The organism is Massilia sp. GCM10023247, assembly GCF_042653325.1.
Lineage (GTDB): Bacteria > Pseudomonadota > Gammaproteobacteria > Burkholderiales > Burkholderiaceae_D > Telluria.
Window position 1 is genome coordinate 224,325 of record NZ_JBHSIB010000024.1, and the last position, 55,729, is coordinate 280,053.

General features: G+C 66.0%; 57 protein-coding genes (2 of these 57 only partly in view). 22 read left to right on the forward strand and 35 right to left on the reverse strand.

What is annotated here, in order from left to right; translation table 11 throughout:
• The 7 genes from ACFPAH_RS20225 to ACFPAH_RS20255 form a co-directional block, all read right to left on the reverse strand.
• A protein-coding gene (locus ACFPAH_RS20225; RefSeq protein ID WP_379748917.1) for a hypothetical protein crosses the window boundary here: on the reverse strand, positions 1-175 show its 5' end (the start). Its footprint begins 236 nt before the window's first position; 175 of the gene's 411 nt are visible here — the first part of the coding sequence; its start codon is at positions 173-175; its stop codon lies beyond the left edge, outside the window.
• Between the two features lie 10 nt (positions 176-185).
• Positions 186-356, reverse strand: coding sequence for a hypothetical protein (locus ACFPAH_RS20230; protein WP_379748919.1), 171 nt, complete (start codon positions 354-356; stop codon positions 186-188).
• A complete protein-coding gene (locus tag ACFPAH_RS20235) occupies positions 353-499 on the reverse strand; it encodes a hypothetical protein (RefSeq protein ID WP_379748921.1) in 147 nt (48 codons plus the stop codon). The genes ACFPAH_RS20230 and ACFPAH_RS20235 overlap by 4 nt, the downstream gene beginning before the upstream one ends.
• Positions 496-2,262 (reverse strand): replication endonuclease, encoded by a 1,767-nt coding sequence (locus ACFPAH_RS20240; RefSeq protein WP_379748923.1) that lies wholly within the window; start codon positions 2,260-2,262, stop codon positions 496-498. Before ACFPAH_RS20240 ends, ACFPAH_RS20235 begins: the two co-directional genes overlap by 4 nt.
• 29 nt (positions 2,263-2,291) lie before the next feature.
• Entirely contained in the window at positions 2,292-2,720 is a 429-nt protein-coding gene (locus tag ACFPAH_RS20245) for a hypothetical protein (RefSeq protein WP_379748925.1), read from the reverse strand.
• A complete protein-coding gene (locus ACFPAH_RS20250) occupies positions 2,717-2,908 on the reverse strand; it encodes a hypothetical protein (protein ID WP_379748927.1) in 192 nt (63 codons plus the stop codon). Before ACFPAH_RS20250 ends, ACFPAH_RS20245 begins: the two co-directional genes overlap by 4 nt.
• Positions 2,909-2,997: 89 nt before the next feature.
• The gene (locus tag ACFPAH_RS20255) at positions 2,998-3,225 is read right to left on the reverse strand and encodes a hypothetical protein (protein ID WP_379748929.1); all 228 of its coding nucleotides are present in this window, start codon (positions 3,223-3,225) and stop codon (positions 2,998-3,000) included.
• A gap of 234 nt (positions 3,226-3,459) precedes the next feature.
• Between ACFPAH_RS20255 and ACFPAH_RS20260 the strand changes: the two genes are divergently transcribed.
• The 3 genes from ACFPAH_RS20260 (at position 3,460) to ACFPAH_RS20270 (ending at position 4,811) form a co-directional block, all read left to right on the forward strand.
• Complete coding sequence (locus ACFPAH_RS20260) at positions 3,460-3,801, forward strand: DUF3693 domain-containing protein (protein ID WP_379748931.1); 342 nt, start codon at positions 3,460-3,462, stop codon at positions 3,799-3,801.
• Positions 3,802-3,895: 94 nt separating this feature from the next.
• On the forward strand, positions 3,896-4,135 hold the full coding sequence (locus ACFPAH_RS20265) for a hypothetical protein (RefSeq protein WP_379748933.1): 240 nt from the start codon (positions 3,896-3,898) through the stop codon (positions 4,133-4,135).
• 232 nt (positions 4,136-4,367) lie between these two features.
• A complete protein-coding gene (locus ACFPAH_RS20270) occupies positions 4,368-4,811 on the forward strand; it encodes a PRC-barrel domain-containing protein (protein ID WP_379748935.1) in 444 nt (147 codons plus the stop codon).
• Positions 4,812-5,168: 357 nt separating this feature from the next.
• On the opposite strand, the gene ACFPAH_RS20275 is transcribed toward ACFPAH_RS20270, so the two are convergent.
• From ACFPAH_RS20275 to ACFPAH_RS20305, 7 genes are all read right to left on the reverse strand, one after another.
• Positions 5,169-5,396: a hypothetical protein gene (locus ACFPAH_RS20275; protein WP_379748937.1), complete on the reverse strand. Its 228-nt coding sequence runs from the start codon at positions 5,394-5,396 to the stop codon at positions 5,169-5,171.
• On the reverse strand, positions 5,393-6,574 hold the full coding sequence (locus ACFPAH_RS20280) for an NADH:flavin oxidoreductase/NADH oxidase (RefSeq protein ID WP_379748939.1): 1,182 nt from the start codon (positions 6,572-6,574) through the stop codon (positions 5,393-5,395). Before ACFPAH_RS20280 ends, ACFPAH_RS20275 begins: the two co-directional genes overlap by 4 nt.
• 61 nt (positions 6,575-6,635) lie before the next feature.
• A complete protein-coding gene (locus ACFPAH_RS20285; RefSeq protein WP_379748941.1) occupies positions 6,636-7,223 on the reverse strand; it encodes a hypothetical protein in 588 nt (195 codons plus the stop codon).
• 10 nt (positions 7,224-7,233) lie between these two features.
• Positions 7,234-8,418 (reverse strand): zinc-dependent alcohol dehydrogenase, encoded by a 1,185-nt coding sequence (locus ACFPAH_RS20290; protein ID WP_379748943.1) that lies wholly within the window; start codon positions 8,416-8,418, stop codon positions 7,234-7,236.
• 130 nt (positions 8,419-8,548) lie between these two features.
• Positions 8,549-9,697: a glutathione-independent formaldehyde dehydrogenase gene (locus tag ACFPAH_RS20295; protein WP_379748945.1), complete on the reverse strand. Its 1,149-nt coding sequence runs from the start codon at positions 9,695-9,697 to the stop codon at positions 8,549-8,551.
• A 292-nt stretch (positions 9,698-9,989) separates the two neighbouring features.
• Positions 9,990-10,100 carry a hypothetical protein gene (locus tag ACFPAH_RS20300; protein WP_379748947.1) on the reverse strand — a complete coding sequence of 37 codons (111 nt, stop codon included), beginning with the start codon at positions 10,098-10,100 and terminating at the stop codon, positions 9,990-9,992.
• Between the two features lie 1,284 nt (positions 10,101-11,384).
• Positions 11,385-12,374, reverse strand: a complete 990-nt coding sequence (locus tag ACFPAH_RS20305; RefSeq protein ID WP_379748949.1) for an MDR family oxidoreductase — start codon at positions 12,372-12,374, stop codon at positions 11,385-11,387.
• Between the two features lie 133 nt (positions 12,375-12,507).
• Here ACFPAH_RS20305 and ACFPAH_RS20310 point away from each other — a divergent pair, with 133 nt between their 5' ends.
• The 4 genes from ACFPAH_RS20310 to ACFPAH_RS20325 all read left to right on the forward strand — a co-directional run bounded on the left by ACFPAH_RS20310 (position 12,508) and on the right by ACFPAH_RS20325 (position 18,668).
• Positions 12,508-13,494: an LLM class oxidoreductase gene (locus ACFPAH_RS20310; RefSeq protein ID WP_379748951.1), complete on the forward strand. Its 987-nt coding sequence runs from the start codon at positions 12,508-12,510 to the stop codon at positions 13,492-13,494.
• A 200-nt stretch (positions 13,495-13,694) separates the two neighbouring features.
• The gene (locus ACFPAH_RS20315) at positions 13,695-14,042 is read left to right on the forward strand and encodes a DUF5335 domain-containing protein (protein WP_379748954.1); all 348 of its coding nucleotides are present in this window, start codon (positions 13,695-13,697) and stop codon (positions 14,040-14,042) included.
• Positions 14,043-14,511: 469 nt separating this feature from the next.
• Positions 14,512-15,672, forward strand: a complete 1,161-nt coding sequence (locus ACFPAH_RS20320; RefSeq protein ID WP_379748956.1) for a low temperature requirement protein A — start codon at positions 14,512-14,514, stop codon at positions 15,670-15,672.
• Between the two features lie 269 nt (positions 15,673-15,941).
• Entirely contained in the window at positions 15,942-18,668 is a 2,727-nt protein-coding gene (locus tag ACFPAH_RS20325) for an EAL domain-containing protein (protein ID WP_379748958.1), read from the forward strand.
• A gap of 28 nt (positions 18,669-18,696) precedes the next feature.
• Here the strand turns inward: ACFPAH_RS20325 and ACFPAH_RS20330 are convergent, their stop codons facing one another.
• The 8 genes from ACFPAH_RS20330 to uraH form a co-directional block, all read right to left on the reverse strand.
• Positions 18,697-20,493, reverse strand: a complete 1,797-nt coding sequence (locus ACFPAH_RS20330) for a 2Fe-2S iron-sulfur cluster-binding protein (protein ID WP_379748960.1) — start codon at positions 20,491-20,493, stop codon at positions 18,697-18,699.
• Positions 20,490-21,182: a PepSY domain-containing protein gene (locus ACFPAH_RS20335; protein ID WP_379748962.1), complete on the reverse strand. Its 693-nt coding sequence runs from the start codon at positions 21,180-21,182 to the stop codon at positions 20,490-20,492. Before ACFPAH_RS20335 ends, ACFPAH_RS20330 begins: the two co-directional genes overlap by 4 nt.
• A 75-nt stretch (positions 21,183-21,257) precedes the next feature.
• Positions 21,258-23,969, reverse strand: a complete 2,712-nt coding sequence (locus ACFPAH_RS20340) for a TonB-dependent receptor (RefSeq protein WP_379748964.1) — start codon at positions 23,967-23,969, stop codon at positions 21,258-21,260.
• A 227-nt stretch (positions 23,970-24,196) separates the two neighbouring features.
• Positions 24,197-24,634 (reverse strand): hypothetical protein, encoded by a 438-nt coding sequence (locus ACFPAH_RS20345; protein ID WP_379748966.1) that lies wholly within the window; start codon positions 24,632-24,634, stop codon positions 24,197-24,199.
• A 141-nt stretch (positions 24,635-24,775) separates the two neighbouring features.
• A complete protein-coding gene (locus ACFPAH_RS20350) occupies positions 24,776-25,615 on the reverse strand; it encodes an outer envelope protein (protein WP_379748968.1) in 840 nt (279 codons plus the stop codon).
• Positions 25,612-27,135: a nucleobase:cation symporter-2 family protein gene (locus ACFPAH_RS20355; protein WP_379748970.1), complete on the reverse strand. Its 1,524-nt coding sequence runs from the start codon at positions 27,133-27,135 to the stop codon at positions 25,612-25,614. Before ACFPAH_RS20355 ends, ACFPAH_RS20350 begins: the two co-directional genes overlap by 4 nt.
• Positions 27,136-27,214: 79 nt before the next feature.
• Complete coding sequence (locus ACFPAH_RS20360) at positions 27,215-28,474, reverse strand: urate hydroxylase PuuD (RefSeq protein WP_379748973.1); 1,260 nt, start codon at positions 28,472-28,474, stop codon at positions 27,215-27,217.
• 209 nt (positions 28,475-28,683) lie between these two features.
• Entirely contained in the window at positions 28,684-29,040 is a 357-nt protein-coding gene (gene uraH, locus ACFPAH_RS20365; protein ID WP_379748975.1) for a hydroxyisourate hydrolase, read from the reverse strand.
• Positions 29,041-29,147: 107 nt separating this feature from the next.
• On the opposite strand from uraH, the gene ACFPAH_RS20370 reads away from it, so the two are divergent.
• Genes ACFPAH_RS20370 through ACFPAH_RS20385 form a run of 4 tightly spaced genes read left to right on the forward strand, consistent with a single transcriptional unit; the run spans position 29,148 to position 33,924 of the window.
• The gene (locus ACFPAH_RS20370) at positions 29,148-29,927 is read left to right on the forward strand and encodes a GntR family transcriptional regulator (protein ID WP_379748977.1); all 780 of its coding nucleotides are present in this window, start codon (positions 29,148-29,150) and stop codon (positions 29,925-29,927) included.
• Between the two features lie 39 nt (positions 29,928-29,966).
• On the forward strand, positions 29,967-30,911 hold the full coding sequence (gene puuE, locus ACFPAH_RS20375; protein ID WP_379748979.1) for an allantoinase PuuE: 945 nt from the start codon (positions 29,967-29,969) through the stop codon (positions 30,909-30,911).
• A 2-nt stretch (positions 30,912-30,913) separates the two neighbouring features.
• Positions 30,914-32,689 carry a 2-oxo-4-hydroxy-4-carboxy-5-ureidoimidazoline decarboxylase gene (gene uraD, locus ACFPAH_RS20380; protein ID WP_379748981.1) on the forward strand — a complete coding sequence of 592 codons (1,776 nt, stop codon included), beginning with the start codon at positions 30,914-30,916 and terminating at the stop codon, positions 32,687-32,689.
• A complete protein-coding gene (locus ACFPAH_RS20385; protein WP_379748983.1) occupies positions 32,686-33,924 on the forward strand; it encodes a M20/M25/M40 family metallo-hydrolase in 1,239 nt (412 codons plus the stop codon). Before uraD ends, ACFPAH_RS20385 begins: the two co-directional genes overlap by 4 nt.
• 69 nt (positions 33,925-33,993) lie before the next feature.
• Here the strand turns inward: ACFPAH_RS20385 and pyk are convergent, their stop codons facing one another.
• The 5 genes from pyk to gcl all read right to left on the reverse strand — a co-directional run bounded on the left by pyk (position 33,994) and on the right by gcl (position 40,291).
• Positions 33,994-35,433: a pyruvate kinase gene (gene pyk / locus ACFPAH_RS20390; protein ID WP_379748985.1), complete on the reverse strand. Its 1,440-nt coding sequence runs from the start codon at positions 35,431-35,433 to the stop codon at positions 33,994-33,996.
• Positions 35,434-35,523: 90 nt separating this feature from the next.
• The gene (locus ACFPAH_RS20395; protein WP_379748987.1) at positions 35,524-36,786 is read right to left on the reverse strand and encodes a glycerate kinase type-2 family protein; all 1,263 of its coding nucleotides are present in this window, start codon (positions 36,784-36,786) and stop codon (positions 35,524-35,526) included.
• A complete protein-coding gene (glxR, locus tag ACFPAH_RS20400; protein ID WP_379748989.1) occupies positions 36,786-37,682 on the reverse strand; it encodes a 2-hydroxy-3-oxopropionate reductase in 897 nt (298 codons plus the stop codon). The genes ACFPAH_RS20395 and glxR overlap by 1 nt, the downstream gene beginning before the upstream one ends.
• A 35-nt stretch (positions 37,683-37,717) precedes the next feature.
• Positions 37,718-38,497: a hydroxypyruvate isomerase gene (hyi, locus tag ACFPAH_RS20405; protein WP_379748991.1), complete on the reverse strand. Its 780-nt coding sequence runs from the start codon at positions 38,495-38,497 to the stop codon at positions 37,718-37,720.
• Between the two features lie 12 nt (positions 38,498-38,509).
• On the reverse strand, positions 38,510-40,291 hold the full coding sequence (gene gcl / locus ACFPAH_RS20410; protein ID WP_379748993.1) for a glyoxylate carboligase: 1,782 nt from the start codon (positions 40,289-40,291) through the stop codon (positions 38,510-38,512).
• A gap of 122 nt (positions 40,292-40,413) precedes the next feature.
• Between gcl and ACFPAH_RS20415 the strand changes: the two genes are divergently transcribed.
• On the forward strand, positions 40,414-41,340 hold the full coding sequence (locus ACFPAH_RS20415; protein ID WP_379748995.1) for a LysR family transcriptional regulator: 927 nt from the start codon (positions 40,414-40,416) through the stop codon (positions 41,338-41,340).
• On the opposite strand, the gene ACFPAH_RS20420 is transcribed toward ACFPAH_RS20415, so the two are convergent.
• On the reverse strand, positions 41,320-43,695 hold the full coding sequence (locus ACFPAH_RS20420; RefSeq protein WP_379748997.1) for a heavy metal translocating P-type ATPase: 2,376 nt from the start codon (positions 43,693-43,695) through the stop codon (positions 41,320-41,322). The genes ACFPAH_RS20415 and ACFPAH_RS20420 overlap by 21 nt on opposite strands.
• A gap of 20 nt (positions 43,696-43,715) precedes the next feature.
• Here ACFPAH_RS20420 and ACFPAH_RS20425 point away from each other — a divergent pair, with 20 nt between their 5' ends.
• From ACFPAH_RS20425 to ACFPAH_RS20465, 9 genes are all read left to right on the forward strand, one after another.
• Entirely contained in the window at positions 43,716-44,339 is a 624-nt protein-coding gene (locus ACFPAH_RS20425) for a hypothetical protein (protein WP_379748999.1), read from the forward strand.
• Between the two features lie 97 nt (positions 44,340-44,436).
• Positions 44,437-44,799: a hypothetical protein gene (locus ACFPAH_RS20430; RefSeq protein ID WP_379749001.1), complete on the forward strand. Its 363-nt coding sequence runs from the start codon at positions 44,437-44,439 to the stop codon at positions 44,797-44,799.
• A gap of 13 nt (positions 44,800-44,812) precedes the next feature.
• Positions 44,813-46,243: a TolC family protein gene (locus ACFPAH_RS20435; RefSeq protein ID WP_379749003.1), complete on the forward strand. Its 1,431-nt coding sequence runs from the start codon at positions 44,813-44,815 to the stop codon at positions 46,241-46,243.
• Between the two features lie 14 nt (positions 46,244-46,257).
• A complete protein-coding gene (locus tag ACFPAH_RS20440) occupies positions 46,258-47,658 on the forward strand; it encodes a multicopper oxidase family protein (protein WP_379749005.1) in 1,401 nt (466 codons plus the stop codon).
• A 23-nt stretch (positions 47,659-47,681) separates the two neighbouring features.
• A complete protein-coding gene (locus ACFPAH_RS20445) occupies positions 47,682-48,125 on the forward strand; it encodes a DUF411 domain-containing protein (protein ID WP_379749007.1) in 444 nt (147 codons plus the stop codon).
• A gap of 23 nt (positions 48,126-48,148) precedes the next feature.
• The gene (locus ACFPAH_RS20450; RefSeq protein WP_379749009.1) at positions 48,149-48,508 is read left to right on the forward strand and encodes a copper-binding protein; all 360 of its coding nucleotides are present in this window, start codon (positions 48,149-48,151) and stop codon (positions 48,506-48,508) included.
• A gap of 28 nt (positions 48,509-48,536) precedes the next feature.
• A complete protein-coding gene (gene copC / locus ACFPAH_RS20455; RefSeq protein WP_379749011.1) occupies positions 48,537-48,902 on the forward strand; it encodes a copper homeostasis periplasmic binding protein CopC in 366 nt (121 codons plus the stop codon).
• Positions 48,903-49,856, forward strand: coding sequence for a copper resistance D family protein (locus ACFPAH_RS20460; protein ID WP_379749013.1), 954 nt, complete (start codon positions 48,903-48,905; stop codon positions 49,854-49,856). It begins immediately after the preceding gene.
• A gap of 26 nt (positions 49,857-49,882) precedes the next feature.
• Entirely contained in the window at positions 49,883-50,326 is a 444-nt protein-coding gene (locus ACFPAH_RS20465) for a YybH family protein (RefSeq protein ID WP_379749015.1), read from the forward strand.
• Positions 50,327-50,501: 175 nt separating this feature from the next.
• Here the strand turns inward: ACFPAH_RS20465 and map are convergent, their stop codons facing one another.
• A complete protein-coding gene (map, locus tag ACFPAH_RS20470) occupies positions 50,502-51,317 on the reverse strand; it encodes a type I methionyl aminopeptidase (protein ID WP_379749017.1) in 816 nt (271 codons plus the stop codon).
• On the reverse strand, positions 51,314-51,526 hold the full coding sequence (locus tag ACFPAH_RS20475) for a ParD-like family protein (protein ID WP_379749019.1): 213 nt from the start codon (positions 51,524-51,526) through the stop codon (positions 51,314-51,316). Before ACFPAH_RS20475 ends, map begins: the two co-directional genes overlap by 4 nt.
• Before the next feature lie 160 nt (positions 51,527-51,686).
• On the opposite strand from ACFPAH_RS20475, the gene ACFPAH_RS20480 reads away from it, so the two are divergent.
• Entirely contained in the window at positions 51,687-52,124 is a 438-nt protein-coding gene (locus tag ACFPAH_RS20480) for a universal stress protein (protein WP_379749021.1), read from the forward strand.
• A 37-nt stretch (positions 52,125-52,161) separates the two neighbouring features.
• Here ACFPAH_RS20480 and ACFPAH_RS20485 read toward each other — a convergent pair whose 3' ends face one another.
• The 5 genes from ACFPAH_RS20485 to ACFPAH_RS20505 all read right to left on the reverse strand — a co-directional run.
• On the reverse strand, positions 52,162-53,319 hold the full coding sequence (locus ACFPAH_RS20485) for a hypothetical protein (RefSeq protein ID WP_379749023.1): 1,158 nt from the start codon (positions 53,317-53,319) through the stop codon (positions 52,162-52,164).
• A gap of 213 nt (positions 53,320-53,532) precedes the next feature.
• Positions 53,533-54,432 carry a lipid A hydroxylase LpxO gene (gene lpxO, locus ACFPAH_RS20490; RefSeq protein ID WP_379749025.1) on the reverse strand — a complete coding sequence of 300 codons (900 nt, stop codon included), beginning with the start codon at positions 54,430-54,432 and terminating at the stop codon, positions 53,533-53,535.
• Between the two features lie 151 nt (positions 54,433-54,583).
• Positions 54,584-54,808: a DUF6139 family protein gene (locus ACFPAH_RS20495; protein WP_379749027.1), complete on the reverse strand. Its 225-nt coding sequence runs from the start codon at positions 54,806-54,808 to the stop codon at positions 54,584-54,586.
• A gap of 140 nt (positions 54,809-54,948) precedes the next feature.
• Positions 54,949-55,149 carry a hypothetical protein gene (locus ACFPAH_RS20500; protein WP_379749029.1) on the reverse strand — a complete coding sequence of 67 codons (201 nt, stop codon included), beginning with the start codon at positions 55,147-55,149 and terminating at the stop codon, positions 54,949-54,951.
• A 121-nt stretch (positions 55,150-55,270) separates the two neighbouring features.
• A protein-coding gene (locus tag ACFPAH_RS20505) for a methyltransferase domain-containing protein (RefSeq protein WP_379749031.1) crosses the window boundary here: on the reverse strand, positions 55,271-55,729 show its final stretch. Its footprint extends 471 nt past the window's final position; the window shows 459 of its 930 coding nt (coding positions 472-930); its start codon lies off the right edge, out of view; it ends in the stop codon at positions 55,271-55,273.

Genomic DNA, 55,729 nt, shown 5'->3' on the forward strand with positions numbered 1-55,729 from the left:
TGCGCTGTAACAGGCGCTTCGACTTGAACGGGTTGCGGGTGAACAATTGCTGTGCGCAGTCCTCGCAGAACCCGAAGGCGTGCCCGCCCTTGTCCATCTTCACGGCCATGCCGTCCTTCATCTCGCAAGTCGGGCAGTCGATGTGCCCGAGCGTTACCGGCTTTTCCTTCGCCATGCCTGCCCCCTTATTTCGCCTTGGCGGCCGGCTTCTTGCGAGCTGGCTTCGTGGCGGCCGGCGCGGCCGGCGCCTTCGGTTTTGCCTTGGCCTGGCGCTCGGCGGCGCGTTCCTTCTCGGCCTCGATCAGCAGGTTGGTGACAGGGTGGCCGATACAGCCGTTGTTTTTGATTTCGTTCACAGTGCTTTCTCCAGTTCGTTCCACTTCAAAAGAACCGCCAGACGCCTGAAAAAGACCTTAAGGGCTGGCGGAAAAAACGGGTTTTTCCCGTATTGCTTCATGAGCGCCACGGCCTGGCGCTCCAATTCTTCGCTTTCGTTCATTCTTGGTACTTTCGTTGCAGGTTGTAGAGGTGCCCCCGGTCAAAACGTGGGGAGTGGTCGCGGAACGTCTGGAGGTTTTCGGCGCGGGTTTCCTTCACATGGACGGCCTCACCGTTCCATTGCGGCCCGCCATCGGTGGCGGTCGGCGTACAGTTATTTACACCAGTCCGAGGAGAGTCAAAGGCAACCCCGGACGCGCTATCTTTTGATTCGATCGTCCACCGGTAATGCACGCCCTCGTAAACCTCATTCGGGAAAGCGACGGCGTAAACGCCGACCGGCTTGTCGTCGGTATAGGTGGCGTACCGGCCCTTAATCGTCACTTCGCGCGCCGCGATCTTGATCGCCGCCCTACGGCCCACGGTCGGCCCGCCCTGCGCGAGCATGTACGCGCCGAAGTCGGCTTGCTTGGCGATCGCCGGGTCTTCGGATTCGATCTTCTGGCAGGCCAGATGCGCGGCCTTGACGGCGGCGGGCGCGTTCTGGATCGCCTCGGCCTTCACACGGCGCAGTTCGCGCCACACGCCCACGGGAGCGCCGCCGATCTGCTGAAACTGGCGAATGCCCCACACCTGGCTCCAGTAGGTCACGCGCTGGCTAGGCGTGATGGTTTCATTGCCGAATTCGTCGGTGGTGACGACATAGGTGCGGCCGTCCTCGAAAGACTTGTGATCGCCCACGCCGGTCCCGTCGATGTTCTTCGCCACGTACTTGGCGATATAGCCCGCCGCCGTGCCCTTGCCGGCCTCGATCCGCACCAGCTTGACGCGGTTTTTCGCGGCGCCCTTTTCGTGCGGGTTGTAGTAGCGGGCATACAGCGTGATGACGCGCTTGATGCGGGTCGCGGCCTCTTCCGAGGTGCGCTGAATGAATGGCGTCGCCAATGGCGGGTGCCAGTTGGCCGGCTGCTCGGTCGGAGCGACGAACAGGAGCATGTGCCAGTGGGGGCAGCCGTCCGTGTGCGGTTCGGCGATGCGGAACCCGTACATCTTCAAGCCCTGGCGCGCGAGCGCCGAGCGCATGAGCGCCCAGGTGTGAACGAGGTAGGCTTGCGCGTCGCGCGGCGTGGCGCCGTTGTAGTTCTCGTTCGTGCCGCCGACCGAATGGAATTCGGATGGGCATGTGATCGTCCAGAACATGCCGACATCGCGGCGGGCCTCGGCCACCTCCTCGAAACCCCGGATCCGCGTCATGAGCTCGCCCCGACGCAGGGTCTTGTTTGCCATGCCCTTCTCGGCCAGCTCGGCAACAGTGAATTCCTGGCCGTGCTCATTGGTTGCCGTGCGATTTTTCAGGAGCTCCAGATTGGCGGCGTTCTGCGCGGCCTGCATGAAGGCGGTTTCCCGGCAGACGTACGGGTCGCCTGCGCTTTGATGCGTCAGCCCGAGTTGGATCGACGTATGCTCGAAACGGCGGCGCCATTCGGTGCGCAAGTGGCGGCGCCACCATGCCTTGTCGAGCGCGCGCGTGATCTTTTCCTTGTCGGTGTCGCCCCGCGGTGCGGCGATGCCGCGCCGCGTGCATTCGCCAGCAATCGCCCAGATAATCGCGGGCGCGGTTTTCAACGTGTGACAGAACTGGTGCACGGCGCGCACGGCCATATCGGCGGCGTGCCAGATGGCCGGCTCGCCAGTGATGGCGCCCGTATCGGTTGCGAGCGGGATACGCTCCAAATCCCACATCAGGTCCGCGATTACGTCGAGCTTGCCCGCATGCTTCTTTTCGCCGTCGCGCTTGAACACGGCCTCAACGGCGCGCGCCATGCGCTTTGGGATTCCCCAGGACACAGCCATCAGTGCATGTCCCGATCGGATGGCGACGGCATCGCGCCCCCCTGCATGCACTTCTGTACGATTTGCAGATCGCCGATCAACTTGTTAAGGCACACCCACACGCGGCCACGCTCGAAGGCGTTGAACTTGTTCAAGGTGTCTTCGGCGCGCGCCTTGTGCAGCCCCGCCGACATAATGGCGACGGTACGCACGCCCAGCGGCATGCGCAGCCAGAACGCGGCGCGCACGGCTTCGGCATCAACCGGCCGCACGAGTCCATCCTTTACGGCCTGAACGCGCTCCATGCGCGTCTCGATCGGCGTGGCGTCGATCTCGCGGCAGATAGCCTCGAAGCCGGCCAGGTAGGCGTAGGTTTCGATTTCCTGCGGCGTGGCGCGCGGGCCGGCGACGGCGGCCAGGGCGGCCATTTCGATGCGTTCGGCTTTCATTCTGGCTCCACCAGCTGACCAATGACGACGCGCAGGTGCGCGCACTCCGCGTCCATCTCCGCGCGCACAGCAGGGTTGTTGCACTCTGTGTCGGTCAGGGCGTCAAGGCGGTCCTGAATGACTGTTTGAACAACCGCAGCAGTTGCCGGGCGCAGGATCAGGAACACTTTCGACATGTCGATGGTCATATCAGCCGCCTACGCCCAGGAGCCACAGCGCGAACGGCGCGGCCAGCATCAGAGAGCCGACAACAGCGGCGGCGGCGTTTTGGAGTTGGTCACGCATGGGCGGCTCCTCGCATGCGGACGACCATTTGCGTGAGCATGAGTTGCTCGAAGGCGAGTTGCTCCAGATCGGCGCGGCTAAAGACGCGCTTCGATTGCGGGTCGTTTAAGACTTCGTTGACGGTTTCCAGCCGCTTGACGAACAAGGTCCGGACGATGCCGACGCCCTGCGCGGGAATCGGGAAATCTTGGCCTTTTTTGTAATTTTGTGTTTCAAGCACCACGGCCTCCTCAGGCTGTTTTTCCACTCAGGCGAAAGTGTCGAGGGGGCGGGCAGAGCCGCATGACGCCTGAGGAGGGAGAGATTTCCCCTCGACAATGCGTAATGTACATCAGGATATTTATGTAGGTAAAGGACTATATGCATCAGGGGGTTTATCCTGTTGTGTACAAAAAGCCCTTGAAGTATTCTCCGTCCACCCGCCCCCTATGGCGGGGAGCCCTGAGGAGAGCTAATGAACACCATCGAATTACTTGAGGCCGTCAAGGTCAAACGCGGCATTTCATCCGACTACGCCCTGGCGAAGGCGCTAGGCGTGAGCCAGCCAGCCGTCTCCAGCTATCGCGCGGGCAATAGCAAAATCAGCGATGACGTAGCGTTGACGGTGGCCGAAATTTTGGGCATGCACCCATTGGCCGTGATTGCGGTGGCGAACGCCGAGCGCGCGAGGACGCCCGCCCAAAAGGCGCGCTGGGCCGGCGTGATGGAAAAATTTTCCGGGTCTTTTCGTAACCTCCTATCCAGCTGGGATGGCGTCGATCGCCGGGCTAACGGCCCTCGTTTGGCGCGTGGATAGGTAGTAAATCCCCGTTTTCTTGCATAATTTACACTTTATAGATTATGCGAAGTACCGCTGTAAGCGCTGCATGGCATGACCCGAGACAATCACGATGAGCACGCGCGAGCTGGACCGGTTTAAGACGATCCAGGCATTGGCCGAAGGCCGACTGGCAGCCAGTCTCGCTGCGGCCCGGCTGGAGCCGACGTGGCGCCAGGTGAATCGTCTCTTCCAACGCTTCCTGACTGAAGGCCCACAAGGTCTGGTTTCACGCCAATGTGGCAAACCGGGCAATTATCAGCTCCCAGCGGGCGTCGCGGAATCAGCCGTGGCGATCATCCGCGAACGCTAGCAGGACTTCGGCACTGCCTATTCCTCCCTCGCTCGGTTCCAGCAGTTGCCGCTGGCCATGATCGAGATCGACCGTTCGTCGTTGCTGGACCCCTCGAGCAATCCGAAGCATTGAATTCTGCGTGGCAAGATCCGCGGACTTGAGCTAGATCAAAGTATCATCGACTGTGATCCGTGCGCGATGCCGCCGCTTTTATAGTCAAGGGACATCGTCTGGCCATGCAGGAGGCATAATGAAACGCGTGATCGCAGTCTTGGCAGTGTCAGTAGTCTCCCTCTGGGCTGGCATTGCATCGGCGCAGGCGCCGGCGCAATCGACCGCGCCCGCGACCGCTCCGGTTGCAGGCAGAGCGCCGCTGGGGGTCACCGTGACCCAAATCGAAGAAATCGTCCTTGGGTGGAGCGCCAAGCGCGACCTGTTCGGCAAGGCGGTGGTCAACGACAAAAACGAAAAGATCGGCACCGTGGACGACCTGATCATTTCTCCAGCCAAGGGTGGTCACACGCCCGCAGCTACGTTTGCGATCATCGGCGCGGGTGGTTTCCTCGGCATGGGCAAACATGATGTTGCGATCCCGACCGAACAGCTGAAGCTCCAAAATAAGCAGCTGATCTTGCCTGGGGCGACGAAAGATGCGCTGAAAGCCATGCCGGCGTTCGTGTACCAGCGCAGGTAACTCTGCCCGACGAGTCAGTTGCACGCCATTTTCCATAGCGAGGATGGCGAGCTGAACAGGAGCGGCACTGCACGTGACGCGCCCGTGCCCTCTTGAGGCATTGACGTTCACCACCACGCGGCCACCTACCTTCCCGGCGAACAGCTCTGGCGCATGGACGAGCGCCTGCGCCAGTCCGATTGCCTGCTACCTGCCAACGGGCGGCGAATTTCTTCGCGTTGCGCCCGGAGCCCAGCCTTGGTCGCTGCCACCGAAGCGCACTCTCGCGCGATTGAGCGGCACGCGTCTCTTGGGAATCTGCTCGCGCGTGGCCGAGTACGCGTTCTCTCTTCACGGCCGCCGAGTTTCCAAAGCGCGCTACGCCATGTGTTCCACCGGCCATCGCTCCTTGCCGAACTTGTTGCGCCAGTACTGGCAGGCCAGCCCTGCCCTGAACCGCTTCGGCCTGGCGTCGACCAGCGGCCTGAGATCGGCCATCCACTGCACGTCGATATTCGTGCGAGGCTCCTTTCCGATCCGGACGATGTCGGCTGTTTGCTTCGGTCGCACGCTCGACGCACATGGAAGGCTGGGCAGCACGGTCATTTCGCCCGCCGCTTCACTGCATATCCATATTGCACCGGCCAATCCGGCTCCTCCTCGAACGCATGCTGGGCTTTCAGTGCCCAGTACGGTTCGCGCAGCAGTTCGCGCCCGAGCAGCACCAGGTCGGCATCGCCGCCGGTGATGATTTCGTCGGCCTCCTTCGGATCCGTGATCAGGCCGACCGTGCCGGTCAGGATGCCGGCGTCGTCGCGGATGCGGCGGCTGCATGGCACCTGGTAGCGTTTGGCGACAGGAATCCGCGCGGTCGGCAGATTGCCGCCGGTTGACACGTCGATGAGATCGACGCCCAGGTCCTTGAGGCGCCGCGACAGCTCGACGGACTGCTCGATGTCCCAGCCGCCGGCGACCCAGTCGGTGGCGGAAATGCGCACGAACAGCGGCAGCTCGGCGGGAACCGCGGCGCGCACGCGCTCGGTCACGCGCAGCACGAGGCGCATCCGGTTCTCCAGGCTGCCGCCGTACCGGTCATCGCGCTGGTTACTGTGCGGCGACAGGAACTGGTGCAACAGGTAGCCGTGCGCGGCGTGGATCTCCAGCACCTGGAACCCGGCTGCAAGGGCGCGCCGGGCGGCCGCCTCGAAGGCGTCGACGATTCCGTCGAGGCCGGCTTCGTCGAGCGCGATGGGCGTCGGATCGCCCGGATGAAACGGAATCGGACTGGGCGCGACCACCGGCCAACCGCCCTCCTCGGCCGTTTTCAGCGTCGCGCCCCCCGTCCAGGGGGCAGCGGTGCTTGCCTTGCGCCCCGCATGCGCCAGCTGGATGCCGGCCAACGCACCCTGGCTGTTCACGAAGCGGGCGATGCGCGCCAGGGATTCGACATGATCGTCGCTCCAGATGCCCAAATCGCCCGGGGTGATGCGGCCGTCCCAGGTGACGCCGGTCGCCTCGACGATCACGAGGCCTGTGCCGCCCACGGCGCGGCTGCCCAGGTGCACCAGATGCCAGTCGTTGGCCATCCCTTCGTCGGCCGAATACTGGCACATCGGCGCCATGGCGATGCGGTTGCGTACGGTGAGGCTGCGCAGAGCCAGGGGGCTGAGCAGGTCGACTTCCGGCACTTCCTGGTCGTGGGCGGCGCCGGCCACCGCGCCGTGTGCGCTCGGCTGGGACGCCTGGGCAGCGACGCCGGCGGGTTGGACAGTATTCGCATTCATTGCTTGCCTCCGGGTGAAAACAAGAGCGGCGCGCCCGGCTGGCCCGGGCGTTGCAGGATCACTAAGCCCTACGGTCTTTGCGCAGCATGAGGATTGCGCCCACCACCGCAGTGGCGATGAGCGCCTTGCGCGCCAGGCCGGCCGGGTTGTAGCGCAGCTCGGAGCGGATGCCCATTTCCCCAAGCACATTGGGTACGTGGCCGTGCGCCAGGTCTTCGACGATGCCCTCGACCATGTTGACGCGGTCGGCGGCGATCAGCATCAGCCAGTGGCGCAGGTCATTCTCCGGCAGCTTGTAGGCGAGGCGCCGGATCGAGCCCGACAGCCACTTCGGCGGCTGGGCCGTGCCGAAGATCGGCGTGATGCCCGGCCGCTCCGGCGAGCAGAACACTTCGACGGTTTGCGCCTGCTGTACCGGTTGTCCCTCCGGCACGTGAATGAAGCGTGGCGGCGTGCGCTCCATCGGCACGGCCGGGCGGTTCTTCTTGTCGAGATCGGAGCCCCAGCCGGGGATGCCCTGCAGCTCTTCGGGGGACGGGCTATGCCGGTTCAGGTCGTAGTCGATCTGGCGCTCGTAGTTTACATGACCGTGGTGCAGCGGATGGCGCCGCTGCTCGGCAAGGTCGCGCTGGGCGAGTTGGGTGTCCATGGCTGCTCCTTCAGTGGATGAGACTGGTCGCCGTCGCGCGCGCCGAGCCTGCGCGCGGAGGGATCAGCACGGTTTTGATGCAGTCGTCGTACTTGCTCGAGAAGATGTGGTACGCATCCGAAACCTCCTCCAGCGGCACCCGATGGGTGATGATTTCCTTCGGGTTCAGGTGCCCCTGGCGGATGTGCTCGATGATATGCGGCACGTGGCGCTTGACGGCGGCCTGGTTCATGCGCATCGTGATGCCCTTGTTCAGCGCGTTACCGATCGGGACGGCGTTGAAGGTCGGTCCGTAGACGCCGACGATCGACACGTTGCCGCCCTTGCGCACCGAATTGATGGCCCAGAACAGCGCAGTGGCCGACCCCGCCTGCAGCATGGTCCAGCGCCCGGTGATGGTCTGGGCCAGGCTGCCCGACGCCTCGCAGCCGACGGCATCGATGCACACGTCGGCACCCAGCCAGTCCGTCATCTTCTTGATGTGCAGTGCCATGTCGCCCACTTCGCGGAAATTGATGATCTCGCAGCGGGCATAGCGCCGCACGAAGTCGAGCCGGTACTCGACATGGTCGACGACGATGACGCGGCCCGCGCCGAACAGCCAGGCCGACTTGGCGGCAAAGATGCCGACCGGGCCGGCGCCGAACACCACCACCGTGTCGCCTTGCTTGATGTCGCCCATCTCGGCGGCCTGGTAGCCGGTCGGCAGGGCGTCCGTCAGCAGCACGGCATCGTCGTCGACGATATCGTCCGGTATTTTGTACGGCCCCACGTCGGCCATCGGCACGCGCACGTATTCGGCCTGGCCGCCGTCGTAGCCTCCGGTAGTGTGCGAGTAGCCGTAGATGCCACCGACCGCGGTCGCTTCGGGGTTGGTGTTGTGGCAGTTGCTGTACAGCTCGCGCTGGCAGAAGAAGCACGAGCCGCAGAACAGATTGAACGGCACCAGGACCCGGTCGCCCGGCTTGAGTGTCTCGACCGCCGAGCCGACCTCCTCGACGATACCGACGAATTCATGGCCGAAGGTGTGCCCGATGCGGGTGTCGGGCACCAGGCCGTGGTACAGGTGCAGGTCCGAGCCGCAAATGCAGGCGCGAGTCACGCGGACGATGGCGTCGCCCGGGTGCTCGATCACGGGATCCGGTTTTTGCGAAGCCCGAATCCGGTATGGTCCACGATAGTTTGTCGCTAGCATAAAAACCTCCTCACAAGATTGTCCTCATATACCCGCACCCGCCGTCATCGGACGGAAACAGCCGGGCACCAGCGATGGCGCTACCTGCCATCGAGCGCGGGCCTTATACAACATCGAGCGCCCTGCTCCGCTAGGCCCCCGGATGCAGGACCACCTTGGTCCAGCCGTGGTCGCGATTGTCGAAGTGCTTGTAGGCGTTGGGCGCCTCGGCCAGGCTCAGTTCATGAGAGACGATGAACGAGGGCTTGGCGCGGCCCGCGTGGATCAGGTCGCGCAACTGCCGGTTGTAGGCCTTGACGGGGCACTGGCCGGTCGCAACACGCTGGCCCTTGAACCACAGCATGCCCCAATCGAGCGCGATCTTTCCCTGTTTCTCCAACTCGTCGGATGCGCCCGGGTCCTGCGGAACGAACACCCCGACCACGCCGATCCCGCCGGTGAACTTGACCGAGTTGACCAGGTTGTTCATCGTGAGGTCGGGACGCTCCTGGCGGTGATGGTGATGGTCGTGGCACTGGTAGCCGACGCACTCGCAGCCCACGTCCGCGCCCCGCCCATGGGTCAAGTCCATGACCCGCTGCACCGGGTCCTCTTTCGAATAATCGATCGCGATCGCGCCGATCGACTCGGCCAGCTTGAGCCGGTCGGAATGACAGTCGACCACCATCACGCTGCAGGCCCCCTTGATCATCGCCGAGTGCGCGGCCATCAGGCCCACCGGCCCGGCGCCGTAGATGACCACCGCGTCTCCGGGCTTCATGCCGGCCAGTTCGGTCGCGTGCCAGCCGGTCGGGAAGATGTCGGCGCACATCACGTAGTCGACCTGTTTCTCCGCCGCGTCCGGCGGCAGCTTCAAGGCCATAAAGTCGGCCCACGGCACCCGCAGGTACTCGGCTTGACCGCCCGGGTAGGGACCCATGTCGGCAAAGCCGAAGGCGGCGCCGGCCACACCCGGCTGGTTCGCGTTCAGGCAATAGTTGGTCAGGCCGCGCTCGCAGTTCTTACAGTGGCCGCAGCTGATATTGAAGGGCAGGCACACCCAGTCCCCTGGCTTGAGCCGCTCGACCGCCGGCCCCACTTCCTGGACCACGCCGAGGTTCTCGTGCCCGAAGACACGGCCCTGCTCGAAATCGGTCCGGCCTTCGTACATGTGCAGGTCGGAACCGCAGATATTGGTCGTGGTGATTTTGACGATGGCATCCGTCGGACGTTCGATTTTCGGATCCGGAACATCCTCCACGGCGACCTTGTTGGGGCCGCGATAGACAACAGCTTTCATAATCTTCTCCTCTAACTCGCCAGGCCATGACGCGTCCTTCGCGTGACGAAACGCGGCACGATGTCCTGACTGCGGTTCATTGAAACCTGCGGCAATACCTGCGGGACCGCTGCCAGCGCCGAGCCATCAAGCGACACGGCAGCTGGCCAGATATCGATCAGGAATGCCAGCGCTTGTCATTCCAGTGACTCTGCGCCCCGGCCTTCGCGTGTTGCTCGGACGAGCCACCGCGAGCGCTCCCGCTACCACTGTATTCCGCAGACGCTTTGCTTGTTCGCCTCATTTCTATGGCTCATGAAAACGGCCCGGCGCGCTTGTTCCGAGTCGAACTCATGAGCATTTTCCAAGCACGAGCAGCGCGCCCACGTTCCGATGCAATCCGGCGCTGTTTTTGCGGGTCCATCGATGCAAAACAACGCTTGCCTGCATCTTTGGTCTGATTATTACTTTTATTGCTTTTAGCTATTCGACCCCATCATTATTCTCCTCGAGCTGAGCGCATTTAATCTCGCGTCATCTCTTCATTTACCGTAGATCGTAAGGAGCATTCGATCCTAGCTCAAAAACCAATTGACTAAAACTAGGAATAAGTGGGCAGGTCAGGTAGGATAAATCTGGCCATCAAAACAGGGGGCTTTACATTGCAACATGATGAAATCATTGGAGAAAATCACCATGGGGTCTCGCTATTCCGCGGGAAAATGGCTTGAAAACATTATTCAAAGCGAGAAATGATCGATTCTTGGTGAATTTCATTTGGGTGATGAAATATACTGAAGGCCCGTAGTCAAATCCGTTAAATTGGCCCATCAATTAAATCGACCCATCAATTAAATCGGCCCACCAATTAACACAGTCGTACAATTCGATTATTGAATTCGGCGATAAAAGCTATTCTGGAAGGAATGCTTATATGTTTGTGAACCGCAAACGGAAAAATCTTTTAGGATACCCTTTGTGCTTGCGAACAAGTTGCCATGATTGTTTCGTGCCGGTAGGAAGGGGGCGGCCCTGGCGTTCAAGAACTAACGACATTCCAATTTGCGGCAAGTCCAGCAACCGCGCTTTCGAGGTCTGCGATATGAAGAGCAGGCTCACCAGCCTCGACACTCGAGGTATATCAGGGCCCTGTGTTCTGAACGGTCCTGCGCGTCATTTTCCATAGCTCTTCCAATCTCCTTCCGCACCGGCGCGGACGCATGAAACGCCTCACAGAGGCGCCATATTGGAAACGAACGAATATCGTCGTCGACGACGCCGTGCTGTTGACCGACGTCCTCCCGACGGGATGCCGGGCGGCCGAGATGGGCGGCATCACGGATGGAGACAAGGTCGTGGTGTTCGGGGCGGGTGTCGGCCAGGCCCTTCATGGTGAGCTCGGAACGCTCCTGGCCCCACCACGCCGCCCGCTCCCTCCGTCGTCGAGTGCGCGGCCACCAGGCCCACCGGCCCGGCGGCGCAGATGAGCACCGCGTACCCGGGCTTCATGGCGGCCAGTTCGGTCGGGTGCCAGCCGCACAGCCTGCGCCGCAGGAAGCACATGGCCCCGCGCCCGGCGGTATCTCGGCGACACACCCAGGGGCGACCGCGAGACCATCTCCCCTACGAGACGCGGCGCCCCGGCGGGCAACGGGCGCTTGGGGCTTGTCTCCATGCCCGCCGGGGGCGCATGCCCTTACTCACTTACTCAGGCATTGACGTTAACCACCAGCCGGCCACGCACTTTTCCGGCAAGCAGCTCCGGCGCATGCGCGGGCACCTGCGCCAATCCGATGTCCTGCGTGATCGTCTCGAGCTTGTCGGTGTCCAGTTCGTTTGCCAGCCGCTCCCATGCTGCCACGCGTTTCGGCAGGGGTGCCATCACGCTGTCGATGCCGATCAGCTTGACGCGGCGCAGGATGAATGGCGCAACCGAGGCCGGAAAGTCCATGCCCTGGGCCAGTCCGCATGCGGTAACGGTGCCGCCGTACCGGGTCTGTGCGACCGCATTGGCCAGCGTGTGCGAACCGACGGAATCGACGACTCCCGCCCAGCGCTCCTTCTGCAGGGGCTTGCCGGGCGCGGACAGCGTATCGCGATCGACGACCTCGACCGCGCCGAGGGACTTGAGGTAATCGGCCTCGGCCAGCTTGCCGGTGGAGGCGACCACGCGGTAGCCCCGGCCGGCGAGGATCGCAATCGCAATGCTGCCGACGCCGCCCGATGCGCCGGTCACCAGGATGTCGCCGCTGTTCTTGTCGACACCTTGCTCTTCCAAGGCCATCGCGCACAACATCGCGGTATAGCCCGCCGTCCCGATTGCCATCGCGGTTCTGGCAGACATGCGCGGCGGACGCGGGATCAGCCAATCGCCTTTCAGTTTGGCGCGTTGCGACAGGCAACCCCAGTGCGATTCGCCGACACCCCATCCGTTCAGGATGAATGGGTCGCCCTCCTTCCAGTCCGGATGCGCCGACGCGATGACTTCCCCGGCCCCATCGATGCCGGGCACCATCGGCCAGCTGCGTACGACCGGCGACTTGCCGGTGATGGCCAGGCCGTCCTTGTAGTTCACGGTCGAGTAGTCGACGCGCACGGTCACATCGCCATCAGCCGGCAACTGCGCGTCGTCGAGCTGGGCAAGCTGGGCAGTGGTCGTGCCGTCATCGTTTTTGTTGAGCAGGATTGCTTTGAACATGCGGGATCTCCAAAAATGCACAGAAAAAGATGCGATGGGTTTTTTGTCAAGCGCTCCAGAAGGCGCCGGACAGCGCTTGCACTGGCCGCGCGGAGACGATATCTTAAGTCTGATTCAACGCGCGGAGGAAATCATGGCAGACATGATGACACCGAACGGGACGGCCAAGGCCAGCGATTCCAAAGGCTTCCAGCGAATGTTCGCGCCGGATCGGCTGACACTCGGTGTGTTCTTCCCGATCGAGGCGTTCCCGGGCGACCAACCGACGATGCGCGGCCAGGAAGGTCTGGCTCGCCGTGCCGAAGAGCTTGGGTACGCCGCGCTGTGGTGCCGCGACGTCCCGCTGCGCGACCCCAGCTTCGGTGACGTGGGCCAGGTGTACGATCCGTGGGTCTATCTCGGCTGGATCGCGGCGCAGACCAGCGAGATCGCGCTGGCCACCGGCGCCCTGGTACTCACCCTGCGCCACCCCTTGCATAGCGCCAAGGGCGCGGCATCGGTCGACTGGCTCTCGGGCAATCGCCTGGTGCTCGGCATTGCCTCCGGCGACCGGCCGGTCGAGTTCCCGGCCTTCGGCGTCGACTTCGAACAGCGCTCCGCCCTGTTCCGCGACAACCTGCGCGTCATGCGCGCCGCCCTCGCCGAGCAGTTTCCGCAGTTTGCGTCGTCCTACGGGACGCTGACCGGGGCCGCAGACCTCGTGCCCAAGCCGATCACTCCGGTGCCGATGCTCGTCACCGGGCACAGCGGGCAGCCGCTGGAATGGATCGCGAAACATGCGGACGGCTGGATCACCTACCCGCGCGGACTCCCGCGCCAGGCCGAGGTCGCGGCGCGCTGGCGCGCTGCGGTCGGAACGGCGGATCCCGGCGTCGTCTTCAAGCCCTTCGTACAGTCGTTCTATGTCGACCTGAGCGACGACCCCGACGCGGCGCCAACGCCGATCCACCTGGGCTATCGCGGCGGCAGGCATTTCGTCCTGCGCTTTCTCGAGGCGGTACGCTCGATCGGCGTCAATCACGTCATCCTGAACTTCAAGTACGGCGCGCGCAACGCCGGCGACGTGCTCGAAGAGATCGGCAAGGAAATCCTGCCGCAACTGGCGGCATCCCAGCCATGAGTCGGAGCGAGCAAGACCCTGCGCCGCGGCCGTCGAGCGCGCCCCCTCTTCGGAGCGCGTGCATGCAGATCCCCGGGAATGCGGACCGCGTTGAAGTACCTTGATAGAGCGCCGGCTCACGCATGAGTATCGGACTACGGTGGTAAATTCCCTGTGCCGGCGCAACCGGTGCGGATGAGTGAGAGGCAGAGGCAAATATCATGGCTACGGTAAAACTTGATACAGCAACATGGCAGCAAACCTTTGACCAGCTGTCGAAATCGCTGTTGGTCGGTAAGGAAGTCAAAATCGAGGTGGCAGGGCTGCAAATCGGCGACCAGATCGAGCAGGAGTGGACTCAACTGCTGGGCATCAGCTACGATCCCAAGAACGATCTCATCGAAATTCTCGTCGAGGGCCTCGATCACCTGATCCGCAAGCCGCGCGAAGTCTGGGTCGATCGCGGCCCCATCGGACTGGTTGCGATGGAAGTGATCGACGCCGACGACGTGCGCCAGATCATCCGGCTGCGCGAGCCGCTGATGCTGCCCTCTTCCGGCACGCCGTGAGCGCGCAAGGCAGATGATGGTCCGGCCTGGCGCCGCGCAAGCGGTTCACTAAGCCGGTGAGCCCGATGACCCGCAGTACCTGGCCGACGAAGTCGGGCTGGCGGAACTGGCGCGCCCTCACGTTGACCGCCATCGTCAGGTCCGCCACCAGCTCGCCGCGCATTGATCACCGTCTATATGCGCAGGTCGAAGAGGACCTGCAAGCATATCGGACGACGCGCGCCGCCAGAGGCACACCGGCCGGCGGCCAATCGTGCGCCGCTCGGCCGCCGGCTTTTTGCTAGTATCGACCTACTGCATGCCGTGCGAAGGTGAAAGAACCGATACCCGTATCGGTTCGTTTCGCGGCAGTCACGCTGCTCGCCTTGCTGCGCAACCGAGTACAGCTCACCGGCACCAGGAAGGCCCGCAACCGGCCCCCAAGTCCCGGCTGGCAGCCCGTATGTACCCGGGTCTGCAATGAGGCGATATGCAGAATACAAAATATTTCGATCCGAATCGGCATGCCACCTGGCTCGAGCTGTTCTTCGACCTGATTTTCGTGGTGACGATCGGTGACGTCACGCATATCCTGAGCCACACGCACGAGGGTCATCTTGACCCGCTCCAGTTCTGGAAATTCGTCCTGATTTTCATACCCTTGTGGTGGATCTGGACCAGTCACACGATGTATGCCAACCGGTTCGACGCGGATGACCGGAAGCATCGGCTGGCAACCCTGTTCATCATGTTCCTGCTCATTATCATCTCCGGCTTGATCGGCGAACGATTCCTGGCCAGCTTCGAGCTCATCGTCGTCTCCTACGTCGGGGCGAAATACACCATCGGCATGATGTATTTCGTGTCGAAGCGCCGGCACAGGGAGAGCGTGGAACTCACGACGGCGGTCGGTTGGGCGATCCTCGCCGGCGCGACCGTCAGCCTCGCTTCTATCCTGTTTCCGGCGCCGCAGCGCTATGTTGTGTTTTATCTCGGAATATTGTTCGACCTGGTCGCGTTCATCTTTTTCTTGCAGCGTCGGCTCCAGGTGATCCCGGTACATACCGATCACCTGATCGAGCGTGTCGGCCTGCTCACGATCATCATCCTGGGCGAGTCCATCAGCAGCTTGTCCGCCGGGCTGGCCACCATCGACTGGACTGGGGAGAAGCTGCTGACCGCCGCTACCGGCTTCGTGATGATAGCGAGCATCTGGTGGGTCTACTTCGACAGTTTTCACCTGCTGTCCGAACAGAAGCTCAGGACCGGGCATTCGATCCTGTACTCGCATTTGCTCGTTTTCATCGGCCTGTGCATTCTGGCCAGCCTGATCCGACACGCGATCCTGGGCGATATGGTGCTATCCGATTTCCGGGTACTGTCGGTCATCGGCGCGGTCTGCTTTTTCATCGGCAAGCAGTACGCGTATTTCATGGAGCGTCCCGAGTTGCGGCCCCATCTGGTAGTCAACACCATGATCGTCTTCGTGCTGACCGGATTTTCCCTGCTCTTGCCCAGGACCGATGTCATCCTGCTCGCCCTGACCGCGACGGTGATTTGTTATGCTTTCCTCAGTCTGCGCTACCAGCACGTCGCCCCAGCGCGGCAGGACCATCCGCGTAACGAAGCCGTCACCGACGAGCGGCCATGAGCGGCACGAGATCATGGGCACGTCGCAAAGCGGTGCAATGCGCCTGCATGCCTGCCGATCGATGCAAGCACCAGGGCGATCGCTGGGCGCTCCGCTTTTCTTTGCGCTGACGAGCACTCCCGAGGAACAGACTCGAGGGCTGATGGTCTACACTGTAGCTCACCTGATATTACGCGACCGCCATGCCTCAAGACCAGCGTTCAAATATTCAGCCAAGCATCGGCGGTTCCGCAGGCCAATTCGGTTTCTGGGAAATGGATCTGCGCGACATGACGCTTTCGCTGTCGGACACAAGCTGCGCCATCTACGGCCTGGAGTCGGCCGCCTGTCGCCTCGACGAGTTCCTGCAACGCGTGCACCCGGACGAACGCCGGCACGTGAACGAGTCGGTGCTCGCGGCGCCGCACGCCGGGGCCCGTCTCGATGTCGGCTACCGGATCGTCCATCCCTTGGGCGAGGCGCGGCACCTGCGCATGCGCGCCGAGTTGATGCGGGCAGGCGGCGGCGTGCGCTACACAGGCACGGTCGAGGACGTGACCGAACAGGTTCAGCGCCGGCGCGAAGCCGAGCTCAATGCGCGGCTGCTGCAGATGGCAAGCGGTGTCGCCCACATCGGCGGCTGGGCCTATGACACGGCGCAGGACCGCGTGATCTGGTCGGACGAGGTGTGCCGCATCCACGAGGTGCCGGCCGGAACCGCTCCCACGGTCGAGGAAGCGATCGGTTACTTCACGCCGGAATCGCGCGGCAAACTGCGCCACGTGGTCGAGGCCTGCCTGCGCGAGGGGACGCCCTACGACGAAGAACTGCAGCTCGTCACCGCGCGCGGCCGCAGCGTATGGGTGCGCTCGATCGGCGAGCCGGTGCGCGCCGCGGACGGGGCGATCACCGGACTGCAGGGGGCGTTCCAGGACGTCAGCGACAAGCGCCAGGCCGAACAACGGGTGGCGCGCATGGCCGAGCGGCTGTCGGCCACGCTCGAGTCGATCACCGACGCGTTTTATATCCTGGACCGCGAATGGCGCTTCACCTACCTGAACCGGGAAGCCGAGCGGCTGTTCCAGCGCCCGCGCGCGCAACTGCTCGGCAAGGTACTGTGGGAAGAGTTCAGCGCGCTCAAGGGCCAGATCGGCTACTGCGAGTTTCATCGCGCGGTGCGCGAAAACCGCACCGTCGTGTTCGAGGAATACTATGCGCCCTACCGGGCGCTGTCCGAGGTGCGCGCCTATCCTTCCGACGAGGGTCTCTCCGTCTACTTCCGCGACGTCACCGAGGCGCGCAAGACCGAGGAATCGCTGCGCATCAGCGAAGAACGGTTCCGCACCATCGCCCGCGCCACCACGGACGTGGTCTGGGACTGGAACCTGGAAGACGACACCTTGTGGGCCAGCGACAGCATCGAGTCGGTGTTCGGCTACACGACGGCCGATTTCTCCGGGCCGATCCGCGCATGGTCGGAGCACATCCACCGCGACGAGCGCGAACGGGTCGTCGCCCACATCAGGTCCGCCCTCGATGGTGGCGAGGAGCAGTGGATGGACGAGTATCGCTTCCTGCGCAAGGACGGCTCGGTCGCCCTCGTGCTCGACCGCGGCTACATCATCCGCGATGCCGGCGGGCGCGCCACGCGCATGATCGGCGCCATGGTCGACCTGACCGAGCGCCGCCAGGCCGAACGCCGGATCGAATACCTCGCCTATTACGACGTGCTGACCCAGCTGCCGAACCGCCAGCTGCTGATGGAGCGCCTGCAGCGGGCGCTGGACAACTGCGCCCAGCAGCACTGCGCCAACGCGCTGTTCTTCATTGACCTGGACAACTTCAAGTCGCTCAACGATACCCTTGGGCACGCGGTGGGCGACCAGTTGCTCAAGCAGGTGGCGCAGCGCCTGAGCGGATGCCTCAGCCACCGCGACACCGTCGCGCGCTTCGGCGGCGACGAGTACGTGGTCCTGCTCGAGGGCATGAGCGCAGACATCGAAGAGGCAAGCGCCCATGCCCGCACGGTCGGCGAACGCATGCTCCTGACGCTGCGCCAGGCCTACAAGATCGACCAATACGCCCACCACAGTACGGCGAGCATCGGCATCGTACTGTTCGGCGACGCCGCGGACGACACCGGCGAGTTGCTCAAGCGCGCGGACATGGCCATGTACGCGGCCAAGGCGGCGGGGCGCAACACGCTGCGCCTGTTCAACCCGGGCATGCAGGCCGCGCTATCGGCGCGCATGGCGCTCGAGAACGACCTGCGCCAGGCCGTGCGCCAGTGCGAACGCGAGTTCGACCTGCATTACCAGCCGCAGGTCGACCGCCACGGCCAGGTCACCGGCGTCGAAGCACTGGTGCGCTGGCGCCATCCGACGCGCGGCATGGTCCCGCCGGCCGAGTTCATCCCGCTCGCCGAGGAAACCGGGCTGGTGCTGCCACTCGGGCAGTGGGTGCTGCAGAAGGCCTGCGACCAGCTGCTGGCCTGGGCGGCCAACCTGGCGACCGCGCAGATGGAGGTCGCGGTCAATGTCAGCGCGCGCCAGTTCCACCACCCGCAATTTGTTGCCCAGGTGCTCGACCTGGTGGCGGCGACCGGGATCGATGCGCGCCGGCTCAAGCTCGAACTGACCGAAACGTCGGTGCTGGAGAACATCGACGACACGATCGCCAAGATGAAGGTGCTCAAGACGCACGGCGTGAGCTTTGCGCTGGACGACTTCGGCACCGGCTATTCCTCGCTCGCCTATCTCAAGCAGCTGCCGCTGGACATGCTCAAGATCGACCGTTCGTTCGTGCTCGATCTCCTGACCAACCAGAACGACGCGGTAATCGCCCGCACGATCATCGCGCTGGGCCGCAGCCTGGGCTTGCGGGTCCTGGCCGAAGGCGTCGAAACGGTGGCCCAGCGCGACTTCCTGTTCGAGCACGGCTGCGACGCCTATCAAGGCTATCTCTGCGCCCAGGCCTTGCCGGCCGACGCCGTGGCCACGCTCGCCTGCAAGCCGTGACCAGGCCGTGCGAGCGTAGCCGGCGGCTTCAGACCTTGAAGTCGTCGAAGGCGATCATGCCCTCGTCGATACCGAGTTCCTCGAGCATCCGGCGCGTCGCCGCCAGCATGGCCGGCGGGCCGCAAACGTAGAACTCGAGCGCCGCCAGGTCCGGGTGGCCCCATAGCAAGCCATCGCGGACTGCCTCGTGCACAAAGGCCGCCGGTGCGGCACCGCCTTCTTCCGACAGCACCAGCTGCCAGCGGAAGTTTGGATGGCTTGCCGCCAGCGCCGCCATCTCATCGGCGTAAGGCGCGTCGCGCCGGCTGCGCGCGCCGTACCAGAAATGCACAGGCTCGCTTGCCCCTTGCGCAAGCAGCGCGTGGATCATCGCGCGCAGCGGAGCCATGCCCGCCCCGCCGCCGATGAAGACTTTCGCGCGGTTCCCGGGTTTGAGTGCGAAGTCGCCGTACGGACCGCTGAAGCGGACCGTGTCGCCCGGCTTGAGCGTGTACATGTAGGCCGATCCCCTGCCCGGCCGTTCGCCCGCCATGAAGCGGACCAGGAAGACGAGATTGCCGTCGGCCCGCTCCACGGGCACCGCGACCGAATACGAGCGGCGAAGCGGCGCGTCGTTGACCAGGCGGCCGGCCGGTCCTGCCTTGTGCCACTCGTCGCGATGCTGGTCCGGGACCTCGATCTGGCCGGCATCGCATGCATAGGGCGGCACATGCACCTGCGCATAGGCGCCTGGACGGCATTCGACCGGACGTGCCGGCCGTAACGATATCTCGCGCAGGAAAGGTGTCAACGCCTTTACACTGGTGACGACTGCAGTCTGCTCGGTGGCCAGCAGTGCAGGATCGCCGACGTCGAGATCGATGCCGCGGCCCACGGAAAGTCCGCAAGCCAGCCGGTATCCGGCGTCGAGCTTGTCCGGCGGCAGGAGTGCACGGTCGGCGGCCGTTGCGGCGGGCGCCTTGCCGACACACCTGACCGCGCACAGGCCGCAGCTTTGCCCGCCCCCGCAATTGGAAGGCAACTGCAGGCCCGAGCGCGCAAGGGCATGGAATACCGTGTCGCCGGCGGCGGCGTCGACCGAGCGCGTGCTGGCGCCGTCCGGTCCGGCGAGTGTGATACGGCTGCGCCGCCGTAATCGCGCGGGCACGAATTCGGCCATGCGCACGCTCGCGAACAGCAGCCACACGCCGCTCAAGGCCATCCACAGGCCGCCGATCGCGCTGGAGACGAGCAGCGGGTTGTTGAAGTTGGTGCGCTCGCTGTAGTCCATGATGTGCAGCATCCAGAAGAAATCGAACAGGCGCCAGGTGCTGTTGCGATGCTCGAGCACCTGGCCCGAACGGGCCGACACATAGACCGTCGTAGCGTTCGCATCATCGAAGTCGACGCGCCAGACGGGTTCCTTGTGCGCCCGCGTTTCGAGCGAGTAGTCGAGCAGCCTGGCGGTCTGCGCCCGGCCGTTGCCGGAATACGAGGCCCGGGCAATCGCGCCGGCCAGCGCGGCATCGATGGCGGACGGGCGGCCGTCGACGGCGCCGACCAGCCAGCTGCGCTTGTCGCCCTGCAGGACGTAGACCGGCCGGTCGAGCAGCCAGCCCGAAGCGATGGAAGACACCCCTTCCCGGCTTTGCGCCAGCACCACGGACGGGTCGAGCGCGTCGCGCGGCCAGTCCGGCGGGGCGCCCGGCTTGACCCGGAATTCCTGTCCCTGCACCCTGCCCGCGTCGAGCAGGCTCATCACCACCCCGCTGCCCATCCACATCAGGAACTGGATGGCGATGAGCAGGCCCACCCACTTGTGCAGCTTGCGCATCCAATGGCTCATGCCTGCCTCCTGCGACGAAAACTGTAAAAGAGCAGCCAGGCCCCGGACAATGCGAAGGCGAGGCCCGTGATCGAAGCGGCGCGCAGCAGGCTGTTGTTGACGTTCGCGCGCTCTTCGTAATCCATGATGTGGAACATCCACAGGAAGTCGAACCAGCGCCAGAGTTCATGGCGTCGTGCCACCAGTTCGCCGGAAAATGGCGAAAAGTACAGGGTGTCCTTGCCGGCATCGTCGTAATGCACCGCCCACAGCGGGACTGGCCGGCTGCCGACTTCGGACGGCGCCCTGGTGACCCATTCGATGCCGCGCACGCTGCCTTCGCCCGCGTAAGCCGCGTCGGCCAGCGCAAGGACGGTGTCGCGGTCGATGGGGCTGATCGACTTGCCGGTGACGGCGTCGACCAGGCTGACCTTCTTCCCCTGCCTGATTTCGTACACTTCCTTCCCCAGTAACACTTTCAGGCGAACCGAGGTGATGCCAGGATAGGCGTCGTGGAGTCTTTCCTGCGGCATCCGGACGGCCGAGGCCGCCAGGTGCTGCGTGGAGACATGGGCCAGGTGGTCGCCATGGATGACCTCGAGCGGAACTACAACCATGTACAGTCCGCTGATCATCCAGAGCAGGGCCTGGATCCCGATGACCAGCCCTATCCATTTGTGGGTGCGCCGCACCCAAAAAGCGAGTTGCATAATGATGTCGACGTTAGGTGATAGAACCCGGCCTGGGTCGCAGGCCGGGTAGCCGAAGGACTCCGGGGAGCCCGATCAGAACTTGTAAGCCAGGCGCGCGTGCCAACGGCGGCCGAGCAGATCGTAGGTCATCGTGTCGGTGTTCCCGTCGGTCCAGCTCTGGATATACGGCGGCTGCTTGTCGAACAGGTTATCGACGCCGAACGAGATCGCCACGAGCTTGTTGAAGGCATATTTCACGCTGGCGTTGTGGTAGGCGATGCTGGGCGCCCGCGCGCCGATGTCGCCAGGCGACGCATTGATGTCGTCCGCCTTGCCGATGTACTGGACGGTGTACGAGCCCGACCAGGGTCCGTTCCCGGTCGTCAGCGACGCGGTCGAGCGCCACTTGGCGTAACTGCCGCGGCCCCCCGTGATCTTGCCCGCATATTCGATCACCTCCCCGCCCGGGAAGGGAGCGACATCGAACCGGTTCAGGCGCGACACGTCGGCCGACAGCGACGAGTTCCATCCGAGCAGCTTGAAGTCATACAGGGCGCCGAAGTCGATACCGGAGACGCGTTGCTGGGCCGCGTTGGCCGGCTGCGACGACAGGAAGTTGATCTCTCCGGTGCGCGGATCGCGTGTGAAGCTCGACGGGCTGCAGAAGATGTGCGACAAGCCCGGCGAGTTGTAGCACACCGACAGCTTGGTCGAACCGGGTACGGTCTCGATGGCGTTATCGATCTCGATATTGAAGTAGTCGAGCGTCAGGGTCAGCGACTTCGACGGCGTCCAGACGGCGCCGACCGTGAAGGTGTCGGCATCTTCCGGCTCGAGATTCGGATTGCCACCCCCGGTGGTCAGGATCGACGGCCCGAACTGGCGAAAGCCCGCCGGCACGCCCGAGGCCTGGCAGTTCTTGTAGACAGCCGAATTCGGATCCATCGTGTTCCAGTTGTTGCAGGGGTCGGTCGTGGTCAGGTTGCCCTCGGAGACGCCCCCGAAGAGTTCCGGCACGTTCGGTACGCGGAACGCCGTCGACCGGTTGGCCCGCAGCTTGAGCGAGTCGATGACTTGCCAGTCCAGGCCGAGTTTGTAGGTCGCCTGGGAGCCGAACAGGCTGTAATCGGAATACCGCGCCGCCGCGTTCAGGTTCAGTGCCTGCACGAAGGGCAGTTTCGCCAGCACCGGCACCGCCAGTTCCGCGAACACTTCGCGCGCACTGTATTTGCCGGCAATCGGACCCTGGGCATTGGTATTGGCCGCACCCGAGACGATCAGGCTGTCGGGATCGCGCCAGCCCTTCTCCTGGCGGTATTCGAAACCGGAAGCGAAACCGACCGGCCCCGCAGGCAGCGACAACAGCTCACCGCTGACGCCCGCATTGAAACTCTTCTGGTCGTTGCCGCCGTGGTCGCGCGTCGTGAAGTGGATGTAATCGAGAACAGCCTGGCTGAGGTTGCCGTAGCCGAGGTAATTGCCGCATGGCGCGGCGGTCGGACCGGTGCCGCAGGTCGCCGTATTCAGGGTCGCGTCCACACGGTCCAGGTTGATGATGTTGGTCATGCCGTCGACGCCCGTATTGCGGCCCCAGTTCAGCGATGTGGACCAGTCCCAACTGCCCGTTATCGTTCCCTTGAGGCCGGCGAGCACGCGGAAGGTATTGGTCTCCTGGAAGAAGTAGCGCGGCCCGACTTCGGCCACGCGGCGCCGCTCGAGGACCAGGTCCTGGCCTGTCGGATTGGTCGGGTGGCCGGCGCCGATACGGATGGGCCGGTAGACGCCGATCGCGCCGGGCGTGGCAAGCTGCTCGGACTGGCGATTGGTGAACATCAGTTCGGTGAAAAGCTCGACCCGGTCGCTCAGGCGCACGTCGCCAAAGGCGCTGAGACCGATGCGCTTGATGGGGTTGACTGCGTTCAGGAAGGGATTACTGTTGTATGCATGCTTGGCCGCGCTATACGTCTCGAAGCCGCGCGGATTGCCGTTCGGGTCCTGGTTGAAGTTGACGCGCCTGCCGTCCGCGAGGCGGGCCCGGCCACCGATCGTCGACGAGCTGCCGGAGCAAGCCAGCTTGCCGTCCTCTTCGAATAGTGAACAAGGCGCACGCGAGGCGAGATTGACCGCCTCGCTTTCCGAATAGTTCAGCGAGGCGACCAGGGAGCCGCGCTCGCTGCGCGTACCCCAGACCACGTCGGCCGACTTTTCCGCGCCGTCGCCGTGCGCTGTCTTTCCATAGCGGACCGAGGCCTCGACGCCGTCGAAGGCCTTCTTGGTGATGATGTTGACGACGCCGGCGACCGCATCGGCGCCATAGATCGCGGAGGCGCCGTCCTTGAGCACCTCGACGCGCTCGATCATCGCGACCGGGATCATGTTCAGGTCGACCGAGCTGTTGGCACCCGTGCCGCCCGAGACCACGCGCCGGCCGTTGAGGAGAACCAGCGTCCGATCGATGCCCAGTCCGCGCAAATTCACCTGGGTCGTACCATAACCATTACTGGTCCAGTAAGCGCTCGACTGGTTGCCTGCGGTGCCGGCCGACGACGGCAGGCGCTGCAGCAGCGTTTCGACCGAGATCGCGCCCGAGCGCTGGATGCTGTCGGCGTCGATCACCGTGACCGGACCGACCCCGGAAATTTGCTCCTGCCTCAGGTTGATCCGGCTGCCCGTGATCTGGACGCGCTGCATGGCCCCGCCCTCGGCGGGCTCGCCCGTTGTGGCAGGCTGCTGGGCGTGGGCGCCTTGATGCGAGATCGCCAGCACAAGCGCGGCGGTTGCTGCCGGAATTTTCTTGTATTTCATTTTCTCTCCAGGTGCATTGTGTTCAAAACCGATATACGGGCAGACGGCAGATTGCCGCCGATGCCAAAGCGTCGTTCCGCTTGCGGGAGCGGTAGGAAGGGACCAACGATTTGACAGGAAAACCGGACGCAGCGATGCTCCTCATCCGGCCGAGCGAATGCACCGGAAAGACAAGCCGCGAATCCATGATGAAAACCTGCGGAACGCGTCGGCTCGGACGCGCACGCTCAGGTCAGCGAGGGCGGACGCTCGATGCGGGCGGGTATGTGCCCGGTAAAGGAAGAGAGTGAGAAGTGCTGCAGGCTGCTGATGACTTCTTCGACCGCAGTGACGGCCATGGGTGGTGGAGGCGCGCAAGCGCCGACGCAACATTCAGCACAGGTGCCGCAAGCGGGTGCCCCAGGAACGCCGCCCCCAGCGCCGCACTCGTCGCAGGCAAGTTCCGCCTGCGCGGCTGGGGCTGCATGTTCGCCGGCGGCTTCGTGCCCCGCATCATGCGTGCCGGGCTCGGCCATCGCATGCCCGGACATGGCGCCGTGGTCGACGCTGGCGGGGGCAACCGGATGATCCATGTCGCACTCCGCCGTCACCACCCCAGCCATGCTTCGCATGGGCAGGGAGGCGATCAGCAGGCACATGAAGAATAATCGCAACGGCTTACGCATGTGATCAATGTAGCACGGCAACAAACGGTTTTGCACACAATTCGTTACATTTGTTCCATATTGCATACATTCTCACGCGCGCTACGTCCAGCCGTGCCCGGCCATGCACCGGATCGGTGGCGCCCGCCGGGGAGCGGCGGCCTAGAACTGATACTGCGCCTTGAGCATCGGCGTCCTGGCCGTCGCGCCGGGAATCGTGCCGCTGTCGTTGCCGAACTTGTTGCGCCAGTACTGGTAGGCCACTCCTGCCCTGAAGCGCTTCGGCCTGGCGTCGACCAGCGGGCTGAGGTCGGCCATCAGCTGCACGTCGATGTTCGTCTCCGGCTTGGTGGCGCGCCCGAACTCGTTCTTGCCTTTCGCTCCGATGAAGTTGGCATAGCCCTCGAAGGACAACCCGGTCGTGCCGAGCGGGATGGCCCAGGCCGCGCCCAGCATCGGGTGGGTGTCGTAGCGGTAGCGCGGCGTGCTGACCTGGGTGAAGCCGCTGTAGGGGGCGTTGCTCTCCCACAGGCCGTAGAGGCCGACGTTGAGCATGCCCGGGACCTCGAACAGGAAGGTCGGCCCGGCCACCAGCATGCGCTTTTTCGAGTTGTAGCCGGCGTCGCTCCTGGTGTTCAGGTCGAAGCCCGCCGTAAAGGCGGCGTCGCGCAGCGGGCCGATGCGCAGCGCCCTCCCCGTCGCCTTGCCCCATTCGACCGTGTGCCGGTAGACCAGGTAGGCCTCCAGGGCGCCCGAGGTCGCCCCCTTGGCCGACGGGTCGTTCTTGTCCGACTGCAGCAGGTCGAGATTGAAGAAATTGCTGCCGTAAGCGTAGCCGCTGGCATGGTTCAGCTGCAGGATGTGCTTGCGAATGTCCTTGCTATTGAAGGGTTCGGCGAAGCGGCTGCCGGTGCGGTACGCAACCGAGGTATTGCTCCAGTCGGCCGCCTGGCTCGCCGCGGCGGCGACCATCAGGGCCAGGCCCAGGGCGGCGCGCCTCATGCCGGACTCCCCTGGCCAACCGGATGCTCGGCGGCGCAGTGCTCGCTATGGCTTTCGCAGGCGGTACCGCGGCTGCCGTTGAAGAACAGGTTCAGGCCCACTGCCGACAAGGCGGTCAGCAGGATGCCGGACTCGAGCAGCGGATGCAGGCTGTGCGACATCTGCTGGGCCCAGCGCGGCGCCACCAGTGGAATCAGGCCGAAGCCGATCGACAGGGCGACAATGTAGAGGTTGAAGCGGTTGCCGGCGAAGTCGACCCGGGTCAGGATGCGGATACCGGCGGCCGCCACCATGCCGAACATCACCAGGCCGGCGCCGCCCAGCACGAACTGCGGGATCGCTTCGACCATGGCGGCCATCTTGGGCAGCATGCCGAGTACGATCATGATGATGCCGCCCGCGACGCAGACCCAGCGGCTTTTCACGCCGGTGACGGCGACCAGCCCGACGTTTTGCGAAAAGCTCGTATGCGGGAAGGTATTGAAGATGCCGCCCAGCAGGGTGCCCAGGCCGTCCGTGCGCAGCCCCGCCGCCAGTTGCGCCTGGTCGATTTTCTTGCCCGTCATGTCGGACAGGGCCAGGAACATGCCTGCGGACTCGATCATGACGACGATCATGACCACCGTCAGGGTCAGGATCATCACCAGGTCGAAGGTCGGCATGCCGAAAGCGAAGGGCGTGACGAGGTCGAACCAGGCCGCCTTGTCCAGCTTGGCGAAATTCATCTTGCCGGCCGCGTAGGCGATCGCGCAGCCGGCCAGGATCCCGACCAGCACGGAGATGTTCGACAGGAAGCCGCGCACGTATTTCACCAGGCACAGCACGACCAGCAGCACGAAACCGGCGATCGCCATATTATCCAGCGCGCCGTAGGAGGCGTTCGGCGTCATCGGGATCGGGCCGGCCAACTGCATCGGCGGCGCCACGGCGCCCGCAGGCATGCTCGATGCGGCCGCGGCCGCGCTGGCCTTGGCAGCGTCGACCATCGTCACCAGTCTTGCCACGTCGACGCTCTGGGCGGCCGATTCCGGACCGCCCATGGCCCAGCCCACGCCGACCCGCATCAGGCTCACGCCGATGATCAGGATGATGGTGCCGGTGACGACCGGCGGGAAGAAGCGCAGCATCCGGCTCATCATGGGCGCCAGCAGCATGGCCAGGATGCCGGCGCCGATGCCGGCGCCGAAGATCGCGCGGGCGCCGTCGACGCCGGGAACCGCATTCGCGATCGCCACCATCGGGCCGACCGCGGCAAAGGTCACTCCCATCATGACCGGCAGCTTGATGCCGAACCAGGAGGACATGCCGAGCGACTGGATCAGGGTCACCAGGCCACAGCAGAACAGGTCGGCCGAGATCAGCATCGTGACCTGTTCCGGGGACAACTTGAGCGCCCTGCCGACGATCAAGGGTACGGCGATGGCACCGGCATACATGACCAGTACGTGTTGCAGACCGAGTGCGGTCAAGCGGCCGAGGGGTAGCTTTTCGTCGACCGGATGGTGGCTCTGATGATTCATGCTTGTCTCCTGATTATTATTGGCGTACGTCCAAAACCAAAGAATGCATGCTGCGGCGCCGGCACCGTCCGGCCTGGGCTCACTCGACCGGCGCGCCCTCTTCGTACCAACGCTTCAACACGTCCCGCTCTGCGGCGGTGATCTGTGTCGCGTTATTCAAGGGCATGAGTTTCATGACCACGGCCTGCTGGTACACGGCCTGGGCGTGGCGCTTGATGGACGCCGGCGAGTCGAAGGCGATGCCCTTGCTCTGCATCTGGGCCGAATGACACATCACGCAGCGCTGGTCGATCACGCTTTTGGCCTGGGAGAAGCTGGACTGGGCGGCGCCGGACCGTGCCGCCACCTGGTGGAGCGCGCCCTGCTCCACTGCCGGCGGCGCCGACGCCATGGCCGGCACGGAAGCTTCCGGTTGCGGCACCAGCCAGACGATCATCGCCAGCAGGGCGAAGACGCCGGCGCCCGCGTGCTCCCACTGCACCCGCTTGCCCTGCACCAGCGCCTTGTGGCGTGCCACGAAGCTGTGGCGGATCGCGGCGCCGATCAGCATCAACAGCACCAGCACTGCCCAGTTGTGTTCGCCCGAATAGAGCCAGCCGTAGTGGTTCGACAGCATGGCCAGCAGCACCGGCAGCGTGAAATAGGTGTTGTGCACGCTGCGCTGTTTGGCGCGCCAGCCGAGCATCGGGTCGACCGGCTGCCCGGCCTTGAGCTGGGCCACGACCTTGCGCTGGCCGGGGATGATGCAGAAGAAGACGTTCGCGCTCATCGTGGTGGCGAGCATCGCGCCCACCAGCAGGAAGGCGGCGCGCCCGGCGAACAGCTGGCAGGCCAGCCAGGAGGCGACCACCACGAACACGAACACGGTCCCGCCGACGATCAGGTCGCCGTTGCTCCTGCGTCCGAACGTCCGGCAGATGAAGTCGTAGACGAGCCAGAACACGGCCAGGAAGGCGAGCGCACCCGTCACCGCTGCCCCGGCGGACCAGTCGTGGACCGACTTGTCGACCATGAAGGTGCCGGCGTTGAACAGGTAGAGCACCGTGAACAGGCCGAAGCCGGAGAGCCAGGTCGCATAGCTCTCCCAATAGAACCAGTGCAGGTTCTCGGGCATGGCCTTGGGCGCGACCAGGTATTTTTGCGGGTGGTAGAAGCCGCCCCCGTGCACCGCCCACAGCTCGCCGTCCACGCCCTTGGCGACCAGGTCGGGCGCGGTGGGCTTGCTCAGGGAGTTGTCGAGGAAGACGAAGTAGAAGGATGCGCCGATCCAGGCAATCGCGGTGATGACGTGGGTCCAGCGCAGCAGCAGGTTGACCCATTCGAGCAAATAGGAATCCATAAAGCCTCGTGCGAAAGGAAAGCACGGCGTCCATGACGCAGTACTGTCCCATCACCACAGCGGGCTCTGTGAAGGGCGAACATCGCAACCACCGGCAAGGGGCCAGGCCCGCATGCCGACGCGCTCCGCGGCGACGCAAAATAACTGTATACGATTTTTTTATATTTGGATATGAGTTTTTAAATTGTGCACAGCGTGGTGTGCAACGCCTAGGAACCGCGGTAGGTCGAGTAGGTCCACGGACTGACCAGCAGGGGGACGTGATAGTGGCCATCGGCGTCGGCGATGCCGAACTCGATCGGCACCTCGTCGATGAAGGCCGGTTCCGGCAGGCTGACGCCGCGCTCGCGGAAGTAGCGCGCCACGGCGAACACCAATCGATAGCGCCCGGCCGCCATCTGCCCTGCATCGAGCAGCGGGCCGCCGTCGCTGCGGCCGTCGGCATTCAAGGTGAGCGTCTTGAGCGTGCGGGCGCCGCCGGCGTCGATTGCCTGCAGGGTGACCTGCATCCCGGCAGCCGGGCAGCCGTGCATGAGGTCGAGTACGTGGGTGCTGAGGTGGCCCATGGAAGTCTCCTTTGGTGATGGGTGATTGCATACACTATTTGTTTTCTTTTGCGTAAAAAGTGTATACACTTAAGGAACGATGTCAACTATTTATTCCCTTACAGACCATGTCCCGCCCTCGCCCGCCGCTTAAGATCGTCCCTTCCGCCTTCGACATGCCGGCGGCCTTCGAGGCCGACGCGGCCGGCGCCGATGCCGCCGGCGCGGCCGGTTCTGCCAACCTGCCCGCCACCGGCGCCACCCAGCGCATCGTCGATTCGATCACCAACGCGATCGCCGACCGGCGCCTGATCCCCGGCACCAAGCTGTCGGAACAGAAGATCGGCGACATCTTCAAGGTGTCGCGCACGGTGGTGCGCCAGGCCTTCAATCAACTCAGCCGCGACCGGCTGGTGGTGCTCGAGCCGGCCCGCGGCGCCTTCGTCGCCACGCCGACGGCCGAGGAAGCGCGCGACGTGTTCGAGGTCCGGCGCATCCTCGAGACGGCGGTCACCCGGCAGCTGTGCGCCGTGATCACCGACGCCCAGGTCCGCGAACTGCGCGCCCACCTCGAACTGGAGCGGGCCGCCGTCGCGAATGCCGCGGTCCCGGGGCGCACCCGCCTGCTGGGCGACTTCCACGTGGTGCTGGCCGAGATGCTCGGCAACCAGGTGCTGGTGCAGATGCTGGGCGAACTGATGACGCGCTCGTCCCTGATCGCGCTGATGCGCCAGTCGACCCAGTCGGCCGAAGAGTCGCTCGACGAGCACGTCGCCATCGTCGACGCCTTCGAGCGGCGCGATGCGCGGGCCGCGGTGCGGCTGGTCGCGAAGCACCTGGCGAACGTCCAGCAAAACCTCGACCTCGGCCCGCAGCGGATCGACCTGGCCGAGGTCCTCGATCACTGACACCCTTCCTGCAACCCCAGACCTGAATAAAGGCGCATCATGACCCCATCCTATCCGCGCGACCTGCAGGGCTACGGCCGCCAGCCGCCCCAGGCCGAGTGGCCCGGCAAGGCCCGCGTGGCCGTGCAGTTCGTCCTGAACTACGAGGAAGGCGGCGAGAACAGCGTGCTGCACGGCGATGCCGGCAGCGAGCAGTTCCTGTCCGAGATGTTCAATCCGGCCGCCTTCCCGGCCCGCCACCTGAGCATGGAGAGCATCTACGAATACGGTTCGCGGGTCGGGGTCTGGCGCCTGCTGCGCGAATTCGAGCGGCGCGGCATGCCGCTGACCGTGTTCGGCGTCGGCATGGCGCTCGAGCGCTGCCCCGACGTCGCGGCCGCGTTCAAGGAGCTGGGGCACGAGATCGCCTGCCATGGCTGGCGCTGGATCAGCTACCAGAACGTGGACGAGGCGACCGAGCGCGAGCACATGGCGCTCGGCATGCAGGCCATCGAACGGATGACGGGCGAACGCCCGCTCGGCTGGTACACCGGCCGCGACAGCCCGAATACGCGGCGCCTGGTGGCCGACTACGGCGGCTTCGAATACGACAGCGACTACTACGGCGACGACCTGCCGTTCTGGCTGCGCGTGCGCAGGAGCGACGGCACCGAGGTGCCCCAGCTGGTCGTGCCCTACACCCTGGACTGCAACGACATGCGTTTCGCCCTGCCCCAGGGATTCTCGCACGGCGATCCGTTCCTGGCCTACCTGCGCGACGCCTTCGACGTGCTCTACGAGGAAGGCGCCGAGCGCCCGGCCATGATGAGCATCGGCCTGCATTGCCGCCTGCTTGGCCGCCCCGGGCGCTTCCGCGCCCTGCAGCGCTTCCTCGACCACATCGAGCGCCACGACCGGGTCTGGGTGACGCGCCGCATCGACATCGCGCGCCACTGGAAGCGCGTCCATCCTTTCGACCCACACAGCGCTTTCCTCTGGGAGTGACCATGCTGACCCTGGACCGACTCAACGCCGCCGACGAAGCGGCATTCACCGCGCTGCTCGACGGCGTCTACGAACACTCGCCCTGGATCGCCGCCGCCGCCTGGCAGCGCCGGCCCTTCGCCAGCCTGGCCCAGCTCAAGCATGCGCTGGTCGAGGTGCTGCGCGCCGCGCCGCACGAAGCCAAGCTCGGCCTGATTCGCGCCCACCCCGAGCTGGCCGGCAAGGCCATGGTCTCGAAGTCGCTTACCGCCGAATCCACCAACGAGCAGAACAAGGCCGGCCTGACCGACTGCACGCCCGACGAATTCGCGACCATCCAGCGCCTGAACGGCGAGTACAACGCCAAGTTTGGCTTTCCCTTCATCCTGGCCGTGCGCGGCCCGCGCGGAACCGGACTGAGCAAGCGCGAGATCATCGCCACCTTCGCGCGGCGCCTGGCCAACCCGCTCGACGTCGAATGCGCCGAAGCCCTGCGCAACATCCACCGCATCGCCGAGATCCGCCTGAACGACAAGTTCGGCCACGAGCCGGTGCTCGGCAACCTGGTGCTGGACTGGGCCGAGCGCCTGGCCGTGCACAGCGATCCCGGATATGCCGAGCGCGGAGAACTGTGCGTGACCTACCTGACCGCGGCCCACCGCGCCTGCGCGGCGCAGCTGGTGCGCTCGATGCTGGACGACTGCGGCTTCGACGAGGCCCGCATCGATGCGGTCGGCAACGTGGTCGGCGTCTACCACGGCACCGACCCGGATGCGAAGCGCCTGCTGACCGGCTCCCACTACGACACCGTGCGCAACGGCGGCAAATACGATGGCCGTGCCGGCATCCTGGTGCCGATGGCCTGCGTGCGCGAACTGCGCCGAGAGAAGCGGCGCCTGCCCTTCGGCATCGAAGTCGTCGGCTTTTCCGAGGAGGAAGGCCAGCGCTACAAGGCGGTCTTCCTCGGTTCCGGCGCCCTCACCGGCGACTTCGACCAACGCTGGCTCGAGCAGCAGGACGCGGACGGCATCACGATGCGCGCGGCCATCGAGCAGGCGGGCCTGCGCGTGGACGACATCGCCGCCCTGCAGCGCGACCCCGCGCGCTACCTCGGTTTCGTGGAAACCCATATCGAACAGGGCCCGGTCCTGAACCATGCCGACCTGCCGCTGGGCGTGGTCACCTCGATCAACGGCAGCGTGCGCTTCCTGGGCGAGATCGAAGGCATGGCCTGCCACGCCGGCACCACGCCGATGCACATGCGGCGCGATGCCGCGGCCGCGGCCGCCGAACTGGTGCTGTATGTGGAGCAGCGCGGCGCCGCCGTGCCCGACCTGGTGGCAACCGTCGGCATGCTGGAGGTGCCGGCCGGCTCGATCAACGTGGTGCCGGGCCGCTGCCGCTTCAGCCTCGACGTGCGCGCCACCACCGACCTTGTCCGCGACGCCTGCGCCGCCGACATCCGGCAGGAACTGCTGGCGATCTGCGCGCGGCGCGGCCTGAGTTGCACGATCGAGGAAACCATGCGCGCCGCGGCGGCGCCCTGCGATCCGGCCTGGCGCCGGCGCTGGGAAAGCGCCGTCGAGGCGCTCGGGCTGCCGGTGTTCCGGCTGCCCAGCGGCGCCGGACACGACGCCATGAAGCTGCACCAGGTGATGCCGCAGGCGATGCTGTTCCTGCGTGGCCAGAACGACGGCATCAGCCACAACCCGCTGGAAGCCATTACCAACGACGACGCCGAGCTGTGCGTGCGCGCCTTCCAGATCCTTCTTGACCAACTCGCCACGGACCTGCCATGACCACAAGCTCCAACAACGCCTACGATTCCCTCGACGCCTGGATCGACGCCCATTTCGATGAAGAGGTGCGCTTCCTCCAGGAGCTGGTGCGCGTCCCCACCGATACGCCGCCGGGCAACAACGCGCCCCACGCCGAGCGCACGGCCGAACTGCTGAAGGAATTCGGCTTCGAGGCCGAGCAGCATGCGGTGCCGGCGCCGGTGGTGCAGGAGGCGGGACTGCAGAGCATCACGAACCTGGTGGTGCGGCGCCGCTACGGCGCCGGTCCCACCGTCGCCATGAACGCCCACGGCGACGTGGTGCCGCCGGGCGAAGGCTGGAGCCACCCGCCGTATGGCGGCGAGATCGTCGACGGCAAGCTGTACGGCCGCGCGGCCGCGGTCAGCAAATGCGATTTCGCGACGTTTACCTTTGCCACGCGCGCGCTGGAAGCACTGGGCGCCCCGGCCAAGGGCGGCGTCGAGCTGTATTTCACCTACGACGAAGAGTTCGGCGGCGAACTCGGCCCCGGCTGGCTCCTGGAGCAGGGCCTGGTCAAGCCCGACTTGCTCATCGCGGCCGGCTTCAGCTACCAGGTCGTCACCGCCCACAACGGCTGCCTGCAGATGGAAGTCACCGTGAACGGCAAGATGGGACATGCGGCAGTGCCGGAGACCGGCGTCGACGCGCTCCAGGCCGCGAACAAGATCCTCACCGCACTGTACCACCAGAACACCCTGTACAAGCAGGTGCGCAGCCAGGTCAAGGGCATCAACCACCCCTACCTGAACGTGGGACTGATCCAGGGCGGCACGAATACCAACGTGGTACCGGGCAAGGTCGTGCTGAAACTCGACCGGCGCATGATTCCCGAGGAGAACCCGGCCGAGGTCGAGGCGGCGCTGCTGGCGCTGATCCGCGAAGCGGTGGCCGATTGCGCGGGCATCACGGTCGACATCCGGCGCCTGCTGCTGGCCAAGGCGCTCCAGCCCCTGCCGGGCAACCAGCCGCTGGTCGACGCGCTGTCGCGCCACGCCACGGACGTGTTCGGCGAGCCGATCGGGGCCGCCGGCACCCCGCTCTACACCGATGCGCGCCTGTTCGGCGAGCACGGGATTCCGGCCGTGCTGTACGGCTGCGGCCCGCGCACCGTTTCGGAGAGCAACGCCAAGCGCGCCGACGAGCACATCGACCTCGACGACCTGCGCCGCGCCACCAAGGTGATCGCGCGCACCCTGTTCGACCTGCTCGGCTAAGGGGGGCGGGGCTCGTACGGACAAAAAACGGGCGCCTTCCGGCGCCCGTTTTACTTTGCTCTTTAACTTTTACTGCCCCCGCTGGGCCAGCGCATCACGCACCCGGATCACGTGCAGCAGGTTGGTCGCGCCCACCTGACCCGAGGGGAAGCCCGCCACCACCACCACGTTGTCTTCCTCGCGCGCCAGGCCGTGGCGCATGGCCGCGGCGGCGCCGTCGCCGACCATGCCGGCCAGCGTGCGCGCTTCCTCGAAGGCCATCGGATGGACGCCCCAGGCCATCGTCAGGCGCCGCGCGACGGGCAGGTTCGGCGTCAGGGCCAGGATCGGCGTGGCCGGGCGCTCGCGGCTGGCGCGCAGGGAGGTCGCCCCGCTGAAGGTATAGGTCACGGTGGCGGCCGGCGCCAGCAGCTTGGCCACCTGGCGCAGCGAGGAGCAGATCGCGTCCGCCACCGTCGCCTCGGCCGGCGTGTGGCTGGCATCCAGGGCGGCGCGCCAGCCGGGGTCCGCTTCGACTGCGGCGATCACGCTGTCCATCACGGCCACGGCTTCGACCGGATACTGGCCGGAGGCCGATTCGCCCGACAGCATGACCGCGTCGGCGCCCTCGTAGATCGCGTTGGCGACGTCCGACACTTCGGCGCGGGTCGGCACCGGCGCCGCGATCATCGATTCGAGCATATGGGTTGCCACCACGACCGGTTTCCCGGCCGCACGCGAGGCGCGCACGATGCGGTGCTGCAGCACCGGCACCTGCTGGGGCGGCAGTTCGACCCCGAGGTCGCCGCGCGCCACCATCACCCCGTCGACCAGGTCGACGATCGCCTCCAGCTGGTCGATCGCGGCCGGCTTTTCCAGCTTGGCCATGATCCACGCGCGATCGCCCACCAGCTCACGCGCCTCGGTGATGTCCTCCGGACGCTGCACGAAGGACAGGGCCACCCAGTCGACGCCCAGCTCGAGGCCGAAGGCCAGGTCGGCGCGGTCCTTGGCCGTCAGCGGCGAGATCGGCAGCACCACGTCGGGGACGTTCACGCCCTTGCGGTCGGACAGCGTGCCGCCCACGAGCACCGTGGTATGCGCATAGTCCGGACCGCAGCTGTCGACTCGCAGGCGCAGCTTGCCGTCGTCGAGCAGCAGTTCGGCGCCCGGGCGCAGCGCCGCGAAGATTTCCGGATGCGGCAGCTGCGCACGCTCGGCGCTGCCTGCGGTCTCGTCCAGGTCGAGGCGAAACGCGGAACCGGCCTCGAGCGAGGTCTTGCCGCCCTGGATGCGCCCGACCCGCAGCTTGGGGCCCTGCAGGTCGAGCAGCACGCCGATCGGGCGCGCGACGTCGCGCTCGACCTCGCGGATCGTCTGCAGCCGGGCGGCGTGGTCGGCCTGGGTGCCGTGGCTGAAATTGAGGCGGAACACATCGGCGCCGGCGTCGGCCAGCGCGCGGATGCGCTCGTAGGTGGAGCTGGACGGGCCCAGCGTGGCGATGATGCGGGAACGGCGTTGGCGTAGCATCGGATGTCCTGTTATTGACGTGAAAAAAAACAGGTGCGACGGCGCTGCGCCGCACCTGGGGAGGAAAAGCGTGACGAGGCGCTCACCCGATCATGTGATCAGGATCGCCCGGAAGTCGTTTACGTTGGTCAGCGTCGGCCCGGTCACCAGGGCGTCGCCCAGGGCGCCGAAGAAGGTATGGGCATCGTTGTCGTCCAGGCTGCGCCGCGGCGGCATGCCGAGCGCCCAGGCGCGCGCCAGGGTGTCGGGCGTGAGGAAGGCCCCGGCCACCTCTTCCGCGCCGTCGACCCCGTCGGTGTCGGCGGCCAGCGCATGGATGCCGGGCGCGTCGCCCATGGCCAGCGCCAGCGCCAGCAGGAACTCGACGTTGCGTCCGCCGCGCCCGCCGCCGCGCAGCGTGACCGTGGTCTCGCCGCCGGACAGCAGCACGCAGGGGGCAGCGGCCGGCTGGCCGTGGCGCCGCACCTGGAGCGCGATGCCGGCCATGACCTTGGCCACGTCGCGTGCCTCGCCTTCGATGCTGTCGCCGAGGATCAGCGGCGTGAAGCCCGCCTCGCGCGCGACCTGGGCCGCGGCTTCCAGCGCCATCTGGGGCGACGCGACCAGCTGGGTGACGACCCTGGCGATGCGCGGATCGCCAGGCTTGACGGTCTCGCCGCGGCCGCTCTCGAGCAGTTGCCTGGCCGCCGGCGGCAAGGCGATGCCGTAGCGCTGGACGATCTCGAGCGCGTCGGCGCAGGTGGTCGGGTCGGCCACCGTGGGACCGGAGGCGATGTCCATCGGATTGTCGCCGGGGACGTCGGAAATCAAGAGGTTGAGCACGCGCGCCGGGTGGCAGGCGGCGGCCAGCCGGCCGCCCTTGATCGCCGACAGGTGGCGCCGCACGCAGTTCATCTCGGTGATGCTCGCGCCCGACGCCAGCAGCGCGCGGTTGATCGCCTGCTTGTCCTCCAGCGTCACGCCCTCGCCCGGCAGTGGCAGGAGCGAAGAGCCGCCGCCGGAGACCAGGCAGATGACGAGATCGTCCTCGCCCAGGCCCTGCACCAGGTCGAGCACCTGGCGCGCCGCGTCCAGGCCGGCGGCGTCGGGCACCGGGTGCGCCGCTTCGACGATCCGGATCCGTTCGCAGGGCACCGCATAGCCGTAGCGCGTGACGACCATGCCTTCGAGCGGCGCCGGCCAGTGGCGCTCGAGTGCCTGCGCCATCGCGGCCGAGGCCTTGCCGGCGCCGATCACGATGGTGCGGCCCTTGGGCGGCTCCGGCAGCCAGGGAGCGATGCAGTGCGCCGGCTGGGCCGCCTCGACGGCCGCGGCGAACATGCGCCCGAGAAGTTCGCGGGGCCGGGTGTCCATCAGGCGTCCTGGCCGATCTCGAAGTTGGCCATGATCTCGAGCGCGCGCACCATGGCCGAGTGGTCCCAGTTGCCGCCTTCGTGGGCGGCGCAGGTATTGAACAGCTCCTGGGCGGTGGCCGTGTTCGGCAGCGGCACGCCCAGCTGGCGCGCGGTCGTCAAGGCCAGGTTCAGGTCCTTGCGGTGCAGGTCGATCCGGAAGCCCGGGTCGAAGCTGCGCTTGATCATGCGCTCGCCATGCACTTCCAGGATGCGCGAGGAGGCAAAACCGCCCATCAGGGCCGTGCGCACCCGCGCCGGATCGGCGCCGGCCTTGGACGCCAGCAGCAGCGCCTCGCCCACCGCCTCGATGGTCAGCGCGACGATGATCTGGTTGGCGACCTTGGTCACCTGGCCGTCGCCGTTGCCGCCCACCAGGGTCACGTTCTTGCCCATCAGGTCGAACAGAGGCTTGACCCGGCCGAAGGCCGCTTCGCTGCCGCCGACCATGATGGTCAGGCTGGCCGCCTTGGCGCCGACTTCGCCGCCCGACACCGGCGCGTCGAGGTAGTCGCAGCCGAGCTCCTGGATACGGCGTGCGAATTCCTTGGTGGCGACCGGCGAGATCGAGCTCATGTCGACCACGATCTTGCCGCTGCCGGCGGCCAGTCCGGCGGCGACGCCGTTCTCCGCGAACAGGACTTCCTCGACCTGCGGCGTATCGGGCACCATGATGATGATCACATCCGCCTGGGCCGCGACTTCGGCGCTGCTGGCGCAGACCGTCGCGCCGGCCTCGACCAGGGCGGACGGCGTCGGGCCCTGGGTGTGGGTGAACAGGCTATGTCCGTTGTTGATGAGATGTCCCGCCATCGGGGCACCCATGATGCCCAGGCCAATGAAACCAATCTTTGCCATAGTCTTCTCCTTCTGTTTTATCGTTGTTGCCCGGTTCAGCGGGTCAGCGCTTCGATCCAGCCCAGTCCGCCGGCGGTAGTGGCGGCCGGCTTGTATTCGCAGCCGATCCAGCCATCGTAACCGAGCCCGTCGATGTGGCGGAACAGCCACGGGTAGTTCAGCTCGCCCGTGCCCGGCTCGTTGCGCCCCGGATTATCGGCCAGCTGGATGTGGCCGATCCGTGCCAGCTGCTTCGCGATCGTGTTGCCGATCTCCCCTTCCATGCGCTGGGCATGGTAGATGTCGTACTGGAGGAACAGGTTGTTCGATCCGACCTCCTCGATGATACCGATGGCCTGCGCAGTGCGGTTCACATAGAAGCCCGGAATGTCGTAGGTGTTGACCGGCTCGACCAGCAGGCGGATGTCGGCTTCCTTGAGCTTCCTGGCAGCGTAGCGCAGGTTGTCGACCAGGGTCTCGCGCAGCAGTTCGTCGCTGACCCCGGCCGGCGCGATCCCGGCCAGGCAATTGAGCTGCATGCAGCCGAGCATGCGGGCGTACTCGATCGCGCGCCCGACGCCGTCGCGGAACTCGGCCACGCGGTCGGGATGGCAGGCGATGCCGCGCTCGCCCTTCTCCCAGTCGCCGGCCGGCAGGTTGTGCAGCACCTGCGTCAGCCCGAAGCGGTCCAGCCGCTCGGCCAGCTCGCGCGCCTCGAACGCATAAGGAAACAGGTATTCGACGCCCTTGAAACCCGCTTTCGAGGCAGCCTCGAAACGGTCGAGGAAGGGCAGCTCGGTAAACAGCATGCTGAGGTTGGCTGCGAATCTTGGCATTGCGTTCTCCTGTCAGGTGGCGATCGGGGCGGTGACGGCGGTCGGCGCGTCGCCCGGGTGCTCGGCCAGCGCCTCGAACTCGTTGACCGCATCGATCTCGGTACCCATCGAAATGTTGGTGACGCGCTCGAGGATGATCTCGACGATGACCGGCACCCGGTGCTCTTTCATCCAGCTGCGTGCCTGGGCAAAAGCGGGCTGGATGTCGTCCACATGGCGCACCCGGATCGCCTTGCAGCCGAGTCCCTCGGCCACGGCGACGTGGTCGACGCCATAGTTTTCCAGCGCCGGCGCATTGATGTTCTCGAACGCCAGCTGGACGCAATAATCCATGTCGAAGCCGCGCTGCGCCTGGCGAATCAGGCCCAGGTAGGCATTGTTCACGACCACGTGCAGGTAAGGCATCTTGAATTGCGCACCCACCGCCAGTTCCTCGATCATGAACTGGAAGTCGTAGTCGCCGGAGATGGCGACCACTTCGCGCTGCGGATCGGCGGCGCACACGCCCAGCGCGGCGGGGATGGTCCAGCCCAGCGGGCCGGCCTGGCCGCAGTTGATCCAGTGGCGCGGCTTGTAGACGTGCAGGAACTGGGCGGCGGCGATCTGCGACAGGCCGATCGTGCTGACATAGCAGGTGTCGGGGCCGAAGGCGCGGTTCATTTCCTCGTAGACGCGCTGCGGCTTGATCGGCGACTCGTCGAAATGGGTCTTGCGCAGCATGCTGCGCTTGCGCGCCTGGCACTCGGCCACCCAGCTGCTGCGGTCCGGCAAGGCGCCGATCAGGTCCATCCCGCGCGCCACCTCGATCAGCTGCTCGAGCGCCGCGCCGGCGTCCGACACGATGCCGTAGTCCGGTCCGAACACGCGTCCGATCTGGGTCGGTTCGATGTCGATGTGGACGAACTTGCGCCCCTTGGTGTAGACCTCGACCGAGCCGGTATGGCGGTTGGCCCAGCGGTTGCCGATGCCGATCACGAAATCGGAAGCGAGCATGGTGGCGTTGCCATAGCGGTGAGAGGTCTGCAGCCCGACCATGCCGGCCATCAGCGGATGGTCGTCGGCAATCGCGCCCCAGCCCATCAGGGTCGGCACCACCGGCACGCCGACCAGTTCGGCGAACTCCTGCAGCAGCGCCGCCGCGTCGGCATTGATCACGCCGCCGCCGCACACGATCAGGGGCCGCTCGGCGCTATTCAACATGTCGAGGGCTTTTTCGGCCTGGGCACGGGTCGCGGACGGCTTGTAGGCCGGCAGCCTTTCGTAGGTCTCGATGTCGAATTCGATTTCCGCCATCTGCACGTCGAACGGCAGGTCGATCAGCACCGGGCCGGGCCGGCCGGAGCGCATGATGTGGAAGGCTTGCTGGACGACGCGCGGCACCAGGGCCGGCTCGCGCACCGTGACCGCCCACTTGGTAACCGGCTTGGCGATCGATTCGATGTCGACCGCCTGGAAGTCTTCCTTGTAGAGGCGTGCCCGGGGCGCCTGCCCGGTAATGCATAGGATAGGTATCGAATCGGCCCAGGCCGAGTACAGCCCCGTGATCATGTCGGTTCCGGCCGGGCCGGAGGTGCCGATGCAGACGCCGATGTTGCCGGCCTCCGCCCGGGTATAGCCCTCGGCCATGTGCGATGCGCCTTCGACATGTCGCGCCAGTACGTGCTCGAAGCCCCCGTTCTTCTTCATTGCCGAGTAAAACGGGTTGATTGCCGCACCTGGTACACCAAAAACCTTGCTGACGCCTTCTTTGCGCAAGACTGCTGCTGCCGCGTCGATTGCCCTCATACGGGCCATAATTGCCTCCGTGGATGTCGGATGGATCGGATTGATGAACCGAGCATACCGAGTTGTCCGGCAATGTTGAATTGCTGCTACTATTGGCTCTGCAGATACTTTAAGTATCGACTGGAGACGGAATGGACCGACATACGCAGATCCGCAGCTTTGTCCTGATCGCCGAGAAAGGCAGCTTTGCCGCCGCCGCCGTGGTCGAGGGGGTGACCCCGGTGGTGATGGGACGGCGCCTCGATGCGCTCGAACGCCGCCTCGGGGTGCGCCTGATGCACCGCTCGACGCGCGGGTTGCAGCTGACGGCGCTGGGGGAACAGTTCATCGAGTCCTGCCGCCAGCTGCTGCGCGACTTCGACATCACCGAAAACGGCATCAGCGCCGGGCGCAACATGGTGCGCGGCCACCTGGTGGTGTCGGCGCCGGCGGCGTTCGGGCGCTCGCACGTGGCGCCGCACGCGCCCCGCTTCAAGGCGATCCACCCGGAACTCAAGATGTCGTTCAACTTCACCGACAGCGTGGTCGACCTGGTGCGCGAGGGCTACGACATGTCGATCCGCATCGGCGCCGTCCTCGATCCGAACTACGTGGCGGTCCCGCTCTTCCCCAACCGCAGGGTGGTATGCGGCACGCCCGAGTATTTCGAGCGCTATGGCCTGCCCCGCGTCCCCGAGGACCTGGTGCGCCACAACTGCCTGGCCTTCAATCTGCAGGGCGGGCAACAGCGCGGCTGGACCTTCCAGCAGGAGGGGAAACTGATCGCGGTGCGGGTCGACGGCGACCTCGCCTGCAACGACGGCGAACTCCTGTTCGCCTGGGTCAAGCAGGGGCTGGGCATCGGCTGGCGTTCGACCTGGGAAATCCAGGCCGAACTCAAGCGGGGGGAACTGGTGACGGTGCTCGACGAATTCGCCGTCAACGACTATCCGATCCAGGCGGTCTATCCCCAGCAACGCTATCTGCCGGCCAAGGTCCGGCATTTCATCGACTACCTGAAGGACATCTACCGCCAGCCCGGCTACTGGGAAAAGGCGCTAGTGCCCGGAGTGGGATGAGGGCGCGCCCGCGCCGCGCAGCCGCAGCGCGTTGGCGATCACCGATACCGAACTGAGGCTCATTGCGAGCGCCGCGATCATGGGCGACAGCAACTGCCCGGTGACCGGGTACAGCAGGCCCGCCGCCAGCGGGATGCCCATCGCGTTATAGATGAATGCGAACCCGAGGTTCTGGCGCATGTTGCGTACCGTCTGCAGCGACAGCGCGCGCGAGCGGGCAATCGCGCGCAGGTCGCCCTTGACCAGGGTCAGGTGCGCCGAGTTGATGGCGACGTCGGTGCCGGTGCCCATCGCGATGCCGACGTCGGCCTTGGCCAGCGCCGGCGCATCGTTGATGCCGTCGCCGGCCATGGCGACGATGCGCCCTTCGCGCTGGAGGCGCTCGACCAGGGCCAGTTTGTCCTGCGGCTTGACTTCGCCGTGGACTTCGTCGATCCCGAGCCGCGCGGCCACCGCCCGCGCCGTGGTGACGCCGTCGCCGGTCGCCATCACGACCCGGATGCCGGCCTCGCGCAGCGTGGCGAGGGCCTCGAGTGTCGTCTCCTTGATTGGGTCGGACACCGCGACCAGGCCCATCAGGCGATTTTCCGCCGCCAGGTACATGACGCTGGCGCCCGCCTCGCGCAGGGCCTCGGCCTCGGCGCGCAGCAGCGTCCAGGCTATCCCTTCGCTCTCCATCAGTGCCGTATTGCCGAGGGCGATGCGCTGGCCCTGCACCAGGCCGCGCACGCCGATCCCGCTCGAGGACTCGAAGCTGTCCGGCTTCTCAAGCCGCAGCCCGCGCTTGCGCGCCTGCGCCACGATCGCGTGCGCCAGCGGGTGCTCGCTGCCCTGGTCGATGCTGGCGGCGACGCGCAGGACGTCGTCGGCGTCGAAACCCGGGGCGGCGACGGCCCGGTCGAAGGCCGGCTTGCCTTCGGTGAGGGTGCCGGTCTTGTCGACGATCAGGGTATCGACCTTGCGCATGGCCTCGATTGCCGCCGCGTCGCGGAACAGCACGCCCTGGGTGGCGGCGCGGCCGGTGGCGGCCATGATCGACATCGGGGTGGCCAGGCCGAGCGCGCAGGGACAGGCGATGATCAGGACCGCGACGGCGTTCACGAAGCCGTACACCCAGCTCGGCTCCGGCCCGAACAGGCCCCAGGCGAACAGCGTGACCAGGGCGACCAGCACCACGGCCGTGACAAAGTAAGCGGCCACCACGTCCGCCAGGCGCTGCATCGGCGCCCGCGAGCGCTGGGCGTTGGCGACCATCTGCACGATCTGCGACAACATGGTTTGCGAGCCGACCCGCTCGGAGCGGATCACCAGGCTGCCGCTGGTATTCATGGTGGCGCCGATGACCTTGTCGTCGGCGCGCTTGGTGACCGGCAGCGGTTCGCCGGTGAGCATGCTCTCGTCGACCGCGCTTTCTCCTTCGAGCACGACGCCGTCGACCGGCACCTTCTCGCCGGGCCGTACCCGCAACCGGTCGCCGACGTGCACGTGCGACAGTTCCACGTCTTCCTCGCTGCCATCAAGGCGGATGCGGCGCGCCGTCTTCGGCGCCAGGCCGAGCAGCGACTTGATGGCCGCCGAGGTCTGCGAGCGCGCGCGCAGTTCGAGGATCTGGCCCAGCAGGGTCAGGGACACGATGACGGCAGCTGCTTCGAAATAGACGCCGGTGCGGCCGTGCATGTCGAAGGCCGCCGGGAACAGGCCGGGCGCGACGGTGGCCACCACGCTGTAGCCGAAGGCGGCGAGCACGCCGATGCTGATCAGGGTCCACATGTTCGGGCTGCGCTTGCGCACCGACTGCGCGCCGCGCACCAGGAAGGGCCATCCCGCCCACAGCACCACCGGCGTGCTGAGCGCCAACTCGATCCAGCTCTGCGACGCAAGTGCGTCCCCGAACAGGCGGTGCCCGGCCATTGCCAGCACGGCCACCGCCAGGCTCAGCGGCAAGGTCCGCCAGAAGCGGCGCCGGAAGTCGGCCAGCTCCGGGTTGTCGTCTTCTTCCAGGGACGGCATCAGCGGTTCGAGCGCCATGCCGCAGATCGGGCAGCTGCCCGGCCCGTCCTGGCGGATCTCGGGGTGCATCGGGCAGGTGTAGACCGTGCCCGCCGGCGGGGAGCCGGGCTGCGCCGCCTGCCCCGGCGCTTTGAGGTAGGCAGCCGGGTCGGCGCGGAACGTGTCCATGCAGGGCGTGCTGCAGAAATGGTGCACCGTGCCCGCGTGCTCGATCCGGTGCCCGGGGCGGTCGGCCACCTTCATCTTGCAGACCGGATCGGTGAAGGGTTTGTCGGCCACGGCGCTCCCTGCTGCGTGCGGCGCGGCGTGCCCGTGGCGGGTGTGCTCATGCGATTCGTGATTCATGGCGGCTCCGGCGATGTCGGGTGAGCGCCCTGCGCCTGGCCGGCGCGGGCAGCGTATGCATCGAGTGTAAACCTTACGACGATGGCAAGGTCAAGCGGCGGCCGTACAGGCCAGGCAAAGGCCCGGACCTGACCGTATCCACCCTGCATAAGTTCGTGACCTTCGTCAGGGCCCAGACGTTTTTCTGTTCATTTTGTCGTGCTATACTCCGCCCACTTATGACCCGCACCGTCAAGACATTCCTGATCTGGCTGTTGATGGCCCTGCTTCCGCTGCATGCGGTCGCGGCAAGCATCGGCATGTCTTGTGCGCTGGTGGGCCAGCAAGTCCCGCACCATGCGGCCGGCCAGGCGGCGCATCATGCGCCCGCCGCGGATGCCCATGCCCATCACGGTGCCGATGCAGCAAGCAGCCTCGACCAGGCAGCCCCGGACGACGGCGGCGCGCAAGCGCAGTCCGCCAAGCAGCCCCATTCTTCCTGCAGCGCCTGCTCCTCCTTCTGTGCCGGGGCGGTCGCGCCGCCTTCGGCCTTGCAGTCGCTACCCTCCTTCGGCGGCTCGACTGCCGTCCTCGTGACGCCTTCCGCCGTGCTGGCCGGCTTCATCCCGGACGGCCCGCAACGACCTCCCCGGCATCTTTCCTGATCGACACAGGAGCGGGCAGCGGCCATTCGGGCCTGTTGCTCCTGCCTCCTGAGCGTTGGCGCATCGCGCGCCCTGTTCCCGATCCAGAGGAAAGACCATGAAACCGATTTTTTCGGGCGCCCTTGTCGGCGCCCTGCTGGCGGCGCCCTGCATCGCGCTGGCCCAGCACGCATCGCACGCGCCCGCTGTGCCCGCTGCGCCCGGTGTGCCCGACCCGGCCGATCCGCAGGCCGCCGTGCCGCCGCTCGCCTACCGATCCGTTTTCGCAGGTGCCGCGCACCCGCCCGCCGAGGACGCGCCCACGCCGGACAAGCTGTGGCGCCAGGCCAACGACACCGTCGCAGCCGGGCCCGGGCATGCCGGCCATGGCGCCGGCCACGAGCACGGCCAGCCGGTCGCGCCGGCGCAGAGCGCCGCCCCGGCGCCGGCAGCGCCCGCCGCGCACGGCAAACACCATTGAGCGGAGGGTGAAGATGACGAAACAAGCCTATATCCGTCCGCTGCGCGCGACCGCGGCGGCCGCGCTCGCGCTGGCGCTGAGCGCTTGCGCCAGCCTGTCGGGCGACGGCGGCCTCGGCCCGGTCTCGACGCTGACGGCCGAGCGCACCGGCCAGGACCTGCGCCTGGCGCCGGCAGCCGGCGGCGAAGACACGCAAGCCGCGCATGCCGCTCAGGCCGAGCTTGGCCGGCTGCTGCAGGCGCCGCTGACGCCCGACGGCGCCGTGCGCGTTGCCCTGCTCAACAATCGCGGCCTGCGCGCCTCGCTGGCCGACGTCGGCGTGGCCGAGGCCGACCTGGTCCAGGCCGGGCGCATGCGCAACCCCGGCTTCAGCTTCAGCCGCATGTCCGGCGGCGGCGAAACCGAGATCGAGCGCAGCGTCATGTTCGACCTGGTCGGCCTGCTGACGATCCCGATCCGCCGCGATATCGAATCGCGCCGCTTCGAAAGCGCCCAGCTCGCGGCGGCGGCGGAAGCGGTGCGCCTCGCCGCCGACACCCGCAAGGCGTATTTCAGGGCGGTGGCCGCCGCCCAGTCGGCCGAGTACGCCGAACAGGTGCATGACGCAGCCCAGGCCAGCGCCGAGCTGGCCGGGCGCATGGCAGCGGTCGGCAACCTCAGCGCGCTCGACAAGGCGCGCGAACAGGCATTTTCGGCCGAGGCCGGCGCCCAGCTGGCGCGCGCGCGCCACGCCGCCACCGCCGCCCGCGAGCAGCTCGCCCGCCTGCTCGGCGTCTGGGGCGCCCAGGCGAACTTCCAGTTGTCCCAGCGCCTGCCGGACCTCCCCGGCACGGCGCGCGAGGCAGGCAATGTCGAATCGCTCGCGATGGAACAGCGGCTCGACATCCGCTCCGCGAAGCTGCAAACGGCCTCGACCGCGCGCGCACTCGGCCTGACCCGGGCCACCGGGGTCGTCAACGTGCTCGACGCCGGCTATGTCAACTCGAGCAAGTCCGGGGCGCCGCGCGAGAACGGCTACGAGATCGAACTGGCGATCCCCCTGTTCGACTGGGGCGGTGCGCGCGTCGCCAGGGCCAGGACGCTCTACATGCAGTCGGTCGACCGCACCGCGCACACCGCGATCAATGCCCGCTCCCAGGTGCGCGAAGCGTATTCGGCCTACCGCACGGCGCACGACCTCGCCCTCCACTACCGCGATCGCGTCGTCCCGCTGCGCAAGAAGATCTCCGAGGAGACCCTGCTGCGCTACAACGGCATGCTGATGAGCGTCTTCGAGCTGCTCGCCGATGCGCGCGCCCAGGTCACGAGCGTGAACGCCGCAATCGAGGCCCAGCGAGACTTCTGGGTGGCCGAGACCGACCTCCAGGCAGCGATTAATGGCAGCGGCGGAGCCGGCGTGACCCTGTCGCCCGGCGCGGCCGCCGAGGCCGCACCCGAACACTGAACAAGGAACCGAACATGCGTTCTCGCAGAGACTTTTTTACCGGTGCGGCCGCCCTCGTGGGCGCCGGCCTGGTCACCCGCGCCGGCGCCGCCACGCTGCCGGAAGCCCCCATCATGACGTCGGCTGCCACCCAGCCGCCGCCGCCACCGCCCAACGGGCGCCCGTACAACCCGGTCGTGACCCTCAACGGCTGGTCGCTGCCCTGGCGTATGAACAATGGCGTCAAGGAATTCCACCTGATCGCCGAACCGGTCGTGCGCGAGATCGCGCCCGGCATGAAGGCCAACCTGTGGGGCTACAACGGCCAAAGCCCGGGTCCGACCATCGAAGTGGTCGAGGGCGACCGCGTGCGCATCTTCGTCACCAACCGCCTGCCCGAGCACACCAGCATCCACTGGCATGGCCAGCGCCTGCCGAACGGCATGGACGGCGTGACCGGGCTGAACCAGCCGGGCATCCAGCCCGGCAAGACCTTCGTCTATGAATTCGTGGCGCGCCGTCCCGGCACCTTCATGTACCACCCGCATGCGGACGAGATGGTGCAGATGGCGATGGGGCTGATGGGTTTCTGGGTCACGCATCCGAAAAACCCGGCCCATCACGCGGTCGACCGCGATTTCGTGTTCCTGCTCAATGCCTACGACATCGAGCCCGGCAGCTACACGCCGCGCGTCAACGAAATGCTCGACTTCAACCTCTGGACCTTCAACAGCCGTGCCTTCCCCGGCATCGACACCATGAACGTGCGCCAGGGCGACCGGGTGCGCATCCGGGCCGGCAACCTGACCATGACCAACCACCCGATCCACATCCATGGCCACGAGTTCGAGGTCACCGGCACCGACGGCGGCTGGACCCGCCCGGAGTCGCGCTGGCCCGAGGTGACCACCGACATCGGTGTCGGCCAGATGCGCGCCATCGAATTCATCGCCGACGAGCCGGGCGACTGGGCCTTCCACTGCCACAAGTCGCACCACACGATGAATGCGATGGGGCATGACGTGCCGACCCTGATCGGCGTCGACCACCGCGGTGTCGCGGAGAAGATCAGCAAGCTGGTCCCCGACTACATGGTGATGGGCGATAAGGGCGGCTCGATGGAGGGCATGGAAATGCAGATTCCGGCGAACACCCTGCCGATGATGACCGGCCAGGGCCCGTTCGGCGGCGTCGACATGGGCGGCATGTTCACGGTGGTCAAGGTGCGCAAAGACCAGAAACGGGGCGACTACGGCGACCCGGGCTGGTACAAGCATCCGCCCGGCACCGTTGCCTACGAATGGACCGGCGCCCCGCCGCCGGCCCGGCGCAGCGGGCACGCCGGCGGCCACGCGATGGCGCCCGCGCCCGCGGCCAAGGGCAAAGAGGTGGAAGTCACCGTCCGCAAACCCGGCGGCCATCAGGGCCACCACTAATCCTTAGCAGAGAGGAAAACATCATGATCAAGCAACGCATCCTGCGCGCCGCCCTGGCGGCCGCGCTGTCGGTTCCCGTGGTGGCGATGGCCGCCGCCCCGGTCATCGAGGTCTTCAAGAGCGAATCCTGCGGCTGCTGCGCGGCCTGGGTCGAGCACCTGAAGGCCAACGGCTTTACCACCCGCGTGAAGAACGTCGAGAACCCGTCCGACTACCGGGAGCGGGCCGGCATCCCCGAGGAGTTCGGCTCCTGCCATACGGGGATGGTGCAGGGCTATGCGCTCGAAGGCCACGTGCCCGCCAGCGACATCAAGCGCCTGCTGGCGCAAAAGCCGAAGGCGAAGGGCCTGGCCGTGCCGGGCATGCCGCTCGGCTCGCCCGGCATGGAAGGACCGCGCAAGGACCCGTACGACGTGCTGCTGGTGCAGCCGGACGGCAAGACCCGCGTTTTCAAGCATTACAACTAAACCAACATACAATAGGAGCGAACATGAAAGCATTCCCGACCTTGACCCTGAGCCTCGCCTTTGCCGTGGCCGCCGTCCCTGCCGCATTTGCGCAGGACCATTCCCACGCAGGGCATGGCGCGCATGCGGGCCACGCGGCCGCCGCAGCCCCCGCAGCGGCCGAACTGGTCGACGCCGAAGTCAAGAAGGTCGACAAGGACGCCGGCAAGATCACCCTGCGCCACGGCGAGATCAAGAACCTGAACATGGGCGCGATGACCATGGTCTTCCGCGCCAGGGACGTGGCCATGCTCGACCAGGTCAAGAGCGGCGACAAGGTGAAGTTTGCCGCCGAGCGCGTGGACGGTGCGATCACCATCGTGCAGCTGCAGCCCGCCCAGTAAGCTACGGCCCCTACCCGGAAGCACGATCATGAACATGAAAACCCTGGCCGCCGCCGCATGCGCGGCGCTGGCCGTCATTGCCGCCCCGGCGGCGCTGGCCCACACCCGGCTCGAGGCGTCGACGCCGCAGGCGAACAGCGTCGTCACCCCGGCGCCGGCCCAGCTGCGCCTGCAGTTCAGCGAACCGCTCGAACTGCCGTTCAGCAAAATCAAGCTGGTCGACGCCAAGGGCGCCGTGCTCGAACCGGCGAAGATCGCGATCGATCCTGCCGACCCGAAGGCCTTGCTTGCCACCACGCCCGGCCTGCACGCGGGCGCCTACCGCGTGCAGTGGAGCACCGTGACCCGCGACGGCCATAAGGTCAAAGGCGAATTCGCCTTCCGCGTGAAATAAGTGGAGGCGGATTTTTCGTCGCTGCAACGCGCCGTCACGGTCGTCCTGAACCTGTCGCTGGCCCTGCTCGTCGGCGCCAGCGCGGCGCTGCTGTGGCTGCGTACGGCGCCCTCGCCCTGGGCGGCGGCCCTGCGCAGCAGGCTGCGCGCGCTGCTGCTGGGCGCCACGGCCGGCGCCATGCTGGCCTACGGCGGCATCCTCTGGGTCGAGGCGGCGTCGATGGCCGAGGTGCCGCTGCTCGACGCGCTGCCCGCGGTACGCTCCGTGCTGACGGCAACCCACTGGGGCCTGGCCTGGACGATCGGCGCCGCGGCGCTGCTGGCCGCAGGCGCCCTCGCCCTGGCAAGCCCGCATTCCCAGGCGAATCGCGCCCTGATCGCGGCGCGCCTGCTCGCCATCGGCGTGCTGCTCTACAGCCGCAGCATGGTCAGCCACGCCGGCGCCGGCGGCGACTTCAGCTGGGCCGTTGCCGTCGACTGGGTCCACCTGCTGCTGGTGAGCCTGTGGGTGGGCGAAGTGATCGTCGCCGGGCTGATCGTCTTGCGCGCCCTGCCCGGCGATTTGCCAAGGGATCTGCCTGCCGGCAGGGCCGACTGCGCGCGCTATGTCGAAGCGCTCTCGCACAGCGCCACGCTGGCCCTGGCCGGCATTTTCCTCACCGGCGCGCTCGGCGCCTGGCGGGTGCTGGGCAGCCCGCAGGACCTGCTCGGCAACACCTACGGCAGCGCGCTGCTGGTCAAGGTCGCCCTGGTGCTGTGCGCGGCGGCCCTGGGCGGCTTCAACCGTTTCCGCGTCATGCCTGCCCTGCTGGGTTCGCTGCGCCAGCCGCGCGGGCCCGGCCCCGACATCGGCCGGCGCTTCGCCCGCATCCTCCAGCTCGAAGCGCTGCTGCTGCTGGCCGCGATCCTGGCCGCCGCCGTCCTCACCTCGAGCCCGCCTCCCATGGCGTCCTGAACCACCACCACCAACAAGGAGCATCCATGTTCAACAAGTGTATTGCCGCCGCCGCCCTCGCTGCCTCGTCCTTCGCTGTCCACTCCGCCAGCCTTGCCGCCACGCCGACCGACACCGTGAATGCCTTCCATGCGGCGCTCGCCAGAGGCGACCAGGCCGGGGCGCTGGCCTTCCTGTCGCCGCAGGTCGCGATCTACGAGGCCGGCCATGTCGAACGCTCGCGCGACGAATATGCAGGACACCACCTGGGCGGCGACATCGCGTTCGCCAAGAGTTCGACCCGCAAGGTGCTCAAGCAGGCCGAACGGATCGAAGGCAACATGGCCTTGGTCATGGAGGAAACCGAAACCACCGGCAGCGCGAACGGCAAGCCGGTACACGCCTTCGGCACCGGCACCACCGTGCTCGAAAAGAAGGGGGACGACTGGTCGATCGTGCACGTGCACTGGTCCTCGCGCAAGGCAAAGTAAGACCGCCTGGCAAAACCTCCATGGCTGCGTTGCAGCGTCTCGCCGTACGAGGGTACTGTCTTCGCGGTCCGCCGCTGCGGCGCGGCGTCGGGTGGCCGCATCCCATGCCCTAAAGGTCGTGCTCGGCGCTCCAAGGCAGGCGGCGCTCGCCCGTCCTGCGCGGCCGGGGCCGTGCTCAGTGCCCGGTGCTCAAGGTTGGGGGCGGGCCGGCCGGCGCCGTGGCGCCGAGCATGCCGCGCTCCTCCGGGCGCAGGGTCAGCACGGCGACGCCCGAGGCGGTGACGGCGACCGTGTGCTCGAACTGGGCGGACAGCGAGCCGTCGCGGGTGACCACGGTCCAGCCGTCGTCTTCGGTGCGCACGCTGCGCCCTCCCCGGTTGAGCATCGGCTCGATCGTGAATACCATGCCTTCGCGCAGCACGAGGCCGGTTCCGCGCTGCCCGAAGTGCAGCACCTGCGGCTCCTCGTGCATGGCGCGCCCGATGCCGTGGCCGCAATATTCGCGGACCACCGAGCAGCCGTTGCGCTTGGCATGGCGCTCGATCGCCCAGCCGATGTCGCCCAGCCTGGCGCCGGGGCGCACCGCGCGGATGCCCTTCCACATGGCCTCGTAGGTGGTCTGCACCAGGCGCCGCGCGGCAAGGTCGACCTCGCCGATGAGATACATCTTGCTGGAGTCGGCGATATAGCCGTTCTTTTCAAGCGTGATGTCGAAGTTGACGATGTCGCCGTCGCGCAGCACAGTCGCTGCGGACGGCACGCCGTGGCACACCACCTGGTTCACCGACGAGTTGAGCACGAAGCCGTAGTCATATTGCCCCTTGCTCGCGGGTCGGGCCTGGAGGTCGTCGACGATATGGCGCTCCACCAGCGTATCGACCTCGAGCGTCGTCATGCCGGCCAGCGCCATGCGGTCGAGCAGGCCGAACACCGAAGCGAGCAGCCGCCCCGATTCGGCCATCAGGGCCAGTTCCTGCGCGGTCTTGGTCATGCCGCCCTCATCGCGAGCGGCGGCGCCGACACACCTGCCTGCTCCAGCTCACGCTGCATGATTTCGCTGAAACTGAGCGTCGGATTGGTTTCGCACAGCATGCCGACCTTGATCCAGAAGGCCGCCTGCGCATTGATGGAACGGCAGGACACCTTGGTTGCCTTGCGGACCTGCTCGTGCAGCTCATCGTCGATATTTACGATACCCATGACCTACTCCTCTATATATAAAACGTATACGGAGTATATAGTGGTCGGGTGCTACGCGCCAGCCGGGTGCTCGCACGATTGAGGCAAATCAAACATTCCCGCCCTTCGAAGAGCAGACTGATCGCGACCGCATGCGAATGCACGGATTGGAGGAACGGCCATGTTCAAACGGATTCTGTTACCCACCGACGGTTCCGAGCTGTCGGCGCGCGCGGTGCTGGCGGGCGTGAACTTCGCAAAGGAGGCCGGCGCCCAGGTCGTCGGGATGACGGCGCTGCCCGATTTCCGGACCATTACCGCCGACGCCGACATGCTCGAGAGCACCGAGGACGAGTACCTGGCCGCCAGCGAAGCACGCGGCAACCGCCTGCTGGCGACCGTCGTGAATGCCGCCAGGGACGCCGGCGTGCCCTGCACGACCGAACTGGTGCGCTCCGACCAGCCCTATGCCGCGATCCTGGAAGCGGCGCGCCGCCACGGATGCGACCTGATCATCATGGCCTCGCACGGCCGGCGCGGCATCAGCGGCATCCTGCTCGGCAGCGAGACGCAGAAGGTGCTCGTGCATAGCGCGATTCCGGTGCTGGTGATGCGCTAGGGCCGATCCGACTGAACGGCGCCAGCCGGATCGGCCGCTAGTCGCCGCCTTGTTTGTCCCGTCCGCGCCGATCGTGGCGTTCATACGCAAGCGTTGCCGGGTCCGTATGCATGAAGCTCAGGAACCACGGTGCAATCAGTCCGCCGCCTGGGGGCACGAAGGTGCGGAACGCTTTTGACTTCACGTTGTAACGGCGCACCTCTCCCTGACCAAGGGTGGGATCGGGGGCGCTCAGCGGAACGAACAAATCCCCTTTCGGTCCGAACAGCACTGCTTGCGCAAACCGCCTGGGTTCGCCGGGGCGGTAGAAGTCGATCCGGTCGAGCGGCAGGCCGATGTTTTTACCCCTGATGGCCTGTTTCGGAACGATCAGCACCTTGTCCGTGTCCGTCTCGTCGCGCTGGAAACTGGTGACGACCAGCTCGCCGGCCGGCGAAAAGACCAGTCCTTCGGGCCGGTGCAAATCGTTGGTGTTGCGCTCGCATTCCTCGGGATTCGATAACAGGACATCGATGAAGGCGCGTGTTTCCGGATCAAAGCGCACGATGCTGCCGCCGCAGGGGGTCAGGTAACGCAAGGACACATACAGGTGCCCGTCCGGCCCAAGCACGATGCCGCGCGGATGGAAGGCCTGGGTCGTGCCGGGCTTGTCCAGGTTCGGATCGAGGTTGCCGATGAAGCTGGCCTGCTCACCCTCGAGGCGATAGGCGAGCAGCTTTCCCGCGCCAAGTTCGCCCTGCGCATCCGGTTCCGCCAGGTCGGCGATGAACAGGGTGCGTGTGCCGTCCTTGTTGGGGACAATAGCGATTCCGCGGGGAATGAAGGGGGCCTCGGGATCCGTGCGTGGCACGAGGGCACCAAGGAAGCCTCCCTCGCGGTCATAGCGCAAGACCTCGCCGTTGAAGTCGGTGTCCACGTTCTGGTTGACGACCAGCCACTCCTTGCGGCGCGCATCGAACAAGATGCCGCGCGGCCCGGCCAATCCGCCGCTTCGCGGCGGTATGGCAGGCTTGGCGAGCAGGCGGCCGGTCCGGGCATCGAAGAAGCGCACGCTATCGTCCCCTGTATCGCCGACGGCGAGCACGTCCTTGTGCACCGCACAGGCTGTCATGCTTGCGGCGACGGCAAGCGACAGCAGTGCGGTCCGAATCACTTTTCCTGTGGGCGTGGATTTGCGTGACAGCGATGTTTTCATGGCAGCCTCACTTGTTGGTCATTGAACATACGGGATCGCGCGAGCCGCCGCAGTCGATTCCCATGCATGCAGCATGGTCCTCAGCGGACTCATGGGTTCAATGTGGAACAAGCTTCTGCCACGGACGCATCAATGCAGCCGGGACCGCCTGTTTCGTCGACAAGTGGAGCAAGCAGCGCGCAGGGCCGACGCTTCCCTGCAGGCCAGCCGGGTTCAGATCCAGTACACGAAGGCGGCCAGCCCCGCGATCAGGCCCAGCTTGGTTGCCTTGTAGACCGTCCCGTTCCAGGCCTTGAAGCGGCGCCGGTACTGTCCCATCACGTAGGAGATGCGGAAGGCCTTGCTCACCAGCCCCGTCTGGTCGCCGGTTTCGTTGGGCGAACTGGCCGCCGTCATCATCGTGCGGCCTAGCCAGCGGTTCACGGCCTGCATCCAGCGGTAGCGCATCGGGCGCTCGACGTCGCAGAACAAAATGATGCGGTCGCTCTCGCTGCCGTTGACGGCCCAGTGGATATAGGTTTCGTCGAAGATCACACCCTGGCCGTCGCGCCAGCTGTAGCGCTGGCCGTCGACCTCGATGAAGCAGCGGTCGTCGTTCGGCGTGGACAGCCCCAGGTGGTAGCGCATCGACCCGGCGAAGGGGTCGCGGTGCGGGTTGAGCTTGGCGCCAGGCGGCAGCTCGGCGAACATCGCCGCTTTTACCGAAGGAATCGCCTGCAGCAGCGCATAGGTCTGCGGACACAGGCGCTGGGCCGAGGGATGGCTGGCGTCGTACCATTTCAGGTAAAAGCGCTTCCAGCCGCTCTTGAAGAAGGAATTGAAGCCGGCGTCGTCGTTCTGTTCGGCGGCCTTGATCTTGTTCATCGCGATCATGGCGAGCGCCTCCGCGCGGATCAGCTGCCAGTTCGACTCGAGCGGCGCCAGGTCGGCAAATTCGCGTACCGGAATGTAGGGTGTGCTCGGCACCCTCGAGAACAGGTGCATGAAGAAGTTGATGGGCGCCATGAACGACGAATGGTCGAACAGTTGCCGCCTGATCGGCAGGCGCACCTTGCCGCGCAGGTGAATGTGCAGGACCGAGAAGAAATAAAAGCCCACTACTGCCCACTTCATCTTTTCCTCCGCCCTGGATGGCCCGGCTTAGTTTGGGGGGAAAAGAATAGCATAATCGCCAGGCGCCCGTCTGGGGGCCCGGCGAAAAGCACACGGCTTGTCGAAACACCAGCTATCGCGCGTCAAACTTGCGTTGCGCGATCGCCGCCGTTCAGTGCAGCGCCGTCATCGCATAGCCTTTTTCGGCAAGTTGTCCGCTCAGGTTGTCGATCTCGTAGTCGGGCAGCCGATCGGCGTTGTCGTCGATCTCGAAGGCGCGTGCCTCCACTTCCCAATCGGTATTCGTGGCTTCCTCAGGGATGTTGCGGGTCTCCGGAACGGCCAAGTAGGAGAACTTGCCGTCGCTTTCGGCTCTGCGGTAAATATCCAGGCGCATAATCGTTTCCTTACAGTGAAAGCACGCTTTCGGATGAAAGCGGACGGCTCCACAGTAGGCGATCGCAGGCGGCGCGTCTGTTAATTGGCCCACACTCTGCCGGGCGCGGCCGCGCCCGCCAGCTTGTCTACCTTGGCTGCCTAGCGCCCCGGCGTATAGCCGAGCACGCGCGCCGGCAGCATCAGGACCGCGCGCAGCAAGGCGAACACGGCGTCGACGCCGATGCCGAGCAGGCGCAGCGGCAGGAGCAGCAGCCATATCACCGGATACAGCACCAGGGCCAGCAGGGCGAGCGGCCAGCACAGGAAGAGCAGGACCAGCCACAGCAGGAAACCGAACATCGTAAGCTCCAGAATGAAGGTTGAAGCTACAGTGTAAGGCTGGCCGCCGCCCCGCTCGCGGCCGATGCGACAAACGGCAGGCCGCGCCGACGAAGCGGCCGAATCGCGGGACGAATGTCCGTCAGGCGAATTCCACGCTGCGCTCGACTGCCGGCTGGCCCAAGGCCTCCTCGTGCGCGAAGCCGGCCCGGATCGAGGCCTGCAGGCTCGGGATCGACGCCCCGGCGCGGTAAGTGAAGGCCACCTCGACCACGTCGCCGGCGACCACGTCGAGCGGACGGGCCAGCGGCAGGCACATGTAGTGGTTGAGCCAGTCGATGGTGGTGGCGCGTGCCTCGTCGATCGACAGGATGTTCTTGGTGACGAAGCGCAGGGCATTCAGGCAGCCGTCCTGCTCGATCGTGAAGTTGCCGCGCCAGGCGATCAGGCTGTCGACCGGTCCGGCAAAGTCGAGCATGCTGTAGACGGCCGGGACCGCCAGTTCCATGGTGCCGGGATAGGCGACGCCGGTATCCTGGAACTGGACGATCGGCGCGTAGTAACCGTTGAACTCGTAGCTCTGCTGCAGCGGCTGGACCGC

Bases quoted from the DNA above. Each gene is read 5' to 3' on its own strand.
- ACFPAH_RS20235 (WP_379748921.1), bottom strand. From the start codon at position 499: ATGAACGAAAGCGAAGAATTGGAGCGCCAGGCCGTGGCGCTCATGAAG.
- ACFPAH_RS20240 (WP_379748923.1), bottom strand. From the start codon at position 2,262: ATGGCGCGCGCCGTTGAGGCCGTGTTCAAGCGCGACGGCGAAAAGAAG.
- ACFPAH_RS20245 (WP_379748925.1), bottom strand. From the start codon at position 2,720: ATGAAAGCCGAACGCATCGAAATGGCCGCCCTGGCCGCCGTCGCCGGC.
- ACFPAH_RS20250 (WP_379748927.1), bottom strand. From the start codon at position 2,908: ATGACCATCGACATGTCGAAAGTGTTCCTGATCCTGCGCCCGGCAACT.
- ACFPAH_RS20260 (WP_379748931.1), top strand. From the start codon at position 3,460: ATGAACACCATCGAATTACTTGAGGCCGTCAAGGTCAAACGCGGCATT.
- ACFPAH_RS20265 (WP_379748933.1), top strand. From the start codon at position 3,896: ATGAGCACGCGCGAGCTGGACCGGTTTAAGACGATCCAGGCATTGGCC.
- ACFPAH_RS20270 (WP_379748935.1), top strand. From the start codon at position 4,368: ATGAAACGCGTGATCGCAGTCTTGGCAGTGTCAGTAGTCTCCCTCTGG.
- ACFPAH_RS20275 (WP_379748937.1), bottom strand. From the start codon at position 5,396: ATGACCGTGCTGCCCAGCCTTCCATGTGCGTCGAGCGTGCGACCGAAG.
- ACFPAH_RS20280 (WP_379748939.1), bottom strand. From the start codon at position 6,574: ATGAATGCGAATACTGTCCAACCCGCCGGCGTCGCTGCCCAGGCGTCC.
- ACFPAH_RS20285 (WP_379748941.1), bottom strand. From the start codon at position 7,223: ATGGACACCCAACTCGCCCAGCGCGACCTTGCCGAGCAGCGGCGCCAT.
- ACFPAH_RS20290 (WP_379748943.1), bottom strand. From the start codon at position 8,418: ATGCTAGCGACAAACTATCGTGGACCATACCGGATTCGGGCTTCGCAA.
- ACFPAH_RS20295 (WP_379748945.1), bottom strand. From the start codon at position 9,697: ATGAAAGCTGTTGTCTATCGCGGCCCCAACAAGGTCGCCGTGGAGGAT.
- ACFPAH_RS20300 (WP_379748947.1), bottom strand. From the start codon at position 10,100: ATGGACCCGCAAAAACAGCGCCGGATTGCATCGGAACGTGGGCGCGCT.
- ACFPAH_RS20305 (WP_379748949.1), bottom strand. From the start codon at position 12,374: ATGTTCAAAGCAATCCTGCTCAACAAAAACGATGACGGCACGACCACT.
- ACFPAH_RS20310 (WP_379748951.1), top strand. From the start codon at position 12,508: ATGGCAGACATGATGACACCGAACGGGACGGCCAAGGCCAGCGATTCC.
- ACFPAH_RS20315 (WP_379748954.1), top strand. From the start codon at position 13,695: ATGGCTACGGTAAAACTTGATACAGCAACATGGCAGCAAACCTTTGAC.
- ACFPAH_RS20320 (WP_379748956.1), top strand. From the start codon at position 14,512: ATGCAGAATACAAAATATTTCGATCCGAATCGGCATGCCACCTGGCTC.
- ACFPAH_RS20325 (WP_379748958.1), top strand. From the start codon at position 15,942: ATGACGCTTTCGCTGTCGGACACAAGCTGCGCCATCTACGGCCTGGAG.
- ACFPAH_RS20330 (WP_379748960.1), bottom strand. From the start codon at position 20,493: ATGAGCCATTGGATGCGCAAGCTGCACAAGTGGGTGGGCCTGCTCATC.
- ACFPAH_RS20335 (WP_379748962.1), bottom strand. From the start codon at position 21,182: ATGCAACTCGCTTTTTGGGTGCGGCGCACCCACAAATGGATAGGGCTG.
- ACFPAH_RS20340 (WP_379748964.1), bottom strand. From the start codon at position 23,969: ATGAAATACAAGAAAATTCCGGCAGCAACCGCCGCGCTTGTGCTGGCG.
- ACFPAH_RS20345 (WP_379748966.1), bottom strand. From the start codon at position 24,634: ATGCGTAAGCCGTTGCGATTATTCTTCATGTGCCTGCTGATCGCCTCC.
- ACFPAH_RS20350 (WP_379748968.1), bottom strand. From the start codon at position 25,615: ATGAGGCGCGCCGCCCTGGGCCTGGCCCTGATGGTCGCCGCCGCGGCG.
- ACFPAH_RS20355 (WP_379748970.1), bottom strand. From the start codon at position 27,135: ATGAATCATCAGAGCCACCATCCGGTCGACGAAAAGCTACCCCTCGGC.
- ACFPAH_RS20360 (WP_379748973.1), bottom strand. From the start codon at position 28,474: ATGGATTCCTATTTGCTCGAATGGGTCAACCTGCTGCTGCGCTGGACC.
- uraH (WP_379748975.1), bottom strand. From the start codon at position 29,040: ATGGGCCACCTCAGCACCCACGTACTCGACCTCATGCACGGCTGCCCG.
- ACFPAH_RS20370 (WP_379748977.1), top strand. From the start codon at position 29,148: ATGTCCCGCCCTCGCCCGCCGCTTAAGATCGTCCCTTCCGCCTTCGAC.
- puuE (WP_379748979.1), top strand. From the start codon at position 29,967: ATGACCCCATCCTATCCGCGCGACCTGCAGGGCTACGGCCGCCAGCCG.
- uraD (WP_379748981.1), top strand. From the start codon at position 30,914: ATGCTGACCCTGGACCGACTCAACGCCGCCGACGAAGCGGCATTCACC.
- ACFPAH_RS20385 (WP_379748983.1), top strand. From the start codon at position 32,686: ATGACCACAAGCTCCAACAACGCCTACGATTCCCTCGACGCCTGGATC.
- pyk (WP_379748985.1), bottom strand. From the start codon at position 35,433: ATGCTACGCCAACGCCGTTCCCGCATCATCGCCACGCTGGGCCCGTCC.
- ACFPAH_RS20395 (WP_379748987.1), bottom strand. From the start codon at position 36,786: ATGGACACCCGGCCCCGCGAACTTCTCGGGCGCATGTTCGCCGCGGCC.
- glxR (WP_379748989.1), bottom strand. From the start codon at position 37,682: ATGGCAAAGATTGGTTTCATTGGCCTGGGCATCATGGGTGCCCCGATG.
- hyi (WP_379748991.1), bottom strand. From the start codon at position 38,497: ATGCCAAGATTCGCAGCCAACCTCAGCATGCTGTTTACCGAGCTGCCC.
- gcl (WP_379748993.1), bottom strand. From the start codon at position 40,291: ATGGCCCGTATGAGGGCAATCGACGCGGCAGCAGCAGTCTTGCGCAAA.
- ACFPAH_RS20415 (WP_379748995.1), top strand. From the start codon at position 40,414: ATGGACCGACATACGCAGATCCGCAGCTTTGTCCTGATCGCCGAGAAA.
- ACFPAH_RS20420 (WP_379748997.1), bottom strand. From the start codon at position 43,695: ATGAATCACGAATCGCATGAGCACACCCGCCACGGGCACGCCGCGCCG.
- ACFPAH_RS20430 (WP_379749001.1), top strand. From the start codon at position 44,437: ATGAAACCGATTTTTTCGGGCGCCCTTGTCGGCGCCCTGCTGGCGGCG.
- ACFPAH_RS20435 (WP_379749003.1), top strand. From the start codon at position 44,813: ATGACGAAACAAGCCTATATCCGTCCGCTGCGCGCGACCGCGGCGGCC.
- ACFPAH_RS20440 (WP_379749005.1), top strand. From the start codon at position 46,258: ATGCGTTCTCGCAGAGACTTTTTTACCGGTGCGGCCGCCCTCGTGGGC.
- ACFPAH_RS20445 (WP_379749007.1), top strand. From the start codon at position 47,682: ATGATCAAGCAACGCATCCTGCGCGCCGCCCTGGCGGCCGCGCTGTCG.
- ACFPAH_RS20450 (WP_379749009.1), top strand. From the start codon at position 48,149: ATGAAAGCATTCCCGACCTTGACCCTGAGCCTCGCCTTTGCCGTGGCC.
- copC (WP_379749011.1), top strand. From the start codon at position 48,537: ATGAACATGAAAACCCTGGCCGCCGCCGCATGCGCGGCGCTGGCCGTC.
- ACFPAH_RS20465 (WP_379749015.1), top strand. From the start codon at position 49,883: ATGTTCAACAAGTGTATTGCCGCCGCCGCCCTCGCTGCCTCGTCCTTC.
- map (WP_379749017.1), bottom strand. From the start codon at position 51,317: ATGACCAAGACCGCGCAGGAACTGGCCCTGATGGCCGAATCGGGGCGG.
- ACFPAH_RS20475 (WP_379749019.1), bottom strand. From the start codon at position 51,526: ATGGGTATCGTAAATATCGACGATGAGCTGCACGAGCAGGTCCGCAAG.
- ACFPAH_RS20480 (WP_379749021.1), top strand. From the start codon at position 51,687: ATGTTCAAACGGATTCTGTTACCCACCGACGGTTCCGAGCTGTCGGCG.
- ACFPAH_RS20485 (WP_379749023.1), bottom strand. From the start codon at position 53,319: ATGAAAACATCGCTGTCACGCAAATCCACGCCCACAGGAAAAGTGATT.
- lpxO (WP_379749025.1), bottom strand. From the start codon at position 54,432: ATGAAGTGGGCAGTAGTGGGCTTTTATTTCTTCTCGGTCCTGCACATT.
- ACFPAH_RS20495 (WP_379749027.1), bottom strand. From the start codon at position 54,808: ATGCGCCTGGATATTTACCGCAGAGCCGAAAGCGACGGCAAGTTCTCC.
- ACFPAH_RS20500 (WP_379749029.1), bottom strand. From the start codon at position 55,149: ATGTTCGGTTTCCTGCTGTGGCTGGTCCTGCTCTTCCTGTGCTGGCCG.